61 protein-coding genes and 1 pseudogene (2 of these 62 running past the window's edge) are annotated in these 54823 nt (G+C 59.7%); 32 read left to right on the top strand and 30 right to left on the bottom strand.

Features of this window, described 5'->3' with window-relative positions; translation table 11 throughout:
• The 3 genes in view from fliI to C6Y62_RS02620 are tightly spaced (at most 12 nt apart) and all read right to left on the bottom strand, a layout consistent with a single transcriptional unit that may run on beyond the window.
• Positions 1-172 carry the start of a flagellar protein export ATPase FliI gene (gene fliI, locus C6Y62_RS02630; RefSeq protein ID WP_246274239.1) on the bottom strand. Its footprint begins 1220 nt before the window's first position, so 172 of the gene's 1392 nt are visible here — the first part of the coding sequence; it begins with the start codon at positions 170-172; the stop codon falls past the left edge of the window.
• Positions 173-184: 12 nt separating this feature from the next.
• Positions 185-910, bottom strand: coding sequence for a flagellar basal-body rod protein FlgF (flgF, locus tag C6Y62_RS02625; RefSeq protein ID WP_068462056.1), 726 nt, complete (start codon positions 908-910; stop codon positions 185-187).
• Complete coding sequence (locus C6Y62_RS02620) at positions 910-3084, bottom strand: DUF1217 domain-containing protein (protein ID WP_173952663.1); 2175 nt, start codon at positions 3082-3084, stop codon at positions 910-912. Before C6Y62_RS02620 ends, flgF begins: the two co-directional genes overlap by 1 nt.
• Positions 3085-3244: 160 nt before the next feature.
• Between C6Y62_RS02620 and motA the strand changes: the two genes are divergently transcribed.
• From motA to C6Y62_RS02480, 28 genes are all read left to right on the top strand, one after another.
• Entirely contained in the window at positions 3245-4135 is an 891-nt protein-coding gene (gene motA, locus C6Y62_RS02615; protein WP_068462061.1) for a flagellar motor stator protein MotA, read from the top strand.
• A 3-nt stretch (positions 4136-4138) separates the two neighbouring features.
• On the top strand, positions 4139-5071 hold the full coding sequence (locus tag C6Y62_RS02610; RefSeq protein ID WP_068462063.1) for a flagellar motor switch protein FliM: 933 nt from the start codon (positions 4139-4141) through the stop codon (positions 5069-5071).
• 39 nt (positions 5072-5110) lie between these two features.
• The gene (gene fliN / locus C6Y62_RS02605) at positions 5111-5482 is read left to right on the top strand and encodes a flagellar motor switch protein FliN (protein WP_083509664.1); all 372 of its coding nucleotides are present in this window, start codon (positions 5111-5113) and stop codon (positions 5480-5482) included.
• 8 nt (positions 5483-5490) lie between these two features.
• Entirely contained in the window at positions 5491-6519 is a 1029-nt protein-coding gene (locus C6Y62_RS02600) for a flagellar motor switch protein FliG (RefSeq protein WP_068462065.1), read from the top strand.
• Between the two features lie 6 nt (positions 6520-6525).
• Positions 6526-7617: a flagellar biosynthesis protein FlhB gene (flhB, locus tag C6Y62_RS02595; protein WP_068462067.1), complete on the top strand. Its 1092-nt coding sequence runs from the start codon at positions 6526-6528 to the stop codon at positions 7615-7617.
• Positions 7614-8105, top strand: a complete 492-nt coding sequence (locus C6Y62_RS02590; RefSeq protein ID WP_245281902.1) for a hypothetical protein — start codon at positions 7614-7616, stop codon at positions 8103-8105. Before flhB ends, C6Y62_RS02590 begins: the two co-directional genes overlap by 4 nt.
• A gap of 41 nt (positions 8106-8146) precedes the next feature.
• Complete coding sequence (gene flgB / locus C6Y62_RS02585) at positions 8147-8527, top strand: flagellar basal body rod protein FlgB (RefSeq protein WP_068462069.1); 381 nt, start codon at positions 8147-8149, stop codon at positions 8525-8527.
• A 2-nt stretch (positions 8528-8529) separates the two neighbouring features.
• The gene (gene flgC / locus C6Y62_RS02580) at positions 8530-8949 is read left to right on the top strand and encodes a flagellar basal body rod protein FlgC (protein WP_068462071.1); all 420 of its coding nucleotides are present in this window, start codon (positions 8530-8532) and stop codon (positions 8947-8949) included.
• Positions 8949-9266 (top strand): flagellar hook-basal body complex protein FliE, encoded by a 318-nt coding sequence (fliE, locus tag C6Y62_RS02575; RefSeq protein ID WP_068462074.1) that lies wholly within the window; start codon positions 8949-8951, stop codon positions 9264-9266. Before flgC ends, fliE begins: the two co-directional genes overlap by 1 nt.
• Positions 9267-9276: 10 nt before the next feature.
• Positions 9277-10059, top strand: a complete 783-nt coding sequence (gene flgG / locus C6Y62_RS02570; protein ID WP_068462076.1) for a flagellar basal-body rod protein FlgG — start codon at positions 9277-9279, stop codon at positions 10057-10059.
• A gap of 2 nt (positions 10060-10061) precedes the next feature.
• Complete coding sequence (flgA, locus tag C6Y62_RS02565) at positions 10062-10538, top strand: flagellar basal body P-ring formation chaperone FlgA (RefSeq protein WP_157066725.1); 477 nt, start codon at positions 10062-10064, stop codon at positions 10536-10538.
• A complete protein-coding gene (locus tag C6Y62_RS02560; RefSeq protein ID WP_083509665.1) occupies positions 10535-11710 on the top strand; it encodes a flagellar basal body P-ring protein FlgI in 1176 nt (391 codons plus the stop codon). Before flgA ends, C6Y62_RS02560 begins: the two co-directional genes overlap by 4 nt.
• Before the next feature lie 2 nt (positions 11711-11712).
• On the top strand, positions 11713-12639 hold the full coding sequence (locus C6Y62_RS02555; protein WP_173952662.1) for a MotE family protein: 927 nt from the start codon (positions 11713-11715) through the stop codon (positions 12637-12639).
• A complete protein-coding gene (gene flgH / locus C6Y62_RS02550; RefSeq protein WP_173952661.1) occupies positions 12636-13355 on the top strand; it encodes a flagellar basal body L-ring protein FlgH in 720 nt (239 codons plus the stop codon). Before C6Y62_RS02555 ends, flgH begins: the two co-directional genes overlap by 4 nt.
• 11 nt (positions 13356-13366) lie before the next feature.
• On the top strand, positions 13367-13876 hold the full coding sequence (locus C6Y62_RS02545; protein WP_173952660.1) for a flagellar basal body-associated FliL family protein: 510 nt from the start codon (positions 13367-13369) through the stop codon (positions 13874-13876).
• A complete protein-coding gene (gene fliP, locus C6Y62_RS02540; protein WP_068462087.1) occupies positions 13873-14667 on the top strand; it encodes a flagellar type III secretion system pore protein FliP in 795 nt (264 codons plus the stop codon). The genes C6Y62_RS02545 and fliP overlap by 4 nt, the downstream gene beginning before the upstream one ends.
• A gap of 178 nt (positions 14668-14845) precedes the next feature.
• Positions 14846-15784 carry a flagellin N-terminal helical domain-containing protein gene (locus C6Y62_RS02535; protein ID WP_173952659.1) on the top strand — a complete coding sequence of 313 codons (939 nt, stop codon included), beginning with the start codon at positions 14846-14848 and terminating at the stop codon, positions 15782-15784.
• Positions 15785-16012: 228 nt separating this feature from the next.
• Entirely contained in the window at positions 16013-16978 is a 966-nt protein-coding gene (locus tag C6Y62_RS02530; protein ID WP_173952658.1) for a flagellin N-terminal helical domain-containing protein, read from the top strand.
• Between the two features lie 286 nt (positions 16979-17264).
• On the top strand, positions 17265-18230 hold the full coding sequence (locus C6Y62_RS02525; RefSeq protein WP_173952657.1) for a flagellin N-terminal helical domain-containing protein: 966 nt from the start codon (positions 17265-17267) through the stop codon (positions 18228-18230).
• Between the two features lie 273 nt (positions 18231-18503).
• On the top strand, positions 18504-19469 hold the full coding sequence (locus tag C6Y62_RS02520) for a flagellin N-terminal helical domain-containing protein (RefSeq protein ID WP_173952656.1): 966 nt from the start codon (positions 18504-18506) through the stop codon (positions 19467-19469).
• Positions 19470-19817: 348 nt separating this feature from the next.
• The gene (locus C6Y62_RS02515) at positions 19818-20756 is read left to right on the top strand and encodes a flagellin N-terminal helical domain-containing protein (RefSeq protein ID WP_173952655.1); all 939 of its coding nucleotides are present in this window, start codon (positions 19818-19820) and stop codon (positions 20754-20756) included.
• 138 nt (positions 20757-20894) lie between these two features.
• Positions 20895-22580 (top strand): flagellar basal-body MS-ring/collar protein FliF, encoded by a 1686-nt coding sequence (fliF, locus tag C6Y62_RS02510; RefSeq protein ID WP_173952654.1) that lies wholly within the window; start codon positions 20895-20897, stop codon positions 22578-22580.
• Positions 22577-23191 carry a hypothetical protein gene (locus C6Y62_RS02505; protein WP_173952653.1) on the top strand — a complete coding sequence of 205 codons (615 nt, stop codon included), beginning with the start codon at positions 22577-22579 and terminating at the stop codon, positions 23189-23191. The genes fliF and C6Y62_RS02505 overlap by 4 nt, the downstream gene beginning before the upstream one ends.
• The gene (locus C6Y62_RS02500; RefSeq protein ID WP_173952652.1) at positions 23188-24381 is read left to right on the top strand and encodes a MotB family protein; all 1194 of its coding nucleotides are present in this window, start codon (positions 23188-23190) and stop codon (positions 24379-24381) included. Before C6Y62_RS02505 ends, C6Y62_RS02500 begins: the two co-directional genes overlap by 4 nt.
• Positions 24381-25571 carry a hypothetical protein gene (locus tag C6Y62_RS02495; protein WP_173952651.1) on the top strand — a complete coding sequence of 397 codons (1191 nt, stop codon included), beginning with the start codon at positions 24381-24383 and terminating at the stop codon, positions 25569-25571. Before C6Y62_RS02500 ends, C6Y62_RS02495 begins: the two co-directional genes overlap by 1 nt.
• On the top strand, positions 25571-27034 hold the full coding sequence (fliK, locus tag C6Y62_RS02490) for a flagellar hook-length control protein FliK (protein WP_173952650.1): 1464 nt from the start codon (positions 25571-25573) through the stop codon (positions 27032-27034). Before C6Y62_RS02495 ends, fliK begins: the two co-directional genes overlap by 1 nt.
• Positions 26982-27554, top strand: a complete 573-nt coding sequence (locus C6Y62_RS02485) for a lytic transglycosylase domain-containing protein (RefSeq protein WP_173952649.1) — start codon at positions 26982-26984, stop codon at positions 27552-27554. The genes fliK and C6Y62_RS02485 overlap by 53 nt, the downstream gene beginning before the upstream one ends.
• A gap of 50 nt (positions 27555-27604) precedes the next feature.
• Positions 27605-27955, top strand: coding sequence for a hypothetical protein (locus C6Y62_RS02480; protein WP_173952648.1), 351 nt, complete (start codon positions 27605-27607; stop codon positions 27953-27955).
• Here the strand turns inward: C6Y62_RS02480 and C6Y62_RS02475 are convergent.
• The 16 genes from C6Y62_RS02475 to C6Y62_RS02400 form a co-directional block, all read right to left on the bottom strand.
• A complete protein-coding gene (locus C6Y62_RS02475; RefSeq protein WP_068463316.1) occupies positions 27945-28133 on the bottom strand; it encodes a hypothetical protein in 189 nt (62 codons plus the stop codon). The genes C6Y62_RS02480 and C6Y62_RS02475 overlap by 11 nt on opposite strands.
• Positions 28134-28276: 143 nt before the next feature.
• Positions 28277-28813 (bottom strand): hypothetical protein, encoded by a 537-nt coding sequence (locus tag C6Y62_RS02470; RefSeq protein ID WP_173952647.1) that lies wholly within the window; start codon positions 28811-28813, stop codon positions 28277-28279.
• Positions 28798-29172: a hypothetical protein gene (locus C6Y62_RS02465; protein ID WP_173952646.1), complete on the bottom strand. Its 375-nt coding sequence runs from the start codon at positions 29170-29172 to the stop codon at positions 28798-28800. Before C6Y62_RS02465 ends, C6Y62_RS02470 begins: the two co-directional genes overlap by 16 nt.
• A gap of 36 nt (positions 29173-29208) precedes the next feature.
• Entirely contained in the window at positions 29209-29745 is a 537-nt protein-coding gene (locus C6Y62_RS02460; protein WP_068463310.1) for a chemotaxis protein CheD, read from the bottom strand.
• Positions 29742-30131, bottom strand: a complete 390-nt coding sequence (locus C6Y62_RS02455) for a response regulator (RefSeq protein ID WP_068463308.1) — start codon at positions 30129-30131, stop codon at positions 29742-29744. Before C6Y62_RS02455 ends, C6Y62_RS02460 begins: the two co-directional genes overlap by 4 nt.
• Positions 30132-30133: 2 nt before the next feature.
• Positions 30134-31207, bottom strand: coding sequence for a protein-glutamate methylesterase/protein-glutamine glutaminase (locus C6Y62_RS02450; protein WP_068463307.1), 1074 nt, complete (start codon positions 31205-31207; stop codon positions 30134-30136).
• Positions 31204-32103 carry a CheR family methyltransferase gene (locus tag C6Y62_RS02445; RefSeq protein WP_173952645.1) on the bottom strand — a complete coding sequence of 300 codons (900 nt, stop codon included), beginning with the start codon at positions 32101-32103 and terminating at the stop codon, positions 31204-31206. The genes C6Y62_RS02450 and C6Y62_RS02445 overlap by 4 nt, the downstream gene beginning before the upstream one ends.
• The gene (locus C6Y62_RS02440) at positions 32100-32585 is read right to left on the bottom strand and encodes a chemotaxis protein CheW (protein ID WP_068463303.1); all 486 of its coding nucleotides are present in this window, start codon (positions 32583-32585) and stop codon (positions 32100-32102) included. Before C6Y62_RS02440 ends, C6Y62_RS02445 begins: the two co-directional genes overlap by 4 nt.
• A 4-nt stretch (positions 32586-32589) precedes the next feature.
• A complete protein-coding gene (locus C6Y62_RS02435; protein ID WP_173952644.1) occupies positions 32590-34872 on the bottom strand; it encodes a chemotaxis protein CheA in 2283 nt (760 codons plus the stop codon).
• 29 nt (positions 34873-34901) lie between these two features.
• Entirely contained in the window at positions 34902-35267 is a 366-nt protein-coding gene (locus C6Y62_RS02430; RefSeq protein WP_068463299.1) for a response regulator, read from the bottom strand.
• Entirely contained in the window at positions 35267-35593 is a 327-nt protein-coding gene (locus tag C6Y62_RS02425; protein ID WP_068463297.1) for an STAS domain-containing protein, read from the bottom strand. The genes C6Y62_RS02430 and C6Y62_RS02425 overlap by 1 nt, the downstream gene beginning before the upstream one ends.
• Complete coding sequence (locus C6Y62_RS02420) at positions 35568-37442, bottom strand: methyl-accepting chemotaxis protein (RefSeq protein WP_173952643.1); 1875 nt, start codon at positions 37440-37442, stop codon at positions 35568-35570. Before C6Y62_RS02420 ends, C6Y62_RS02425 begins: the two co-directional genes overlap by 26 nt.
• 379 nt (positions 37443-37821) lie before the next feature.
• Complete coding sequence (locus tag C6Y62_RS16165) at positions 37822-38265, bottom strand: hypothetical protein (RefSeq protein WP_198491331.1); 444 nt, start codon at positions 38263-38265, stop codon at positions 37822-37824.
• Between the two features lie 286 nt (positions 38266-38551).
• The gene (rlmH, locus tag C6Y62_RS02410; protein ID WP_173953057.1) at positions 38552-39031 is read right to left on the bottom strand and encodes a 23S rRNA (pseudouridine(1915)-N(3))-methyltransferase RlmH; all 480 of its coding nucleotides are present in this window, start codon (positions 39029-39031) and stop codon (positions 38552-38554) included.
• A 219-nt stretch (positions 39032-39250) separates the two neighbouring features.
• Entirely contained in the window at positions 39251-39664 is a 414-nt protein-coding gene (gene rsfS, locus C6Y62_RS02405) for a ribosome silencing factor (protein WP_068463289.1), read from the bottom strand.
• A gap of 219 nt (positions 39665-39883) precedes the next feature.
• Complete coding sequence (locus C6Y62_RS02400) at positions 39884-40525, bottom strand: nicotinate-nucleotide adenylyltransferase (RefSeq protein ID WP_173952642.1); 642 nt, start codon at positions 40523-40525, stop codon at positions 39884-39886.
• Positions 40526-40835: 310 nt separating this feature from the next.
• Here C6Y62_RS02400 and C6Y62_RS02395 point away from each other — a divergent pair, with 310 nt between their 5' ends.
• The 3 genes from C6Y62_RS02395 (at position 40836) to C6Y62_RS02385 (ending at position 42915) form a co-directional block, all read left to right on the top strand.
• Positions 40836-41849: a serine hydrolase gene (locus C6Y62_RS02395; protein WP_173952641.1), complete on the top strand. Its 1014-nt coding sequence runs from the start codon at positions 40836-40838 to the stop codon at positions 41847-41849.
• A 70-nt stretch (positions 41850-41919) separates the two neighbouring features.
• Complete coding sequence (locus tag C6Y62_RS02390; protein ID WP_173952640.1) at positions 41920-42339, top strand: YybH family protein; 420 nt, start codon at positions 41920-41922, stop codon at positions 42337-42339.
• Between the two features lie 282 nt (positions 42340-42621).
• Positions 42622-42915 carry a PRC-barrel domain-containing protein gene (locus C6Y62_RS02385; RefSeq protein WP_173952639.1) on the top strand — a complete coding sequence of 98 codons (294 nt, stop codon included), beginning with the start codon at positions 42622-42624 and terminating at the stop codon, positions 42913-42915.
• 81 nt (positions 42916-42996) lie between these two features.
• Here the strand turns inward: C6Y62_RS02385 and ahr are convergent, their stop codons facing one another.
• From ahr to proB, 4 genes are all read right to left on the bottom strand, one after another.
• Positions 42997-43998 carry an NADPH-dependent aldehyde reductase Ahr gene (gene ahr / locus C6Y62_RS02380; protein WP_173952638.1) on the bottom strand — a complete coding sequence of 334 codons (1002 nt, stop codon included), beginning with the start codon at positions 43996-43998 and terminating at the stop codon, positions 42997-42999.
• A gap of 38 nt (positions 43999-44036) precedes the next feature.
• A complete protein-coding gene (locus tag C6Y62_RS02375; protein ID WP_173952637.1) occupies positions 44037-44258 on the bottom strand; it encodes a hypothetical protein in 222 nt (73 codons plus the stop codon).
• A 69-nt stretch (positions 44259-44327) separates the two neighbouring features.
• Positions 44328-45614 (bottom strand): glutamate-5-semialdehyde dehydrogenase, encoded by a 1287-nt coding sequence (locus C6Y62_RS02370; protein WP_173952636.1) that lies wholly within the window; start codon positions 45612-45614, stop codon positions 44328-44330.
• A gap of 30 nt (positions 45615-45644) precedes the next feature.
• On the bottom strand, positions 45645-46799 hold the full coding sequence (gene proB / locus C6Y62_RS02365; RefSeq protein WP_173952635.1) for a glutamate 5-kinase: 1155 nt from the start codon (positions 46797-46799) through the stop codon (positions 45645-45647).
• 224 nt (positions 46800-47023) lie between these two features.
• Between proB and C6Y62_RS02360 the strand changes: the two genes are divergently transcribed.
• On the top strand, positions 47024-47626 hold the full coding sequence (locus C6Y62_RS02360; protein WP_173952634.1) for a class I SAM-dependent methyltransferase: 603 nt from the start codon (positions 47024-47026) through the stop codon (positions 47624-47626).
• Between the two features lie 63 nt (positions 47627-47689).
• Here the strand turns inward: C6Y62_RS02360 and C6Y62_RS02355 are convergent, their stop codons facing one another.
• The 7 genes and pseudogenes from C6Y62_RS02355 to rplU all read right to left on the bottom strand — a co-directional run.
• Positions 47690-48250 carry an HdeD family acid-resistance protein gene (locus tag C6Y62_RS02355; protein WP_173952633.1) on the bottom strand — a complete coding sequence of 187 codons (561 nt, stop codon included), beginning with the start codon at positions 48248-48250 and terminating at the stop codon, positions 47690-47692.
• 136 nt (positions 48251-48386) lie between these two features.
• Complete coding sequence (locus C6Y62_RS02350; RefSeq protein WP_246274235.1) at positions 48387-49994, bottom strand: phytoene desaturase family protein; 1608 nt, start codon at positions 49992-49994, stop codon at positions 48387-48389.
• Between the two features lie 62 nt (positions 49995-50056).
• Positions 50057-52270: an EAL domain-containing protein gene (locus tag C6Y62_RS02345; RefSeq protein WP_173952632.1), complete on the bottom strand. Its 2214-nt coding sequence runs from the start codon at positions 52268-52270 to the stop codon at positions 50057-50059.
• Positions 52271-52600: 330 nt separating this feature from the next.
• Positions 52601-53641, bottom strand: coding sequence for a GTPase ObgE (obgE, locus tag C6Y62_RS02340; protein WP_173952631.1), 1041 nt, complete (start codon positions 53639-53641; stop codon positions 52601-52603).
• Entirely contained in the window at positions 53638-54171 is a 534-nt protein-coding gene (locus tag C6Y62_RS02335) for a GNAT family N-acetyltransferase (RefSeq protein WP_068463263.1), read from the bottom strand. Before C6Y62_RS02335 ends, obgE begins: the two co-directional genes overlap by 4 nt.
• 132 nt (positions 54172-54303) lie before the next feature.
• Entirely contained in the window at positions 54304-54576 is a 273-nt protein-coding gene (rpmA, locus tag C6Y62_RS02330) for a 50S ribosomal protein L27 (RefSeq protein ID WP_173952630.1), read from the bottom strand.
• Between the two features lie 40 nt (positions 54577-54616).
• A pseudogene (gene rplU, locus C6Y62_RS02325) lies at positions 54617-54823 on the bottom strand (50S ribosomal protein L21); its annotated part runs 96 nt beyond the window's last position; the annotation flags it as partial.

The raw sequence follows: 54823 nt of genomic DNA, 5'->3' as shown, positions 1-54823 counted from the left end.
TGACGCGGTCACCCAGCTTAACAAATGGCGACAGGCCGGAGGCATTGCAGAATGCCGGCGTTACCTGGGTGATCGTTCCGCCGGCAAGCACCAGAGGCTGTGTCGCTGCAGCGGCGGACACACGGGTAGCCAGCCTGGATAATGCCGATGGCGGCAGGGTATCGATTGTCAATGCAGCGCTCTGTTACGAAGTCGGCGATAGCGATTTAATAGCTTCGCGCATTGTGTCGTCTGATTGGTTCATCGCGTTCGACACCATGTCGTAGTGTCGTGACGCCATGATCAGTTGCGACATTTCCCACATCGGGTTGACGTTCGAGCCTTCGATATGGCCCTGCGTTACGCCGACGCGATTGAAATCGAGTGCCGGGATCGCTGCGAGATCGGGAATGACGGCTGAATTGTCGAAGCGACTCAGCTTTGCTTGTGGGTCGATAGTGAACAACCCGACCGCGCCAAGCTGATTGTTGTCCTGTGTGACCATGCCATCGTTGCCGATCGTGATCGGACCGCCGTTCGGATTGATCTGGAGTGGTGCGCCGCCAACATCGAGTATCGGATAGCCGGCAATTGAATGTAGCTCGCCCTCAGCGGTTATCTGCATGCGGCCATCGCGGGTGTACGCAGTGCCCGCAGGGGTTTGAATTGCAAACCAGGCATCGCCTTCAACCGCCATATCCAATGGATTGCCGGTTGGAGTGACCTGGGCTGCGTCGCGCTTGATGAACGAAGCACCATCGGAAGCGAATGCGACCGGTTCCGTCGACGATTGGCTCAGCAGCGTTTCAAACTTTATCTCCTCGCGGCGGAAGCCGGGAGTTGAGGTGTTTGCGACGTTGTTGGCGATGGTTTCCAAGCGCCGCTGAAGTGACATCTGCGACGAGAGTGTAACGTAGAGTGCTGGCTGCATTAGGCTCCGCCCAACCTTAGATTCTGGATGTTGGTCAGCAAGCTTGTGCTGATACTCGCTTCAAGAGGTTGGCCGATAAGAATGCTGGCCGCCGACTGACTAGCCGTCGAGTTGTCCATTTCCCATGCGGCAGTGAAGCGGGTGAGGAACGCCTGTACTTTGCTTGGATCCTTGAAGTCTTTGACATCAAGGGCTTTTGAAATCATGTCTGCCTGACGGTCGATATCGAGCAGCGACATCTGCGTCGGCAATCTCAGTGCGGTCTGCACAACCTGAAGCAGGGCCTTGTCGGCAAGGATCGAGTACGGCGACGTGATTGACGAAGCCTTGCGGTCAAAATAGAGCGCAAGTCGCACGCCTTCGTTCTCGTTGCCGGCATCCTCTTCAACGGCCTGGCGGTAGTAGAGCGCGCGCGTCCGCATGATGTCGGGCTTGCTTTGCGCAACACCAAGCTCTGCTCTGCGAACGGAGCCGTCAGTGTCAAACTTGAAGTCAGCGGCCAGGGCTTTGTAGGCCTCGTTGCCCGACTTGTTTACAAAGCTGCGTTCGTCGAGAAGGTCGCTGGTCAATATCTTGCGCAGCGTGTCGTTGGTTGCGTCCTTAAGGCCGTAAGCCTTGACGATGAAGCTCTTCAGGCGGTCGTTTTTAAGCAGCTGGTCGACCGACGAGAGTGTGAGAATGGTGCGATCATAATACTGCGCTTCGGCGTTGCCGAGCGTCTGCGCCGATGAGGAATCGCCCAGCGTCGCCTTGTAGAGCGCTATCGCGTTCTTGGCGCCGTCTGCTGTTTGAACCTGCCGGGCGCCAAGGGCGAAGCCATCGGAATCGAAATTGAAGGCTGCGGCAAGGTCTTTGAAGCGCGAATCCTGCAGCAGATTGGCATAGCTTGTGGGGCTTGAAGGATCGCTGAGAAGGATGCGCTTGATTTTTGTTTTCGAGACGTCGTCCGGATTGATGTGGAAGGATGACAGGATGAAGTTATAGAGCTTGCTGTCCGACAGAAGCGTATCAACATGCTGAATGGATTTCATCGCGTTCCGATAATAATCGGTGCTTGCCTGCTCCGCGCTGATGGAATCGCCATCGTGATACTTGGTGAAGAGATCGCTTAGCGCTTTTGCCTGGACGGTGTCTTGTGCAGCTACGCCGCTGTCGAGCGAACCGTCCGTGTTGAAGTTGAAGGTTGCGGCAACGGCTTTGTGCAGCGCGCTCTGGTTGGCGATGCTGTCTGGATCATCAAGGTCGCTGACGAGGATGCCCCGGATCGTTGCAGCGGTTGTGTACAACGGATTGAGTCCGGCGGCGGTGGCAACGAAATCGCGCAGGAAGCTGTTGTTGACCAGGTCGTCAACGTTGCTGACGCTGGCCATAGCCTGATTGAAATAGGCGGATTTGAATGCTGCAGCGGCGGGTGACTGATCGCTATCGGTCGCCTCATAGTACGCAAGCATCATCTGCTTGGTCTGCTGATCGGTCTGTGCGACGTTGCCCGGCGCTACCGATCCATCAGGGGCAAACGAAAACGCACCTGCAAGCTTCTGGTACTTCTCGCCATAGACGTTGGCGACGCTGTTCGGATCGTTGAGATCGCTCGTCAGAACATTGCGAATGGCCGATACGGACGCAAGCTTGGCGTCGAGACCCTGGGATGTCAGCGCAAAGTTGAACAGCCGCTCATTGGCGAGCAGGTCATCAACCGAGGTAATGCTGCCGATATTGTCCGAGAAGTATTTGGCTTCGGCGGCCGCAGTTTCACCTTTGCTGATGCGCTGCTGCGTGTAGAGGCCAATCATGGCGTCTTCACTGCCCGAATCCTGAGCGCGGAGGGTGCCTAGCTCGACGTCGCCGGTGGGCAGAAAATTGAAGGCCTTGGCAAATTCCAGGTAACGCTTGTCGGTAAGTTTGTTCGCGAAGCTGGAGCTGTCGTTAAGGTCGCTTTCAAGCACCTTTCGCATGAAGGCCTTGGCGTAGTTCATTTCCTCCAGCCCCCAAGCCTTCATGGCGTATTTGAAGACGCGGTCGTTGGCGAGGAAATCGTCGACAGATTTTACGTTGCCGATGTTGGCCAGATAGTACTCAGTTTCCCGTGCAACCATCGGCTTGTTGGCCGTCGTGGTCAGCGTGCGCTGCAGGTTGCTATTGATGAGATAGAAGCTGGCGAGGGTGGTGGTCACGGCACGGGTTCCTAGGGTAAGCGGCGGCGCAGAGGTTGCACGTGTTGGCTTTCCCGAAGCTGGTGCCAGAACCGCCACCGGTTCGCCCGCGGCCTACAGCTTCACGCAAGGATGTGATGCTTCAACTCCAGACAGGATAAAATCATTCGGATTCCGTCACGTGACCATTGCCCTAGGTCTATTCGTTACCATGGTGTGCATGCTCGGCGGCTTTGTCGCCATGGGCGGCCATGTCGCCGTCATATGGCAACCGTGGGAATACGTGATCATCGGCGGCGCCGCGCTTGGAACATTCATCGTCGCGAACCCTGTGAAAACGATAAAGGATACAGGTAAGGGCATTAAGGAAGCTTTTACGGGTGATGCGCCGGGGCGGCAGGAATACCTGGAGGTGCTTGGCATCCTCTACTTCGTGATGCGCGAATTGAGGAGCAAGCCGCGCAATGAGGTTGAAGAGCATATTGACAGTCCGGACGAATCGCCTCTGTTCCAGCGCTTTCCATCGGTTGCAGCCAACCGGGATCTCACGACCTTCATCTGCGATTACTGCCGCCTGATCATTATCGGCAATGCACGTACGCATGAGATTGAGTCGTTGATGGATGAAGAGATTCAAACCGCGCGCACCGACAAGATGAAGCCCTATCATGCGCTGGTCAGCGTCGGCGAAGGCTTGCCGGCGTTGGGAATCGTTGCTGCGGTTCTGGGTGTCGTGAAGGCTATGGGCGCGCTGGACGAGCCGCCGGAAGTGCTTGGCGGACTTATCGGTGCGGCACTGGTTGGCACGTTCGCCGGCATTTTCCTGTCTTATGCAGTGGTTTCTCCCGTCGCCACCAAGATCAAGACATTGCGTGACAAGCAGCTTCGGGCTTACGTCATCGTGAAGCAAACGCTGCTGGCTTTCATGAACGGTGCGATGCCGCAGGTCGCGCTTGAACACGGTCGCAAGACGATCTCCCTCAACGAGCGTCCCTCGATTGATGATGTCGAGCAAATCGCGCTCAGCTCCTCAAATGTCGGCGGAGACGCAGCAGCCGCGGAGGCCGCTTAAGGTATGGTGCAGGCGAGTACCCAGACACGTGGCAAGAGCGATGGCCTGTTCGCCGGTCCGCAGGATTTGGTCGAGCGCATGCCGATGCTGCGCACCATTCTGCAAAAGGTTGCGTCTTCCTGGAGCGAGCAGATCCGCAGCATTTCCTCAACTACGCCTGAGGTCGTGCTAGTTGGGGTAGAAAGCGGCCCGCCCAACGCGGTCATGCCGTCCAGTGCGACACAGGCGGTTGCATGCGTGGTTGAAGCGCCGAACTGGAATGCGCGTCTCATCCTGTGCGCAGAGCACGAGTTTGTGTTCACGCTGGTGGAGATGCTGCTCGGCGGCGACGGTTCTGAGCCTGCAGCGTCGGCCGACCGCGAGCTGACGCGCACCGAACTGGGGCTTGCACAACTCGCCTTCAATCAGTTCGCGAGTGCGCTGGAGCTTGCGTTTGCCAGCGTTGCGCCGACGAATTTCACCGTCGGCCCAACGGAGCACAGCGTCAGCTATGATGTGCTGGGGCGAATGAATGTTCCGGTTGTGGTGGCCAAGTTCCACATGTTTGCGCATGGCTTTGGCGGCGCTGTCACACTGATGCTGTCTCAATCTGTACTCAGTCCGATGCGGAATGAGCTTTCGCGTACCGTTGGCCCCGAATCAGTTCGTCCCGATCCGGCCTGGAGCCAGAAAATCCAGAGCGAGGTGTCGCGCGCCAATGTTGATCTTGTGGCAGTGCTCGATGAGCAGGAGCTGACGCTGGCGGATGTGGCGCGCTTTGCCGTGGGTAAGGTCATCAGATTGGGTGCTACGCCGGACAGCGTTCTGCGAGTCGAGTGTAATGGTGAGCGGTTGATCAATTGCGAGATCGGGAAGTCGAACGGCGCTTACGCGCTGCGTATTCGCGATTTCATCGATCAGGAGCAGGAATTCATGAACGATATCCTTGCCAGCTAACGAGCAGGCCGGGATACGCGCGCACGTTGAGGAAATAGAATGTCGGACTTCGACCCATTGAATCTGCAAACGGAGGGTGCGCCGGATGAACCGCAGCTCTACGATCAGATCCCCAACGCTGCCGCGGCCGCAGCGGCCTCCGAGGGGTTGAGCCTCGATACCATCATGCGCATCCCGGTGACGGTGAAAATCGTGCTGGGTTCGGCATCGATGCCTGTTGCGGCCTTGATGAAACTTGGGAGAGGCGCGCTCATCCCTCTTGATCGCAAGCTTGGTGAGCCCGTAGATGTGATCGTGAATGGGCGTGTCGTTGCGCGCGGCGAAGTGGTCGTCATGGATGATGATCCGTCGCGCCTGGGTATTTCGCTGACTGAAGTGGTGGGCCCGTCCGGGGCTGAAACTCTGGCATAAGATCCTGAATGGTCGCCTCTCACCAGCATCGCAGCGGCGGAAAGCGCCATGCTCTGACCGGCCCTGAAAAGGTCGGCATACTTCTGCTTGCGCTGGGTAAGACGAAGGCGGCCAAGCTTTTGCGCCGGCTCGATCCCGACGAGCTGCGAATGTTGACGCGCTCCAGTTCGAAGCTGCGCCCGGTGAGCTCCGATGAAGTTGAGGAGCTCATTGAGGAATTCGCCGAGAGCTTCACCGGCGGCATCAATTTCGCGGGGACGGCGGAAGAGGTTAAAAGCCTGCTCACCGATGTGATGAGCGAGGACGAGATTGCTCAGTATATGAGCGATCAGCCTGATGATTCGCAGCCCGTGTGGGAGCGTCTGGTCCCGCTGCGCGATAACGTATTGCAGCCGTTGATCCTGAAGGAACATCCGCAGACGATTGCGGTGATACTCTCGCGCCTCGATTCAAACGTCGGCGCACGGTTGCTGCGCACGCTCGAACCTGAAGCTCGCCATTCGCTGTTGCGGCGCATGCTTGGTCTTAAGGGCATTTCGGCAGCGGCGATGGCAGCCATTGAGACCGGAATCCGCGAGGATTTGATGGCTACGATGATGTCGGCGCCAAATCCGGAAACGCGCAAAACGATCGCTGGTATCATCAACAAGCTGGACGGTTCTCAGGCGAACGAGATTCTGAAAAGCATCGCCGCAACGCGGCCCGATGATGCGAACGAACTCAAGAGCATGCTGTTCTCGTTTGCCGATATCGCGAACCTCAAGTCGAGGGCGCGGGCGCTTGTCATCGAGAAGGTGCCGACGGAGCAGGTCGTGCTGGCGATGAATGGCGCTGATTCGGATCTGCAGGAAGCCATTCTGCAAACCATGACGGCCCGTCAGCGCCGTATGGTCGAGGCCGAGCTGGAGGCAGCGCCGCCGGCCCGTGCGCGGGATATCGATGAAGCTCGCCGTGCCATTGTGGCTACCGTGCTTGCATTGATGGGGCGCGGTGAGATTACGATGGAAGATCGTATAACCGACGACAGTCCCGATTGATCGTGAATGTCCGAGAACACCGATAAGGACAGCAAGACAGAAGAGGCGACCGACAAGAAAGTTCGGGACGCCTTGGAAAAGGGCAACGTCCCCTTCTCGAAAGAGCTGCCGGTCTTTGGCTCGCTCGCTGCCTTGATTGTCATCACTGCATTTTTCATTGTCGGTAGTGCAATCGAGCTTGCGGCTTCGCTGAAGGGGTTTCTCGATAACCCCGGCAAGTGGCAGTTAGAAAACACTGCCGACGTGGTGCAGGTTTTCGGTGCCGTGAACCTTGATGCAGCCAAGCTGGTGCTGCCCGTCGTTCTCATTCTTGCCGCAGCCGGATTGGGCAGCTCGCTGATCCAGAATCAGCCGCGCATGGTGATCGACCGTGTGCAACCGAAGCTGTCGCGTATCTCTCTGAAGTCCGGATGGAAGCGCCTATTCGGTGTTCAGGGCTGGATTGAATTCCTCAAGGGCACGTCGAAGTTCATTATTCTTGCGTGTCTCGCTTACGTCATCATGCGCGCGGCACGTTATGACGTTTTCAACTCGATGTTCATGTCGCCTTATGCTCTGCCCGGACTGTTGCAGGGCATGATCATCTGGCTGTTTGCGTCAGTGGTCGTTGGCATCATGCTGCTCGTCATTCTGGATCTGCTCTGGTCGCGCTTCTATTGGCGGCGCGAATTGCGGATGACCAAGCAGGAAGTCAAAGACGAGCACAAGCAATCCGACGGCGATCCGATCGTCAAATCGCGCATGCGATCACTGGCGCGGGATCGGGCACGCAAGCGCATGATCGCACGCGTGCCTGAAGCGACTGTCGTGATAGTAAATCCGACGCACTATGCGATTGCGCTGCGTTACGTCCGCACGGAAAATCAGGCCCCCGTCGTTGTCGCAAAGGGCCTGGATATCATTGCGCTGAAAATTCGATCGATCGCAGAAGAACACGACATTCCTGTTGTCGAAGACAAGCTTCTGGCAAGGTCGCTGTACGATAAAGTGGAGATTGATCAGCTTATTCCGCCAGAGTTCTACAGGGCTGTGGCCAACGTGATCCTGTATCTTATGTCGCGCGGAAAGCCGGTCCCCTCCAGCGGGTCGACTAAATGAAGAGCAACGGCGATAGATTCACCTACGATCGCGAACGGGCATTAGGTCTCGGCATCCGAGAATTGGCTTCCGACCTTCGGTTGGTTGAGCCGGCGGATTACATTACGTTTGTCCGAACTGAGCGCTTCGCCAACATTGCCAATCTTGTTGCTTCGTCGGCCGAGCTGTTCTTCAAGCCCGGCACCATCGCATTCGGTCAATCTGGCGACGTTGAGCTGTCTTGGGATCGTCAGCCTGCGATCGCGCTTGATATGGAATTTCGACACCGCAGCGTCAGCGTCTATTTCCGGCTGATCCTCGAAGCCGAACAGGCTGGCGTCGAAATTACCTATCTGACATTCGAAGGCGCTGCTGATTCGCCAGACGAGAATACGCGGCGGCTGGTTGAGGCTCTCGCCGATGCGCGCCTCGACCCTGTGGCCGATTTCACCGAGCTGGCTTTGTGGAAAGCGGCTGATCAGGCTGCGACAAGCCTGGGACAAGCTTAGGCCGGTATTCAGCTACGCAGACATAAAGCGCGGCTATCGGCATGAACTCAATATATCTTTTCGGCATCGCTTCTCAGCGCAACACCTGGCTATCGGTGCGGCAGGAAACGATCACCAGCAACATCGCGCACGCCAACACGCCTGGCTACAGAGCGCGCGACGTGCAGCCGTTTGCGGAAGTTCTGCAGGCCGTTCGTCCTGATCTTGCGGCCAGCGATCCGGGCCATTTGCGCGATACGAGCACTTACGGTGGCGGTGATGCCGTGACCAATGAGGCCGCCTGGCACACCACTGAATCGGGAAACTCCGTAAGCATTGAACGTGAGTTGGTGAAGTCGGGAGAAGTCAACGCTGCGTTCTCCCTGAATAACGGCGTGATCAAAGCGTTTCATCGCATGCTGCTAACGAGCACGAAGGTCTGACCGTGTTTGATCCACTCAACGTATCTCAAAAGATCTCCGCGGCGGGCCTCGATGCTCAGTCTCGCCGCATGCGTGTCATCGCCGAAAACATGGCGAACGCGCATTCGACCGCCAATACACCTGGTGGCGATCCGTATGCCCGCAAAACCGTAAATTTCGTCAACCGGTTTGACGATGTTCTTGGCGCGAGCGTGATCGCGGTCGATCAGATTGGAACCGATCAGGCGCCATTCCGCATCGAACGCAATCCGAACCATCCCGCTGCCGACGAGGATGGCAACGTGAAATATCCCAACGTCAACATGCTGGTTGAAATGGCCGACATGCGCGAGGCCAATCGCTCCTACGAAGCGAACCTGCAGATGATGAAGCAGTCCCGCGCCATGGTCATGATGACCGTCGACCTGTTGAGGAGCACGTAATGCTGGATCAGATGATCACCGGCGTATCCGGAGTATCGCAGAGTGCGCCTGTTCAGAGCAGCACGTCGATCCGGAAGAGTGATGCTACGCAGGAAGCGTCCAGCGACTTCGGATCGATGCTGACGCGGATGGCTTCTGACGCGATGGAAACGCTCAAGACTGCCGAGGCCGTTTCCATCTCGGGCGTGCAGGACAAGGCGTCGGTGCAAAAGGTGGTCGAGTCCGTGATGGCCGCCGAACAGCAACTCCAGGCTGCGGTAGCGGTACGCGACAAGGTTGTCGCGGCGTACCTGGAAGTCAGCCGCATGACAATTTGAGGAATAGATCATGAGAGCGCTCGCCATCGCCGCTACCGGCATGAACGCCCAGCAGTTGAACGTTGAAGTGATCGCGAACAACATCGCGAACATCAACACCACTTCGTTCAAACGCTCGCGCGCAGAGTTCACCGATCTTCTGTATCAGACCGAGCGTTCTGCCGGCGTGCCGAACCGTGGCAACCAGACGCCTATTCCGGAAGGTGCGCACGTAGGTCTCGGTGTGCGGAATGCGGCGATCCGCAATCTGCACAGCCAGGGCGCGCTGAGCAGCACCAATAACAAGCTAGACGTGGCCATCAACGGCCGTGGCTGGTTCCAGATCGAAGCAGCGAATGGCGAGACTTATTACACGCGCGCTGGTGCGTTCAACAAGAACGCTGAAGGCCAGCTTGTGACGATGGATGGCTATCTCATTCAGCCGCAGATTACGTTTCCGCAGGACACCGTCGAGGTTGTGATCAACCAGACCGGCGAAGTGTTTGCGCGTATCGGCACGCAGACTGAGTTGCAGTCGCTGGGTCAGTTGACGTTGGCAAACTTCGCCAACGATGCGGGCCTGTCGCCCATGGGTGGCAATCTTTATCGCGAGACGCCAGCCTCGGGCACGGCTGTTGTCGGTGTGCCGGGCGATCCGAGCTTCGGTACAATCGAGCAGGGCTACCTTGAGCTGTCGAATGTTGATCCGGTGAAGGAAATCACCGAGCTGATCACCGCGCAGCGTTCCTATGAGATGAACTCAAAGGTCATCCAGGCAGTGGATGAAATGTACAGCACGGTTGCACGGAGATAGCCGTGAAAACTCATTCTTTCGGAACCCGTTTGCTTGAGATAGCGATCGTCATGTTCGCGACGGCGTTTGTCAGCGTTGCGCCAGCGCCTGCGCAGCCGACGATGCTGCCGGTGCCACGCGTTACGATCTATCCAGGTCAGGTGATCGAGAGCAACATGCTCGTCGACCGCGCCTTCCGTCTGAATGGTGACACCTCGGTAACGACGGACCGGGAAGCTCTGCTTGGCAAGATCTCCCGTCTCACATTGCTGCCGGGCAAGCCGATTGCACACGCCGCTGTCCGCGAGCCTCATGCAGTAAAGCAAGGCCAGTCTACGTTGGTTGTGTTCAAGGCAGGCGCTCTGACCATCACCGCGAATGCAATCGCGCTGCAGAACGGCGGCTCCGGTGATGTTATTTCGGTTCGCAATCCTGACAGCGGGCGGATCATTCATGGCCGGATCGGTCCGGACGGATCTGTGCATGTGGGGGATCAATGACGCGAGCGTTGGCACTGGCGAGCCTGCTGTGCGCCATCTTTCTGCTGGGCTCCGGCGGCACCTACAGTGCTGATGTCGGTGGCCAGTTTTATGGTGATATGGGCCCGTCCGGGTTGCCTAAGGTCGGATCGCCGACGCGCCTGAAAAACATCGTCAGTGTTCAGGGCGTGCGGCCGAACCAGCTTGTTGGTTATGGCTTGGTGATCGGCCTCAACGGAACGGGCGACAGCCTGCGCAATTCGCCGTTCACGCAACAGTCGATGCAAGCGATGCTGGATCGGCTTGGCGTAAACATCCGGCGGCAGAACACGCGCACGCGCAACACTGCCGCCGTGGTGGTGACGGCAGAACTGCCGGCGTTCGCGCAAACCGGAACCACTATTGACGTTACAGTTTCATCGCTTGGCGATGCGACATCGCTGCTGGGCGGCACGCTGATCATGACAGCGCTGCATGGCGCGGATAATCTGGTCTATGCGGTAGCACAGGGACAGCTGACAGTTTCCGGGTATCAAATCACGGGCGCTGCCCAGACGATGACGCAGAACGTGCCGACCTCGGCGCGCATTCCCAACGGCGCGCTGGTCGAGCGCGAGGCACCGGGCCAGTTCCTGGAAGTCGAGTTTCTGGGCCTTGAACTGCGCAACCCGGATTTTGCAACGGCTATTCGCATCTCCGATGCCATCAATGCCTATGGCCTCGATCGGTTCGGAATGGAACTTGCGCGCGCCGCCGATCTGCGCAGCGTTGCAGTGAAGCGTCCACCCAACATGTCGCCAACGCGTTTGATGGCGGAAATAGGTGAATTGATAGTCGAGCCGGATGTGCCGGCGATCGTGGTCGTTGACGAACGCACAGGCACGATCGTTATCGGTCGCGACGTGACCATTTCGACCGTCGCAGTCAGTCACGGAAATCTGACCGTGACCGTGACGGAAACTCCGCAGGTGTCGCAACCGTTGCCGTTCTCCGAAGGCCAGACAGTCGTGACGCCGGAAACCAACATATCGTCATTCGAGCAGGGCGGCGCCTTGCGCATCGTTCAAGGTACAAACCTGAATGTGCTGGTGCTCGGCCTGAATCGAATGGGTCTCAAGCCGCAGGGCGTTATCGCGGTGCTTCAGGCAATCAAATCAGCCGGCGCGCTGCAAGCTGACCTCGTGGTGCAATGATGATGAGCGCTGTTGATCGATATGCTGCATGCGCGGCGCTGACGGTGCTCTGGATCGCATTGGTCGGCACCGTGTCGCCGTCGTCGGCGCAAATGGGATGGGCAGCGTCGGTTGATGAAGCGCCGACGGATGCCGCCACGGGGAGGTTGTCTCCGTCTAGCGCGCTCGCCCGTGCCGCTCGCTCTATTCCAGCGCCCAGGCCGGCAGCTTCGCCGCCATTGCCGAAGATGAAACCGCAGCCGCCGGTTGCCGCAGCTGCGCCTGTCAGCGGTAAAGCTGAGCCGATCGATGAGTTCGACGAAATCGTCACGGGATCGATTCCCAGCAGCGGCGCGCGTGTTCCACCACCGTTGGAAGAAAGCGCGCGGCTGTTCAACGATGATGGGCAGATGGTCGGCGATCCGATCGTGACCGGCTCGGTCGACGATGCAAATTCCGATCTTGCGAAGGGATACTGCGTTGCCATTTCCAGCGCAGCGGCGGACGCGCGCATTGCCGTGCAGCGCTCGAAGCTGACGGAAATGGAGCAGCAGGTCGCGCAGCGGATTGCGACGCTGGAACAGAAGACGCAGGAGTTGCGCAGCTGGGTGGAACGTCGCGATGCGTTCCTGCTGCGCGCCAATGCTTCGCTGGTGAACATCTACGCGCAGATGGAGCCGGATTCCGCGGCGCCACAGCTGGTCGAGATGGATGAAGAAACCGCGGCGTCTCTGCTGCTGAAGCTGGAGCCGCAGAATGCCAGCGCGATTCTGAACGAGATGGCACCGGAAAAAGCTGCACGTCTTGCCGGCACGATTGCTGGCTCCGTCCGCAGACCTAAAGCCGTCGCAGCGCCGCGTCGGCCGACATCCTCCACTCCGACGCCGGGTGTTGCGCAGCCGGTAGATGAAATGCCAGCGCAAGCCTACCCAGGCGGGGGAAGATCATGATCGCAAGGCTTGCAGTGCTCTTGATTGTCGCGCCCATCATGGGCGCGTGCGCTGTTGATGTGCGTGACTTCAATCGCGAGCCGCACATGACGCCGGTCGGCAGCGGCATGGTGCCCAAGCGCGTCTCCATGATCACGGAAGCTGCGCCGCAGAATGTTTATCGAGGCAACTCGTCTATCTGGCAGGATTCGCGCGCGGACCTGTTCTCGGATCTGCGTGCGCGGCGTATCGGCGACACCGTAACAGTGCGAATTTCGATCAAGGACAAGGCGTCGATAGCCAACGATTCTGAACGTAAGCGCGATGCTTCGAATGAGCTCGGCTTCGACTATTCCTACGATTTCGCATCAACGGGTGGTGCAGTAGGCGGTCAAGGCGCGTTTGATATCGGCACTGGCTCGAAGACGCGGACGAAAAGCGAAGGCGGCATCGAGCGGTCTGAAAAGATCGAGCTGCTGGTTGCGGCCGTGGTCTCCGATGTGCTGCCAAACGGCAATCTCGTGATTAGCGGCTCGCAGGAGGTGCGCGTCAATTTCGAGATGCGTATTCTGAATGTTGCGGGCATCATCCGGCCGTTGGATATCTCGGCGGACAATTCGATCGCCTATGAGAAAATTGCCGAAGCGCGTATCGCTTATGGCGGCCGCGGACGTCTGATGGAAGTGCAGCAGCCCCCGTGGGGTCAGCAGCTCGTCGACAATATCTCTCCGTTCTAACCGGTTGGGAAATGACAGCAGCAGCCATGGATGAAACGATTTCCGAAAACGACCAGAAGTCGTCTTCGCTTTCGACCGGATACTTCCTGTTGGCTGTCGTTGTGTTGACGCTGGCTGCGGCGGGTGTTGGATTCGTTTTAGGTCAGCAGCTGCTGTTGCGCGGAGCGGGGACCGAGGTTGTCGAGCAAGCCAAGCCAGCCGGTTATCTGGGCGAGCGACTGAAGATGGAAAGTTCCAAGCTGCGGCCGCTCACGCCCATCGTCACCAATCTCGCCGGCTCCAGTTCGACGTGGATCAGGATTGAAGCATCGCTGGTGTTCGACGTGGTGCCTGATGACGCTGACGCGCTGGTGGCCCGCATCACGGAGGACATCGTTGCCTTTCTGCGCACAGTGCCGATTGAACGCATTCAAGGTGCGTCCGGCTTTCAGCATCTCAGTGAGGATCTGAATGATCGGGTGCGGGCGCGCAGTGATGGCAACGTCCGTGAAATCATTATCCAGGGGCTCATAGTCGAATGAAGCGAGCCCTTCTGATTGTGCTGTTGCTCGGTCTTGGGACTGTTCACGCAGCGGCGCAAACACTGCCGAGCCTGGAGGAGCTGTTGCCGCAGGGCGATGCCTCTGCCGCGGGCCGCATCATTCAGTTCGTGATGCTGATCACGGTGCTGTCGATAGCGCCTGGCATTTTGGTGATGGTGACCTGCTTTACCCGGTTCGTTGTAGCGCTTTCCTTTCTGCGCTCGGGTATCGGTCTGCAAACAACACCGGCCAACCTGATCCTGATCAGCCTGGCGCTGTTCATGACGCTGTATGTAATGACGCCGACATTCGACAAGGCCTGGAAAAACGGTGTTGCTCCGCTCATTGAAAATAAGATCAGCGAAGAGGAAGCCTTTACGCAAATCGTAGCGCCGTTTCGATCATTCATGCTGGCGAACGTGCGCGACAAAGATTTGAAGCTGTTCTACGATCTGGCGCACGAACGGCTGTGGCCCCGTCAAAATGGATCGCAAGGCGAGCAGACTGAAACGCCGCCCCCGCCACCTCCGCCGCAAACGGATGAAAACATCGAGCTGCGGATTCTGATCCCGGCCTTCATGATCTCTGAACTGCGGCGCGGTTTTGAGATCGGGTTTCTGATGGTTCTGCCGTTTCTCGTGATCGACATGATCGTTGCAACTTTGACCATGTCGATGGGCATGATGATGTTGCCGCCAACGATCATATCGTTGCCGTTCAAGATCCTGTTTTTTGTTCTGATCGATGGCTGGAATTTGCTCGTCGGCGGTCTGATTCGCTCCTATGTGTAGCTTTTTTGAGCGAATGGTTGCGTTTCGTTAACCAGTTCTTCAGCGGTAGATGGTTGAGTAGCGTCACACGGCGGGTTGGGCGGTTTCCGCTCAAGGGCATGATGCCGAGCCGCCGTGCCGGAATGGTGATCCGGCATGTCCCATAAGCAACACTAACTCCTCGGGACAGGCTTCCAAAATGGCTAGTATCAATACGAACATCGCAGCAATGACAGCGCTGCGCTCTCTGACATCAACCAACGATGCACTCACGCGCACGCAGGATCGTATTTCGACCGGTCTGCGCGTCAGCACGGCTGCTGATAACGCGGCTTACTGGTCGATCGCTACGACCATGAAGTCGGACACGTCAGCGCTTTCGACGGTGCAGGATGCCCTGGGTCTCGGTGCAGCCACCATCGATGTCGCCTATACGGCGCTTGATGAGGCGAAGAACCTCGTAATCAAGATCAAGGACAAGCTGGTCGCTGCTGCACAGCCCGGTCTTGATCGCGAAAAGATTCAGACGGAAATCACCGAGCTGCAGTCGCAGTTGAAGGGCATCGCCGACGCAGCGAGCCTGCAAGGCCAGAACTGGCTTTCGGTGGATTCGTCCGCGGCCGGCTACACTGCAACCAAGCAGGTGGTTTCGTCGATTGCGCGCGCCGCAGGCACCATTTCGGTGCAGACCATTTCCATCAACACTGCTGGCATGGTTCTGTACGACAACAGCGCTACGGCTGCCGGCATTCTCGATTCGATGCGCGATGCAGCTACCGGCGTAGTCGATCCGGCAGGTACGTTCAACATTGCAACGTTGAACATCTCGGCGTTGACGGACAGCACCGCGCATATGGCCATCCTCGATGGCTACATTAAGGGTGCCGATCGCGCGATTACCGATCTGGCTGCAGGCGCGACGACACTGGGCGCTGCCAAGGCACGCATCGACATTCAGCAGACCTTCGTGGCCAGCCTGAAGGACGCGCTTGAGGGCGGTATCAGCCAGCTCGTCGACGCTGACATGAATGAAGAGTCGACCCGCTTGCAGGCGCTGCAGGTGAAGCAGCAGCTTGGCATCCAGGCGCTGTCGATCGCCAACAGCTCCAGCCAGAGCATCCTGAGCCTGTTCAAGTAACAGGATCGGCAAGGTTAGCCTTGGCGCTGATTTATTGCGTGCGCCAAGGTAATTATCGAAGGCTTTTTGTATTTCGTATCAGCGACGATTCTTGTGATCGGTTGCTAGGCCTGTAATGCAACGGCGGGTTGGGCGGTTTTCGCCCAAGGGCATGATGCCGATACGCCGTGCCGGAATTGATCCGGCATGTCCCCATGAGCAACAATTTTTCTAAGGGACAGGCCACCAATGGCTAGTATCAACACGAACATTGCAGCGATGACCGCGCTGCGCTCTCTGACTTCAACTAACGACGCCCTCACGCGCACACAGGATCGTATTTCGACCGGTCTGCGCGTTAACACGGCGGCCGACAATGCAGCTTACTGGTCGATCGCCACGACCATGAAGTCCGACACGTCGGCGCTTTCGACGGTGCAGGACGCTCTCGGCCTCGGCGCTGCGACGGTTGACGTGGCGTATACGGCGCTTGATGAGGCGAAGAACCTTGTCATCAAGATCAAGGACAAGCTGGTTGCTGCTGCGCAGCCTGGTCTTGATCGCGCGAAGATCCAGACTGAAATCACCGAGCTGCAGGCGCAGCTGAAGGGCATGGCTGACGCTGCAACTCTGCAGGGCCAGAACTGGCTTTCAGTGGATTCGTCAGCGCCCGGATATAACGCATCGAAGAATATCGTTTCGTCGATTGCGCGTGCTGCCGGCACGATCTCGGTGCAGACGATCACGATCGACACGTCGTCGATGGTGTTGTTTGACTCGAACGCGGCTGTTGCAGGCGTCGGCATTCTCGATGCATACCGCAACGCTACCACCGGTATTCGTTATCCAACCCAGCCGGCCACGCCTGCCGCTACCGACTTCAACATCGTCGGCATCAACATCTCTGCGCTGACCGACAGCACGGCCGATCTTGCGACGCTCGATGGCTACATCAAGGGTGCGGATCGCGCGATCACTGAACTCGCAGCCGGTGCAACCGCACTGGGTGCCGCCAAGGCGCGCATCGACATTCAGCAGACCTTCGTGTCGAGCCTGAAGGATGCGCTTGAGGGCGGTATCAGCCAGCTCGTCGACGCTGACATGAACGAAGAGTCGACCCGCTTGCAGGCGCTGCAGGTGAAGCAGCAGCTTGGCATCCAGGCGCTGTCGATCGCCAACAGCTCCAGCCAGAGCATCCTGAGCCTGTTCCGCTAAAACACGCTCAACGAACATTATTGAAAGGGCCGGATCCTTGAGAGGTCTGGCCCTTTTCGTATTTGGACGTCCGTTTATGTCTCGTTCAGTACGTTTTGTGAGCGTTAATGCCGCACGGTCGAAACATCGGTCAAGCGACGCCGCGTTAGTTAGAATGCAAGGTATTCATCATTAAGCATTGGCTATGACAGGTTGGGCCACGAACCCAAGGGCATGATGCCGAACTGTTGTGCCGGTGAGACCGGCATGTCCCGATTGTAAACAGGTCATCCCAAGGGACACTCTAATGGCGAGTATCAATACCAACGTTGCCGCTATGACGGCGCTGCGCTCTCTTACCTCCACGAACTCTGCGCTTGAGCAGACGCAAAACCGCATTTCTACCGGCCTGCGCGTCAACACCGCCGCCGACAACGCCGCGTACTGGTCGATCGCGACCACGCTTCGCTCGGATAGCTCGTCGCTTTCGACGGTGCAGGACGCGCTCGGTCTCGGCGCAGCTTTCGTCGATGTCGCCTATACGGCGATGGACGAAGCCAAGAACATCATGACCAAGATCAAGGACAAGCTGGTCGCTGCCGCTCAGCCGGGCCTTGACCGCGCGAAGATCCAGACCGAAATCACCGAACTGCAGTCTCAGTTGAAGGGCATCGGCGACGCTGCCAGTCTGCAGGGCCAGAACTGGCTTTCGGTTGACTCGTCTGCAGCAGGCTATAACGCGTCGAAGCAGGTTGTTTCGTCGATCGCGCGTTCTGGTGGCACCATCAATGTGCAGTCGATTTCGATCAATACCAGCTCGATGATCATGTTCGACTCCAACGCGGCTGTCGCCGGAGTTGGCATCATCGACGCATATCGCGACGGCACCACCGGCGTGCGCTATGCCACCCAGCCTGCTACCCCGGCTGCGACGGACTTCCGTCTGTCGGACATCAATATCTCGACGCTGACCGACAGCACTGCGGATCAGGCAACGCTCGACGGCTTCATCAAGGGCGCTGATCGCGCAATCACTGAGATGACCGCCGGCGCGACAACGCTAGGTGCTGCCAAGGCACGCATCGACATTCAGCAGTCATTTGTTTCCAGCTTGAAGGACTCGATCGAGAGCGGCATCAGCCAGCTGGTCGACGCTGATATGAATGCAGAGTCGACCCGCTTGCAGGCACTGCAGGTCAAGCAGCAGCTTGGCATCCAGGCGCTGTCGATCGCCAACAGCTCCAGCCAGAGCATCCTGAGCCTGTTCCGTTAATCCGGACAGCAGATGCCTGCCTATTGAAAGCCAAGCTCCTCCCAGGGCTTGGCTTTCTTTTTAATTGTTTTTTCATCAGCCCGCGTCGGCGACGGTTGTTTCAGGCAGATAGATAAGAGTTGAAGAGTTTCTTTAGGCGGCTTGCAAACGCTCAAAGCTAAATGTTCGTGCATGACAGGTTGGGTCAAACGAACCCAAGGGCATGATGCCGGACTGTCATGCCGGTCATGACCCGGTATGTCCCGCAAGTATTGCGTTTGAAGGGACAGCCTGATGGCAAGTATCAATACCAACGTCGCCGCGATGACGGCGCTGCGTGCTCTCACCGCGACCAATTCTTCTCTTGTTCAGACACAAAGTCGTATTTCGACAGGCATGCGCGTCAACACTGCTGCTGACAACGCAGCTTACTGGTCGATTGCAACCACACTGCGCTCCGACAGCTCGTCGCTTTCGACGGTGCAGGACGCGCTCGGTCTCGGCGCAGCTTTCGTCGATGTCGCCTATACGGCGATGGACGAAGCCAAGAACATCATGACCAAGATCAAGGACAAGCTGGTCGCTGCCGCCCAGCCCGGACTTGATCGTGGAAAAATCCAGACTGAAATCACCGAACTGCAGTCACAGCTCAAGGGCATGTCTGACGCTGCAACGCTGCAGGGCCAGAACTGGCTGTCGGTTGACTCCGAGGCGGCCGGTTACAACGCAACGAAGAAGATCGTGTCTTCGATTGCGCGGTCTGGCGGCAGCATTTCGGTGCAGTCGATCTCTATCGATACGTCTTCGATGGTGCTGTTTGACGCCAGCACGCAAGACGATGGCGTGGGCATTATCGACGCGTATCGTGATGGAACGACCGGTGAACGACACGCAACGCAGCCGGGTACACCAGCTGCGACGGATTTCCGTCTGTCGACAATGAACATCTCTACGTTGACGGATAGCGCCGCCCATCTTGCGACGCTCGATGGTTATATCAAAGCCGCCGATCTCGCGATCAGCGAAATGGCTGCAGGCGCCACCACGCTAGGTGCAGCTAAAGCGCGAATTGATATTCAGCAGTCGTTTGTGTCGAGCCTCAAAAACTCGATCGAAAGCGGCATCAGCCAGCTTGTGGACGCTGACATGAATGCTGAGTCTACACGCTTGCAAGCACTGCAGGTGAAGCAGCAGCTTGGCATTCAGGCACTGGCGATTGCTAACAGCTCAAGCCAGAGCATCCTGAGTTTGTTCCGTTAAACTTACGTCGCTTACACGTTTCAGACGCCTAACTTCTGAAGGTCGAGCTCCTCCAGGGCTTGGCCTTCTTTTTTGTTTGCGTGTGAACTGATTTGAAGCGCTGCTGCATGTTTGGTGCGCCGCCGCGAATAATCGTGTTGCGATATCATTAGGCACATTATCAGCGGAGTATTTGACGCATCGATTGTATGCACGTTGCGACCTGGTCGTTAGGGCGCGCGCAAGAGTTCATCGGATATGTGTTGTGTGATGACAGGTTGGGTATCGTGAACCCAAAGGCATGATGCCGAACTGTCATACCGGCTGGTCCGGTATGTCCCCCCAGTATCTCGTTCGCAGGGACACACAATGGCGAGTATCAATACCAACGTTGCCGCGATGACGGCGCTCCGCTCTCTCACGTCCACTAACTCTGCATTGACGCAGACGCAGAGCCGTATTTCTACCGGCATGCGCGTCAACACTGCAGCCGATAACGCTGCTTACTGGTCGATCGCAACCACGCTGCGTTCGGACAACTCTTCCCTCTCGACGGTGCAGGACGCGCTCGGCCTTGGCGCAGCTTTCGTCGACGTTGCTTACACGGCAATGGACGAAGCCAAGAACATCGTATCGAAGATCAAGGACAAGCTGGTTGCTGCCGCTCAGCCCGGTCTTGATCGTGGCAAGATCCAGACCGAAATCACCGAACTTCAGTCGCAGCTCAAGGGCATGGCCGACGCTGCCACGCTGCAGGGCCAGAACTGGCTTTCGGTCGATTCTTCCGCTGCCGGCTATAACTCGACCAAGAAAGTTGTGTCGTCGATTGCCCGTACGGGCGGTTCGATCTCGGTTCAGTCGATCTCGATCGAGACGAGTTCGATGAAGCTGTTCGATTCCGCTGCCGGTGCGAAGGGCATTCTGGACACGAACCGTAACGCCACGACCGGCGCGGTTGATGCCGCCGGCACGTTCTCGATCGCTAACATCAATATCTCGGCGCTGACCGACAGCACGGCTGACCTTGCAACGCTTGATGGCTACATCAAGGGTTCGGACCGTGCGATCACCGAGATGGCTGCCGGCGCCACCACTCTGGGTGCTGCCAAGGCGCGTATCGACATCCAGCAGTCGTTCGTTTCGAGCCTCAAGAACTCGATCGAAAGCGGCATCAGCCAGCTCGTTGACGCTGACATGAATGCCGAATCAACCCGTTTGCAGGCGCTGCAGGTGAAGCAGCAACTTGGCATTCAGGCGCTGTCGATCGCCAACAGCTCCAGCCAGAGCATCCTGAGCCTGTTCCGGTAAGGCCACAACTGGCATGAATTGAATGAGCCAGCTTCCGGAAACGGGGCTGGCTCACTCATTGGAACGTCTCGCGCAAGGTTCCCCCCGAAAGGTTACGACGGCAAATCATAGGCCGGATTCGTAACCGCCGGGGAAGCAATGAACTGGAGCGAACAGCTCAAGCAACTGCGCGACAACCTTTTGGCTCTCGGCCCACGGCGCCTTGCGGTGCTGGGCCTGGTAGGGCTGGCTGTATTCAGCGCCGTTGGACTTAGCAGCTACTATCTCAGCCGTCCTGACTTCGAGACGCTGTATGCGGGACTTGAGCCGCAGGATGCCGCCCGCATCGGTGCAGCGCTGCAGGAAAGCGGCATTTCATTCGATGTGAATCCTGAAGGCACGGCTGTGCTTGTCCATCCGGGACAGGCTTCTCGTGCGCGCATGCTGCTGGCGGAAAAAGGTCTGCCGAGCAGCGCCAGCGCGGGCTATGAGCTGTTCGACAAGATGGGCGCGATCGGCCTGACATCGTTCATGCAGGAGATCACGCGTGTCCGTGCGCTGGAGGGCGAGATTAGTCGCACCATTCAGGGCATGAAGGGTGTGCGCGCGGCGCGTGTGCACATCGTGATGGCGGATACAGGTTCGTTCCGGCGCAGCACGCAGAAGCCTTCTGCATCGGTGGTGATCCGGGCCGATTCCACTTCAGAGTTCAACTCATCCCAGGCCATTCGTCATCTGGTGGCGGCTGCGGTACCGGGCCTGACCGTTGACCAGGTTCGCGTGTTGAGCACGGACGGCACGGTGCTGGCCGGCGGAGAAGGTGCCTTCAATGCGGCGCCGACGAAGATGCTGGAGCTTGAGCGTACGGTTGCGAACGAGCTGAAGCAGAATGTCAGCCAGACGTTGGCGCCTTATATCGGCATCGACAACTTTCAGATCAGCGTTGCTGCGCGTCTCAACATCGACAAGCGCCAGATCAACGAAACAACGTACGATCCGAATTCGCGCTTTGAACGCTCGCGTCGCACGATCAAGGAAAAGAGCAACGCGCGGGATGCAGGCAATTCGCAGCCTGTCGGCGTGGAGCAGAACATTCCGGCAGAGCAGCCGCAGACAGGTGGCGACAGCAGCTCTGCCCGCGCCAGCGAGCGCAAGGAAGAGCTGAAGAACTACGAGGCCAACTCGAAGGTGATGTCGACCGTCAGTGATGGATATCGCATCGACGCGTTGACAGTTGCGGTGGTCTTGAACCGCAAGCGTCTGGAAATGTTGCTCGGCGAAGGCGCGGCGCCGGACGCCATCGCTGCCAAGCTGAAGGAAGTTGAGAACATCGTCGCTTCCGCAACCGGCGCTGATACCGAACGCGGTGATCGCATCACGGTGGCGGCGGTTGAGTTCATGCCGCATGGCGAGATGCTTGAGCCGCTGCCGGGTCCGGGGGTGACGGACTTCCTGATGGGTGAGATGGGCACCTTCATCAAGGCGCTGGCGGTGCTTGGTGCGGCGATGATTTTGGTGTGGTTCGGTCTGCGTCCGGCAACGCGGATGCTACTGGAGTATCAGCCGATCGCAGCACCGGCTGCTGTTGCCTCCGTGACGAGCGACCTGCCGTTCGAGCCGCAGATTGCGCCGGCATTTTCACCGTCGTTCGGTGGGGGTGATATGGCGTTTGCAGGCGGGGGCATGCCGTTTGCGATGGACGATGGCGAGCCGGATCTGATCGGAGACCTCACCAGCAAGATCAATCGCAATCCGCAGAAGCGCCTCGAACAGATTATCGAGTATGACGAGGATCAGGCCGTTACGATCCTTAAGCAGTGGCTGCGCGGGAGCGTGACGACGTGAGTGCTGTCCCGATAGCCAACTTCCTTGTCGAGTTCGCGAGCGAACTTCCGCAACCGGTGGCGAGCCCTGTGCTCGCCCCGGTTATGTCGGTTGTTGATGAGCTTGATTGGGAGGCGAAGCTTGATGAGGCCTATGCCAGGGGGCTTGTCGAGGGGCGCCAGGCTGTCGAAGCGACGGCCGATGCACGCATGGAACAGCAGCGCACAGAGTTTGAAGCTTCTTTGGCAGCGGCGCGCGCGGAGTGGTGCGAAGAAACTTCGGCGCTGTCGGCAAAGTTCGCCGATGCTTTGCAGCAGTACGGTCAGCAGGTCGGGGATGCGGTTGCACAGGTGCTGCGGCCATTCCTGGCTGAAGCGGTTTTGATGCGCGCCGTAAGCGAAATATGCACTACCGTCAGAGAGCTTGCCGCGGCAAATCCGGGTTTGAAAATCGAGATTGCCGGACCAGCCGATACGTTTGAAGCGGTGCGCAACGGGCTGCCGCAGGCCATTGCCGAAGCGCTGGTCTTTACGCCAGCCGATAGCATCGAGCTTACAGTGAAGGCTGGCACGTCGGTGCTGGAAACGCGCATAGCGACATGGCTTGAAGAAGTTCTGGTGTCGACAGAATGAATGGTAGCCAGGCAGACGGACAGGACGATACCACCCAGCAAGAGCTTGTGATCATCAAGCGGCGGGGCGGCGACCACGACGAGCCACACAAGGGCGGCGTGTGGAAAATTGCGCACGCCGACTTCATGACGGCGCTGATGGCCTTCTTTCTGGTCATGTGGCTGATCGGCATTTCCGACGAGAAGACGATTAGCGGCGTCGCGAACTATTTCAATCCGATGCGGATGAGCGATGCTTCAACCAAGCCGAAAGGCGTTTTCACGATGCAGCCGGAAGGCGCACGCGAGCGCGGTTCGGGGACACCGTCGGACACCGACGTAAAAGGCGAATCGCGCGTAAGCGAGGCGGAAGAGACCAAGAACGGCGAGATAACGCTGCTCGGCAACCCGTACGAAGTACTCGAAGAGATCGCCAAATCCGTAGACGCACGCAAAGAGGGCAACACGTCTCTGCACGGGAATGCTTCGGGCGATCGTTCCGCAATGGGTTTTCGCGATCCATTCGAGCCCGATCCGGGCCTTGAAGCATCGGCGCGTGCAACTCCTGAACGGCAATCGCCGATGGTGGATGCGGCTGAGGCAGCCCGCGGCGGACCTGATGGCAGCGGACGAGGCGCGCGCGCCGGTAATCAAAGTAGCGATGCAGGCACGCAGGAAGGCGCAGCGGCTTCGGCAGATGGCGGTGAAGCTGCACTCAGCTCCGCTCAGATGCAGGAAGCGGCACGCACCGGTAACCCTCAGCAGCTTGCACGCCTGATCGAGAAAACTGTCGACGACGCAGGGTTTCCGTCCATTCCGGGAATACAGGTCACCGAAACACCGGAAGGCGTGCTGATCAACATCAGCGACAATGCCGAATTTGAAATGTTCGGCGTGTCGTCGGTGCGGCCGACCCCGGAACTAGTTGTGCTGCTGGAGCGCATTGGCACGCTGCTGCAGGCGCGCGCTGAGCCGATCGTCATTCGCGGTCACACCGACAGCCTGCAGTTTCGCTCGGATCGCAACGACAATTGGCGGCTTTCAACTGCGCGCGCACAGATGGCGTATTACATGCTGACGCGTGGTGGTGTGCCCGATGACCGCTTCCGGCGGATCGAGGGTCACGCGGATAATGACCTGAAGAACGCGGCTGATCCGACCGCGGGCGAAAATCGCCGCGTCGAGATACTGCTGCTCAAGGGAGACCGCTGATGCGTGGTCGCCTGCTCCGGTCGGTTGCGTTGACTGCCATACTGTTGCCGCTGATGGGTTTTTCGGCGCAGGCGATGGCAGCGCAACGACAGCCCTATGAGCTGGTGCGTGAGCTGCAGAATGTACAGAACAGCTCAGCAACCGATGGACAGACGTCGCGCATTGAACAGCGCAAGCGCATGGCTGAACTGGCCGAAGCGCTGAACAGTGTAGACACTGCTGTCTGGTCGCAGGAGCGCAATCTGCGCGCTGCCGTGATCTATGTTTTGAGTGGCGGCGATCCGACCATCCTGCGTCGACTTATTGAAACGAAGGTCGATCTGGCGGGGCTGGATCGTCTCGTTCGGGGTGCGCTGGCATACAGCGACCGGGCGGACAAGGAAGCGCTGGAGCTTCTTTCAGGTGTAGATGTCGAAGGGCTTGATCGCACGATCGGCGGTCACGTTGCCTTGGTTCGCGCTGTGCTTACAGTGAGCGAAGATCAGAGTAAGGCGTTTGCGCTGTTTGATCGCGCGCGCGTTATTGCGCCGGGCACAATCGTGGAAGAGTCGGCTTTGCGGCGGCAAGCGATCCTGGCCGCGCGCATGAATGAGCTCGCTATCTTTGAGGTTCTCTCGTCGCAGTACTTCCGTCGCTTCGGCAACTCCATATTCGCGCGCACATTCGAACGTCAGTTTGCCGCCGAGGTCGTTGGGCGCGGCTATCCTGTCAATGAGCAGCGACTGTCAGTGATTGAGGAAATGCTGCGCGATTTGCCGGATGAAGTGCGCACGCATACCTGTCTCGCGCTGGCCGAGGAAGGCATTGTCCGCGCCAACGTGGAAATCGTGCGTTTTGCAGCTCGGCTTGCCGCGATAGATGCGCAGACGCATCCGATGTTTGCGACCCGGATGCGTCTGTTCGAAGCGTCAGCGCTGCTGGTAACAGATCAGCATGACGAAGGTGCGCGCGCGCTCTGGTCGATCGATCGTTCGAAGCTGGGTGTGCGCGAAGAAGCGTTGCTTAATGCGGCATTCGCCGTTGCGCGCGCAATTGCCAAGTCGCCGACCGTAGCGCAGGCTCAAGCTGCACAGCCGCAGCCCGCATCGGACGCCGCTGACAACGGGCAGCCGGTTGAGGAGCTGCCGATTGTCGGCAATGCTGAAGCCGCGATGGCGCGCGCGGACGAGCTGTTGAATGGGACTCCATAATGACAACACCAGGTAACGTTGCATCCAGCTCGGCCGGCGCAGCAACGGCGAATGCGGTTTCTGCTGTGCGGGGAAACAGCGCCAAGGGCGGCGAGCAGTCGGCCAGCGGGGGATTCGGCGACGTGCTGTCAGATGTTCAAAACGGCAACGGCAAAGGTGAAAAATCTGGCGCTGGCGCAGCGGACGCGGGCAAGCGATCGAATGCTGCAACGGGTGCAGGCGCTCGGGGCGGGATTGCGCCGACTGCAGCAGCTGGCAGCGGCGATGCGACCCGACAGTTTTTAGCGCAGATTGAAGATGCGCTGGAGAATGTCGTTGCCGATGGCGTAGCAGGAGGTCAGCCCGACTATCAGCAACCCTTGGCTGGCGGTTCTCAGACCGCGCTTGCCGCGGCCGCAAGTGAGCTGGCGGCCGTTATTGCCGCCGCGCAGAGCGGACAGGCCAACCGGGCTGCAAATTCTAGCGATGGCGACGGCACGGATAGCGGAGCAAGACCGACGGACGTAGCCGCCAGACAGGGCGCGCAGGCGGCATTGGCTCGTATTGCGAGTGTGTTCAATAACAGCGGCGGCTCTGCGGTCACATCCGATCTTGGCACTGAAGCTGGCGCGGATGTGGATGCTGCGCGGTTGGGAGCCGGAAATTTTGCAATCGGTGGTCGGAACAAGTCCGGCGCGGCGGAAGCAGTCGCCATGCCGGGGGCGGTAGCAGATAGTCCGCTTGATGCCGCCGCCGTAGCACCGGAAGCCGTTGCGGAAACTGCACTCGCTCCGCGACAGGCATTGCGCGCTGAGGTGATGCGGCAGGAAGCACACTTCCCGCCCGTTATGCCGCAAGCGCCGGAGGGCGATGGCGCTGTTGATGCTTCCGCCACTGGCGCACTTGAAGGCGTTCTGCCTGTTGTCGATGAACTCGCAACGGCTGGGATGCGGCCTGCGCAACAGGTGGCCGATCGTATCGGCGCAGGCATCGCGGCTGATCCGGTGTTTTCCAGACATATGGCCGGTGAAGCAGATCCCGCAACGCCAAAGCCGGTGCTGAAGGTGCTGCAGATCCAGCTCCAGCCCGCCGATATGGGAACCGTTACGGTTCGCATGGAGCTGAAGAACGAGGGGCTGACGGTGCATGTCGAGGCATCGCGCAGCGACACGGCGGAGCTGATCCGTAACGATCAGGACACGTTGTCGAAGCTGCTGCGCTCGGCTGGATATGCCGTTGACGCAACATCGATCCGGGTTGTGGAAGGCGATCGCAATGGGACGTCGCAACAGTTTGGCCAGCAGAGCGGCGGACAACCGCAATCGCAATCTTCCTGGCAATCCCAATCGGGTGCTTCGGAACATCAGCGCCAATCGGGGCGTGGTGACTCCTGGGATGAGGCAGGCAACCAAGGCGGACAGGCAAATCGGAATGATGGCAATGAGGCTTCCGCTCATCGCTCTTCTGGCGGGCTTTATCTTTAACACGGCAGCGCTGGCTGATGGCTCGCCTATGAACGTTTGCGAGCAGGAGCTGGTGCGCGCGGCGGCGCTGCATAACGTGCCGCTGGGAATGCTTTATGCTGTCGGTTTGACGGAGTCCGGCCAGAACGGGAGGCTGACGCCGTATGCGATCAACGTCGACGGTCGCGCGCTCTACAACCTGAGTAAGGCTGAAGCGCTCGCGGCCATTGAGAAGGCGCAGGGGCAGGGCGCGCGTTATATCGATGTTGGCTGCATGCAGATCAATCACCGGTATCACGGTCGCAAGTTTGACTCGCTGGAAGAGATGTTCGATCCGGAAAAGAACGTAGCTTATGCGGCGCGGTTTCTCAGCGAGTTGAAAGAGCGCGAAGGAACGTGGACGATGGCCATCGCGCGTTATCACGCCGGGCCGAAGAATTTTCCGGCGCAAAAGGCCTATGTGTGCCGGGTTATCAAGCGCATGGTGACGACGGGTTTTGGCGAGTGGACGGATGAAGCGCGCCAGTTTTGCGCGGGCTGAAGCGAAGTGATGGTGCGCATCTTTGCGGAACGAGATCAGGGGCAGACGTGATGGCAGGAAAGATGGGGCTGTTGGGCCCTTACCGGCTTAGCTTCGAAGGCATCGATGGTGCTGTTGCGCGCCGGTCCGCGGGTGTCTACGCGTTGGGACGCATGGACCGCATGGGCAACTTTCAGGTTAGGCATATCGGCCGATCGGACAGCGATGTGGCAAGCAAGTTGCGCGAGTGCATCGGTTCGGACGCGATGTTCAAGTTCACATTCTTCGGAACGGCGCAGGCGGCATTCGAGAAAGAATGCGAGTTGTTCCACGACTTCAGCCCGCCGGGCAATCGCATCCATCCCGGACGATGCAAGGGCACGCGCTGGGAATGCCCGCGCTGCCGGATCTTCAGCGTGTGAGAAGCTTCAGCACATCGTCGATTGCTGCTTGATAACCGTGATGCCAATAGGCTCGCTCGGAGCTGCCGGAATCGAGATGCTTCTGGTCAGCGTCGGCGTTTTCTGGCTGCTCCGATAGCCACTCGCGAATACGGTCGCGACGCTCTGCAAGGAGCGCAATATTTCCATCGGCGGCCATCGTTGATTGAACCTTTGACTCTTACGCTTTGATTTGCCCCCGATCATATTGAAGAGGTGTTGGGTTTGCCTCAAATCGATCGTTCAAATTTTCTGTATTTCGGTGGCAGGCGCTGCATGTAGTGTCGCAGCGTGTAAATGCGCTCAGCGCGTTGCGCGCTTCTTCATGGCATCGTCGATCAGTTCATTGGCAATCATCATGCGGCGCGTTGCAATCTCACGTTCGGTCTCAGCCAGCCGATCGGGGTGATTGGCGAGCGCAAATGTACGGCGCAGACGCGTCAGATCCGTTACGGACATGCGGGTTGTGATGCGCAATTCCCGCGCAACAATTTTCGGATCGATGCTGCGCGCAGGTGTAACGCTGGCGGCGCGTCGTCCGTCCTGATGCTGCAGATATTCATGGATGTGATACGAGGGAGAAGCGAAGCGCTCCATCGTTTCGGCGTCGAACTTAGTACCGGCAGCGTGATGGGAAGCATTGGCGCGGCGATGGGTGCCGGCTGCGTTCTGATGCGGCTGCCAGTCCGACAAACGATTGAAGGTTGCGGCTGCGCGCCTGAAGACAGAGCGCGGGCCTTTCTCGCTGTCGCCAAGATCGATGCCAGCGGCGCGTGAGACGCTTTCAAGTACTTCCGTGAAGGAATGAGGGCGCGAGCCGCGGCTCAGAAAAACTCGCATTCGTCACCCCCGGCGTGCACCTTGCGGGGCTGAGACGGTTGCTTGAGGCGCTCACACAGGGAAGCCAGCAGGACGACATCGCATGCTGCGCGGGTGTCGATCTGCCATGCGGGCGGAGCGGATTCCGCCACCGTTTTCAGGAAGTCGGCAAGCCCCGCCAGATTCTGGGTGATGTGATCGATGCCCTGCAGAACATTGAAGCACTGGGCCTGGCGCAGTGAATCGCGCACGCCGGGCAGCTCTACGATGTCGTGCAGGCGCTCAACATCGGTGGCGAGAAAATTCAATTCATCGCTGACGACGCTCAACAGCGTCGGGATGGAGGTTGGCTCGCTTGGCGCGGTGTTCTCGTTTTTCATTTCACTCACACACAGGGCCCGTTTGCGGCCCGCCTTTCAGAACAGCTCCAGATCACCATCGGGCATCGGCGGAGCAACAGGTGCAGGACGCGGCGCCAATGGAACGGCATCGCCAACAAAGTTTTGCCGTGCGCGCCCGCTGACGGGCCAATATTCAAGTCGGCGACCGCTTGACCCACCGAGACTCTTGCCGACCAGGCTAATGCCTTCAGTCTTCAAAAAGCGTTGAGCAAATTCGGCATTCATCGCGCCAATATCGGAGCTTTTGAAAATTGTGCGCGCGCCGCCGAACAACTTGGCTTCCAGCCGGTTGCGCTGTGCCCCTCGGGCCATCAGTCCGTTTACGAGCAGCTCCATAAGATGCACCCCGTAACGCTCGGCATCGCGCGATTGCAGCCGATCGGCATCGCCAGGCAGAAGAAAATGATTCATGCCTCCGATGCGCGCCACGGGATCGCGCACGCAAGCGGCCACGCAAGAACCGAGCACCGTGGTCAGGACGAGATTAGGATCGTCCGAGACGTGGAACTGGCCTTCCATGACATGCTTGCGGGCGCAGAGCGTGTTCGTCATGACAGCTTTCCGACCACTGCCTCAAGGGCGCCCTTCAGTGCTGGTACGGTGAACGGCTTGGTCAGGTAGTTGTTGATGCCGAACTGAATGGCTTTCTGGACAAGTTCCTTGTCGCCCTTGCCGGTCAGCATGATGAACGGCGTCTTCTGGATCGGACCGTGCTGACGGATTGCGCGCAGCAGACCCAGGCCATCAAGCTTCGGCATGTTGAAGTCGGAAATGACCAGATGCGTCTGCTGGGTCATGACGTGCTTCAGGCCCTGCTCGCCATCGGATGCGAACGAGATGTTCTTGATGCCGATCTCCTGCAAGCCGTCACGCACCAGCATGCGGCTTGTAGTTGTGTCATCGACGATGAGGATCTTCAGTTGGTCTGCGAGTGACATTTTTAGTTCTCCCTACCTTGGCGACCGCGCAGGTTGGTCATGACGAGAGCTGCGTTTGCGATGCGATCTAGGGGTAACTGGCGTTCGACAGCACCGATTTCGAAAGCCGCACGGGGCATGCCGTAGATCAGGCTTGAAGCCTCATCCTGGCCGATGGTTCGCGCTCCGGCGTCGCGCATTTCAAGCAGGCCCTGGGCACCATCACGCCCCATGCCGGTGAGAATGATGCCGATGGCATCGCCCTTGACGGTCTGCGCGACCGATTTGAACAGCACATCCGCCGATGGCGAGTGACCGTTCACCGGTCCGCCACCGACAAGATGGCAGCGCAACCCGGATCGATCCTGTAATTCGAGATGCTTCGGGCCGCCGGGAGCAATGTAGACATGCCCAACTTCAATCGGCATGCCGTCCTTTGCCTCGACAACCTTGGGCGCATAAAGGCGATCCAGGCGTGTGGCGAGGCTGGCGGTGAAATCGGGCGGCATGTGCTGCACGATCATGATCGGCGGGCAGTTCTCGGGAAGCTGAGCAATCAGTGTCGAAAGCGCTTCGACGCCCCCCGTTGACGAGCCGATGGCAATGACGCGACCGTCCGGCTCATAGGATGCCAGCATCGGGCGACGGCGCTCACCGGTCGCGGAGGACTTGCTTTCGGCTGCGGTGCCAGCCGCACGCGGACGCACGCGCACGCCTGCGGCAGCTTTCACCTTGCCGGGCAGTTCCGCGAACGGCTGCACATCACCGGGCTGCGGTTTGGCGATGCAATCCACAGCGCCAATCTGCATCGCCTCGATGGCTGTTTCGGTTCCTTCACCGGTAAGATTCGAAACCATGATGACGGGCATCGGGCGCAGACGAACGATTTTCTCCAGAAACTCCAGACCGTTCATGCCCGGCATTTCGACGTCGAGCGTGATGACGTCAGGATTATGCGCCTTGATCGCGTCACGCGCGGTCATGGGATTGCTGGCAGTGCCAACAACTTCGATCTCGGGATCACGCCGCAGCGCGAGCGAGATCAAACCACGCATGGTGGCGGAATCATCGACAACGAGAACGCGGACGGGGCTCATGGCGTGGCGGCCTCCGCAAGACGATACGTTGTGATGGCTTCGTTGACGTAGTACGGCGCGGCTTCGCCGAAGAGACGCTCGGAGTGGCCGATGTAAAGGTAAGCGCCCGGCGCAAGCAGCGGCACGAAGCGGCACCAGATGTCGACCTGCGTATCTTCCTTGAAATAGATGAGCGCGTTGCGGCAGAAGATGGCGTCGAACGGGCCGCGCATCGGCCATTGGCCGATGAGGTTGAGCTTTTTGAAAGTAACGATCTTGCGCAGCTCCGGCCCTGCGCTCCACGCGCGGTTGCCTGCTGCATCTGTGGTAGGGCTGAACCAGCGATTGCGCGCTTCCTTGGGCACCGACGCCATGGCGGAGTCGCTGTAAATGCCCGTGTCGCCCTTGTGCAGCACGTTCGGATCGATATCCGTCGCCAGCACGCGCACGTTGTGCGAAGCCGCATCGGGCATGGCCGCAAGGATTGAAAGCGCGATAGAGTAAGGCTCTTCACCGCTGGAACACGCGGCTGACCAGATGCGCATCGGCTTGCCGGCACGCACCGACTTGACGAGGTTCGGCAGCACCTGCGTTCTCAGGTGTTCGAAGTGATGCGGCTCGCGGAAGAAGCGCGTGACGTTGGTGGTGAGAGCAGCCACCATCTGCTGGCGTTCCTCGCGGCCTTCGTCGCGTGACAGCAGCGCGCAGTAATTGCGGAAGCTCTCAAGCTGCAGCGTGCGCAGACGCTTGGCGAGCCGCGAATAGACAAGACTGGCCTTCGAGTCACCGAGGTCGATGCCCGCGTCATTGTAGGCGATGTCCGCAATCTGGCGGTAATCGTCCTGCGTGAACGCGAACTCGCCATCGATCAGACTGGCTTCCCGACGCAAGGATGAGCGTGCCACTGCCGGCTTCATGCCGCTTCTCCGTCCTCGCGCTCAGGCAGCACGTTTTCAACTGACAGAATGCTGATCATCCGTCCGTCTATGCCAAGCAGGCCGCACACGAAATGCTTGGCCATGTCCGACGCGACATCCGGCGGCGGCAGCATTTCGGCATCCGTAACGGTGAGAATGTCCGATACTGCATCGACGAGCAGGCCGACGACCTGGCTGCGCACCTTGACGACGATGATGACGTGCCGCCCCATCGCGTCGACAGGCGGGAAGCCGAGCCGCACCGCCAGATCGATGATGGGCAGAACGGCGCCACGCAGATTGATGACACCGCGAACGTAGGACTGCGAGTGCGGCAGTACCGTTGCCGGCGTCCAGCCGCGGATTTCACGCACCGCCATGACGTCGATGCAGAACTCCTGCTGGCCGACGGCGAACGCGATGAGTTCGCGAGCAGGGCCGGTGTGCTTTTCCTGGACAAGAGCAGCGCTGAAAGCGTTCATAGGACTAACCTGCAAGGGCAAAGGCGGTTTCTGAATTGCTGGCTCCCGTGCGGGAAGCAGCGACGATTGCATCGACGTCAAGGATCAGCGCCACGCGACCATCGCCAAGAATGGTTGCGGCGGCGACGCCTGGAACGCGGCCGTAATTTTCTTCAAGGCTTTTGATGACGATCTGGCGTTGGCCCTGAATGGCATCGACCATCAGAGCGCTGTGGGCGCCGCCATCGGATTCGACCAGCAATGCAACACCAGCGCCTGGATCGGCAGGCTGGCTGCGATAGCCAAGCTCGCGCCCAACGTCGATCAGCGGCAGGAAGTTGTTGCGCATCGAGATGACGCGGGAGTCGCCGCCGAAGCCGTGAATGTCGCCTGCCTTGGGTTTCAGCGTTTCAACGATGGAGGTCAGCGGTACGACCAGCGTCTGCTCCGCTACGGTGACGACCATTCCGTACAGAACCGCAAGCGTTAGCGGCAGGCTGAGCGTGAAGGTTGATCCTTCGCCGGGGCGGGATGTGATCGAGACGCGACCGCCGAGTGCCTGAATGGACTTTTTGACAACGTCCATGCCGACACCGCGTCCGGAAATGTCCGAAACGGTTGATGCAGTCGAGAAGCCCGGCAGGAAGATGAGGTTGTCGACTTCCTCATCGGTGAGCTGAGCGTTGGGCTGAATGAGCCCCTTCTCTTCGGCGATCGCGCGCACACGCTGGCGATTGATGCCGGCGCCGTCGTCGGCGATGTCGATGACGATACGGCCGGAGCGATGGCTGGCGGAAAGACGCACCAGACCTTCTTCGCGCTTGCCGGCGGCGAGGCGCTTCTCGGGTGATTCCAGGCCGTGGTCGATCGCGTTGCGGATCATGTGCGTCAGCGGATCGGCCAGCCGTTCGATAACGGTTTTGTCGACCTCTGTGTCTTCGCCTTCCGTGACCAGGCGCACCTTCTTGCCGGTGATGGCGGCCACTTCGCGCACGAGGCGCGGCATGCGCTGGAACACCGATTTAACCGGCTGCGCGCGGATGGCCATCACGCCTTCCTGAATGTCGTGCGTAAGCTGCTCGAATTCATCGAGGCCGGTTGCAAATTCGGAGTCGCGGGCCAGCCCGGCGTCGGTCAGGCGCTGGGAAAGCATCGCCTGATTGATCACGAGTTCGCCGACGAGGTTCATCAGGCGATCGACGCGATCGAGATCAACGCGAATGGTCTGGTTCGTAGACGGTGCCTCCGAGCCAGCGGCTTTTTCGGCCTTGGCAGGGGGCGGTGTCTTGGCTGCTTCCGGCGTCGGCTTGGCTGCTTCAGCTTCAATGATTGGCGTGCTTGGGATTGCTGCAGCTGCGGTTTCAGCCGTTGCGCTGCCGGCTAAGCCTACGACGACGTCTGCGGCAGATGCTGCTGGAGAGGCGCTTTCGTCGACCGGTTCGGTGAACTCACCGCGCACGCGGGCCAGCAGAGCGGCGATATCATCATCGACGCCAGCGGGTTCGTCATTGCTGCTTGCGGCATTGCCGGTGATGATTTCAAGATCGCAATCGCCATCGACAAACTCGAAGATCGAGCGGACGTCGTCTTCTTCGTGCGTCGTCGTCAGCGTGATTGTCCAGGCGAGATACGATCCCTCGGCCTCAAGTTCTTCCAGCGTCGGAATGGTGCTAGTGTCGCAAACGATCTGCGCATCGCCGAGGCGCGAAAGCTCGCGCAGAAGCACGACAGGTTCGTTGGCGTTGGTGTAGAGGCCGGGGTGAGGACGGAAGGAGATGGTGTAGGTCGTTGCGTCAGGCTCTGCTTCGGCTTCGACGGAGACAGTATCGACGACAGCGATGTCATCAAACACCGGGAAATCCATCGCGACCGGCGTGAACCCGAAATCTTCGAAGCTGACTTCTTCTTCCGGCTCGGCGTTTGCGCCAATAGGTGCACCAGACAGCGCGGCCAGCTCATCGGCCGAAGTGTGAATGCGCTCCTCATTCACGTTGCCGCCATCCCGTGCAACGCGCACGAGGTCAGCCAGTACGTCAGCCGCTCGCAGCAAGGTTTCCGTCACCGGTGATGCGGTGCTGAGGCGGCCCTTGCGCACTTCATCGAGAACGGTCTCGAAGACGTGTGCGAAGCGCACCAGATCCTCAAGAGCGAACGCACCTGCGCCGCCCTTGATTGAGTGCACCGCACGGAAAACGGCGTTGACGATCTCAGGATCTTCGCTGCCGCCCTCGATTTCGAGCAGTCCCGATTCCAGTTCGGCGAGCTGTTCCTCGCATTCCTGGAAGAATATTTGTCGAAGCGAATCCATATCGCTGCTGCCTCGAAGTCAGAAGTTTATCAGGCCGAAACGCGACGGATGGCGTCGACGAGCTTGACCGGATGGAAAGGCTTCACGATCCAGCCCGTGGCACCTGCACTGCGTGCGCGGCTCTTTTTCTCGGCGTCGCTTTCAGTGGTGAGCACGAGAATGGGGACGGCACGATGCGTTGAATCACGGCGCACATGTTCGATGAAGCCGAAGCCATCCAGACGCGGCATGTTGATGTCGGTGATGATGACATCGGCCTGGCGGTCCTTCAGAACCTCCAGCCCCATCATGCCGTCTTCCGCCTGCAGCACGTTGAAACCCGCTTCCTGCAATGCAAGCAGCAGCATTTCACGCATGGTGCGGGAATCATCGACGGTGAGAATTGTTTTTGTCATCAAACCGGCTCCCCTACTGCCAGGTCGTCTTCAAGTCGGAGTCCTAGAAGGTGTGACCCTTCCAGGAATTCTTCCGTTGGCTTTTCCAGACTCAGTTTCTTGCCGTCAGTCTTCCAGGTGGTGGCAGCGGCAAGCAGAACCTGCATGCACTGCGCACCAACCCGGCGAACCTGACTGGCGTCGATGGTGAGATCGGCGCCACGGCGAGTGATGAAGGACTGGGCCAGAGGGGCTGCTGCCGTCAGATCGAGAACTTCCGGGAGCTGCAGCCGCTTCTTGGCTGTCCTTCTCGTTCCAGTTCTAGAACTCTTCCCAGTCCTGCTCATTGGCAATGGCCTCCAGCTTGCGCACGGCTGCGGGGACGCCGCGAACCGAAACAGTCTTCAGTGCTGTGTGGGTCTTCTGAGCCGGGCGGGAATCCCGTGCAGGCCGATCCATATTGAGATCCTGCCCCGTCTCGAAGCGACCAACGAGGTCCATCAGCTTTTCGATCTCACGCGATAGACCGTGGCTGGCGGCAGTTGTCTCTTCGACGATGGCAGCGTTCTGCTGGGTGACCTGATCCATCTGGCCGACGCCAGTGTTGATCTCCTGAAGGCCGACAGCCTGCTCCTTGGCACCGGCCGCGATTTCGGAGACGATCGTGTTGATCTCCGTAACCTCGGTCATGATGCGTTCGAGCGCCTGGCCCATCTGGCCGACGAGGTCCACACCCTGCTCGACCTGCTTGGTCGAAGCGGAGATGAGGCCCTTGATCTCCTTGGCAGCTTCCGCGGAGCGCTGTGCCAGTGCTCGCACTTCCGATGCAACGACCGCAAAACCGCGTCCAGCTTCACCGGCACGGGCAGCTTCAACGCCCGCGTTCAGTGCGAGAAGATTGGTCTGGAAGGCAATCTCGTCGATGACGCCGATGATGTGGCTGATCTGCTGCGAAGAACGCTCGATGTCGCCCATCGAAGAAATCGCCTTGCGAACGACTTCATCGCTCTTCTCAGCGTCCGACTTCGCGGAAGCCACCACTTCACGGGCGTGGCCTGCGCCTTCAGCCGTCTTGTTCACCGTTGCAGTGATCTGGTCGAGAGCGGCAGCGGTCTCTTCAAGGCTGGCAGCCTGCTGAGCCGTGCGACGCGACTGATCGTCGGCAGCGGTAGAGATTTCGTTGGTGGCAAAGCGGATCGCCTGGGTGCTGGATGCAATCGTGAGGACTGCTTCCTGCAGGCTGGATGCCGTCGTGTTGAAGTCGTGACGGATCTTCTCGTAGTCCTCAGTGAAGGGCGTGTTGAGACGGAAGGTCAGGTCACCCTTAGAGAGGCGCTCAAGCGCATTCGAGAAGTCGCGCATGAACGTGTTGTGCGCGTCCACATAGAACTGGCTCTCGGCTTCCTGCTTCACGCGCGCTTCTTCGGCGGCAGCAGCAGCAGCAGCGGTTTCATCCTCAAGGCGCTTCTTTTCGATCGCAGCGCGCTTGAAGCTTTCCACCGCCGTGGCCATCAGGCCGATTTCGTCGGTGCGGTTAAGTTCAGGAACCTGAACATTGTTGTTGCCCGCAGCAAGTCCGGTGACGGCGCCCGTGATCTGACCGATCGGATGCGCAATCATGCGTGACATCCACCAGCCAGAAACGAGAGCCATGGCGATGGCCAGCAGGCTGCCGATCATCTGAGTGGCGCGCGAATAGTAAAGTGCTTCGCTGAGGTTCGCCTGGGCGTTGTCGAGCCACACATTGGCATCGTTTTTCGCTGCTTCCGAAGAGGCTCGCGCACTAGCGAACGCTGAAATGGCGCTGCTGTTTGTGTAGTCGCCCATGCCGGCCAAGCGACGCCAGCTGGCAACATTCTTGTCCATCGCATCGATGTCAGCCGCGATGGCTGCATGCGCCGGATTGTGAGCGATGATGTTGCGCGCGGAGATCAACTGTTCGCTGAAGCGCTGGCCAGCGGCCTGCATTGCAGCTGAGCCGGCATTGTCCATGATGGCCTGTTGCTCATCATAGATAGCGGCAGTTGCCGAAACGAGGTGCTTGCTAAGGCTTGAGGCCGAAGTCACTTCCTCGTTTGCGCGTTCAATAGAAAGAAGGGTGAAAAAGAATGCGGTCCCCGTGACGGCAAAAGCGACGAGAACACACATCAGCCCCACCGCCAGTTTGCGGGAGACTTTCAAATTGGCGAGCACCATGTGCGGGCGGCCCCTTGTTCGCGGATTAGCGGACAACATACCGGGCTCGCACCGGCATAACGGGGGTGGCATCATGCCAATTGATGGCGCCAGCAGCGCTGATCAATCCGTCATGTGTTGGACTATAGGATGCTAATGCTAACAATGAATTATCCCGTCATGCTTAGACAGATAATCAAGCTTGATTGGCGTGCAGATGAATAAACTCACAGTGCAAACGATTGGTGCGGAGCGCTGCAACGCCGGGTAATTCAATGGATATTGGATATGGCCTGCGCAAAAAAAAAATGCGCAGAAAGAACGCCCGTTGATGCGGGCGGACCTTCTGCGCGAGGGAGGACTATCGTCCGTCCTTGGCGTCGGCAGTGATTAAGAAGTGTTAGCGGTTGTGTGCGCAGTCGTTGAATAGGCGCCACATATCGGGGGTGCCAGCTTCGATTGCGCGCGCATAAAGATAGTTGCAGTCGTTGGGGAGGCGCGAGCCAGTATTGTTCGGCGGCGTTTGCAGCAGGTCATTATAATCCATGCTGATGAACGGCACTGCGCCCATCGCATAGGGATTGCGGCGACCGGGAACGGGGCCGTAGCCAGGACCACCGGGGCGATAGCCGCGTTCGACACCGCCGGGACCAACCGGACCATAACCGCCGCCGCCAGGGCGCGGTTCAAATCCGCCGGCATGGGGGCCGTTGAAACCACCACTAAAGCCGCCGTGTCCGCCACCGAAGCCACCGCCGCCGCGGCCCTCGGCAGTCATTGTAAGTGCTGCAACAGCGAGCGCCGCGCCGCAGCAGGCCGACAGCGCAGTGTAAAATTTCGCCATGGCATTCCCTCCGAAGTCAGATGTCGGCTAACGTGCCGAGGCTGTATGACCACAGTCGCCGAAAGCCATGAAACTTCGATAAAATGGATTGTTCGGGGTATCCGACGCAAAGTTAGATTGTGTTAATCAGTGACTTTCGCAGCCACTCCTTGCGAAAGAAAATGCCGGATTTTCAACGGCATTGGCGCGCAGTCATTCGCGCATGCAGAGTTGTACGCATGCGGAAAAATTTGTTGCACGGCGCTTGGTGCGGCATTGGATGCCGGCTCGTTTGGCATCGTCGCGTTCAGCTGCGATGATAGGGGTGGCCGGCCAGAATGGTCGCGACACGATAGAGCTGCTCGACAAGAACAGCCCGCGCCAGCCCGTGCGGCAGGGTCATTGGCCCGAGCGAGAGCTTCAAGGCGGCGCCGGTAAGGGTCTCGCTGCCGTGCCCGTCGGGCCCACCAATTAGGAAGGCCAGCGTCTTGCAGCCGCCATCGCGCTGCTGTCCGATCCAGGCTGCGAACGCTTCGCTGGATAGCGTTTTGCCATGCTCATCAAGAACGACGCGGGGCGTGGTCGGACCGGCGACTTTCAGCAGTCGGGTGGCTTCGTCCGCCTTGCGCGCGTCAGCCGAGCCGGCGCGGCTTTCGTTCAATTCGTGGATGGTCAGCGGGCCGAGCCCGAGTGGGCGCGCGGTGGGGTCGAAGCGCTTCGCATAACGCTCGACGAGTTCGCGTTCGGCATCTTTAAGCCGTCCGACAGCGGCAACGGTCAGTCGCATAATAGCAGAGGGCCTAACTAGGGAGATGGGCCGGCGCGGGCGGAGCGTGACATGCTTCACCGCAATCAGTTCGTCGCTGGGCATCGCCTGCCCGTAGATGAAACGCCGCCGAAGTAGACGCAACTCTTGTCGTCGCGCATCCGGTGTGATTGGCGACAGAGCCGTAGCCGGTGGCTGCGCAGGCCAAACAAAAAAGGGGCGTTTCCGCCCCTTGTCGCATCAGTGCGCCGTTTTCGGCTCTTCCGGCCGATCGGCTGACCACATTTTTTCCAGGTTGTAGAACTCGCGCACTTCCTGACGGAAGATGTGGACGATGATGTCACCGGTATCGACCAGAACCCAATCGCTGGTTTGACGCCCTTCGGTGCGCACGCTAGCGCTGCCGCCTTCTTTCAGCTTGCGGGAAAGCTGTTCGGAGATGGCGCTAACATGACGATCTGATCCGCCAGTGGCGACGACCATAAAATCACCGATTGAAGACTTTCCTGCCAGATCGATGGTTACGATGTTCTCGGCCTTGGCCTCATCGAGCCAGAAAACGATCTGTTTCAGCAGGTCTGCCGCATCCCGCCCGTCAGGGAGGGGATCGGCATGAGGCGGGCCACTGTGGGCTCCCTCAAGCGCGGTTCGCATCGTGTGCCAGTCATCCCTTTCTCGTGGCGCTCCAACCGGGAGCTTGCGCTACGGAGCGCTATTCAACTCTCACAGATAGTGCGCCGTATACGCTCTTCAACGGTCAGCATCTGCCAGCCGCTATGTGGAGCATACGGTGCGATCAGCGGTTTCAGCAATAGTTAATGGATGTAAAGGTTCTGGTACGGTTAGGGTCGGTTCGACGAAAACATTTTTAATTCATGGCGTTGCGTCATCGGAAGGGGTGCGCAGCGAGGTTGAGGACAGCTCCGAAAGGCGCGTCGTCAGGAAGGCCCACGAGGGCGGATCTGCCATCGGCAGCAGGGCGGCGCGGGATTCGGGCAGGCGAAAACGGGCGAGTGCACGGGCGGCGGGCGAGGCGAGTGCCGCGTGTCGCCAGCCCGGCCGATCAACGATCGCGATCGGCACCAGATTTGCGATGCCGCGCCAGTTCTGCCAGCGGTTGAAGCCGACCAGATTGTCAGCGCCCATAATCCAGACGAAGCGCACGCCCGGCATGTGCTGCTTGAGATAGCGCAGGGTGCTGAACGTATAGCGCGCAGAAAGGCCTTGCTCGAATCCGGTGACGACGATGCGCGGATCGTTGCGGGTGAGGCTGCGGCTGGCGGCGATGCGCTGCTCAAGTGTTGGCAGGCCATCGTTCTGCTTGAGCGGATTGCCCGGCGTCACCATCCACCACAGGCGATTGAGCTGCAGTCTGCGCAGGGCCGTCTCAGCGCACGCCAGATGGCCTTCATGGGGTGGATTGAACGTGCCGCCCATCAGCCCGATGCGCTCACCGGCAAAGGCAAGCGGTGGGACGATGGAGCGGTTGGTTGCGTGCGGGGCTGGATACGACATTCAGGTGGGCTGCATGGGCGAATTTCGATCGGGCTTCGGGGAAAGCGGCCGTCATGGTTTGCATGAAGCGGAGCCGTGCCGGCACTGTAGCCTGTTTTGCGGCTTTAGCGATTGAAAGAGTTGAACGATGAGCAAAGCCACCCGGACGATGTTGGTTCCAAACTGCCGCAAATTAAGCGCTTTTCATCGCCTCCGCTCTCGGCGGTGTATGCGCGCATTCGCCATGCAACTTCGGTAACGGCCCGGTGACAATTGCTCTGTCATTGCTCTTGCTGCGCGCGCATTGCGCTGCGCGTTCGGGAGGAAACAAATGCGCAGGCGCCAGTTCCTGGGTTCGGCGGTGGGTGCGGCTGCTATTGCAGCGCTTTCTGACAAGGGAGCGTCTGCGGCATCGGTGGTCGGCAGTGCCGGCGGTGGCGCCATCCCGCGTGTGCTGGCGCCATTTCTGGCTCTCCCCGGCGTGAAGGGCGCGCAGATCGATGTGGATCATGCTGACCAGCCATGGCGTGCATCATACAACGCCGATGCAGCGCTGTTCTGCGGCAGTTGCTTCAAGACCTTTGTGCTTGCGGCATACCTGCAAGAACTGGAAGCTGGCCGGCAGGATGAGGCTGAGCAGCTTGCTATTGATGACAGCAATCGCGCGTTGAGCGGCCCTGTCTATGAACATGTCTCAGGAACCATCGCGGCACGATATGTGCTGGAGGCGATGATCGCACACAGCGACAACACCGCGACGGACGCCATCATGAATCGCGTTGGCGCCGAGCGCGTACGCAAATTCATTGCGGACGCGGGGCTGAAGGATGTGCGCATCCCTGATTCAACGCGGAAGTTTTTCTCGTATCTCACCGGATCGCAGCCAGGTGTCGATCTGGGCTGGAAGGCGCTGAGTGAAATCGTTCAAAACGACAAGGCAGATACCTCGAAATATCGCCCGGCGTTGAATGACGTTTCGACGATGGCGACGCCGGCTTCGCAACTGGTCGACTACTATAAGCGCGCTTTGAGCGGCGCGTTTTTCAAGCAGCCCGAGACGCTGGCCGAATTCCGTCGCATTTCAGCAATGGCCGATGGCATCGTTGCATCCGTGCCTGCGGGAACGGCGGCGTATGGCAAGGGCGGTTCCATTGACTGGAACGGCTTCCACTGCATGGCCATCGGCGGCCAGATGATGGTGCGCACGGTGCCGGTGACATTCTCGTTCATTGTGAACTGGAACGATGCCGACGGACCACAGGACAAGACCGTGGCCGCATATGTCAAAAGCGTTTCAAGCGTGCTGACCAAGGTTCATGACAAAATCACACAGGCGCAAAGTTGAAATGAAAAAGAAACGCGCACGGCGGTCGATCGTGGGAATGTTGGCATCCATGTTGTTGGCGGTGCCAGTGATGGCAGAGCCGAAACTAGATGGCGAAGAGGAAGTGAACGCCGCGCTGACGCAATGGACGCGCGACTTCAATGCGGGAAAAGCGGACGCCGTGTGCGATTTGTTCTCGACCGATCTGAAGTATGATTTTCGCGGTTATCCGGAGCGGGATTACGCGGACATATGCGACCGGCTCAAGCGTTCGCTGTCAGATAGCGGGCGCCGATATTCATACGGACTGAACATCCGCGAAGTGATCGTTGAGGGAGACATGGCGGTTGTCCGGCTCACATGGACGCTGACGGTGACGCTGCCGAACGGGCAGACGGTGACGTCGGTGGAGCCGGGCATGGATGTGATGCGCAAGGGGGCAGACGGTAAATGGAAAATCGTTCGCTACATTGCCTATGAGGCGCCTGGGCGCGTAACAAGCGACGAGTAAAGAAACGAATGGCGCCTGAACGCGTTGTGACTGTTGATAGTTGAGTTCAGGAGTAGTCAGATGAAAGCAGGAATTAGCACGCTGGCAGTGCTTGCCCTAATGGCAGCGCCTGCGTTTGCGCAGGATGCACCGTCCCAGACAACCGAGCCTTCAGGCACGCAGACTGATCGGATGGCGCCACCACCATCAACAACGCCATCGGCTTCCGATCGGGGCGCTACAACAACTCCTTCCACAACATCTCCTTCAATGGGATCGCAAGCAGCGGCCCCTGCATCTGGTATGCGCGAAGCTGAAAACGATGACATGATCGTGCCGCAGCTCAACGCATCGGTCGATGATGTCGAAGACATGGACATCTACGACAGCACCGGCCGCAAGATTGCGGAGGTTGAAGCTGTCGTGATCGATGGAACGGGCACTGTGCGCGGGCTTGTGATCGAGCATGGCGGTCTTCTCGGCATCGGTAGCCGTGAGGCCATTCTGGAAATTGGCGATGTGCAGCTGAAGGACGGCCGACTCGTCGTCAATATGACGGAAGAGCAATTGCCGTCGCTGCCTGAGTGGCGGAAGTAACGGCTGCATCTGAATGCATAAAACGCGCGACGGGAAACCGCCGCGCGTTTTTGTGTGCGAGCTGCTGGTGCGGCGCTGAGCTCACATGTCGAGCACGACGCGGTAGCGCGCCTTGCCGGCGACCAGATGTTCGATGGCGTCGTTCACGCGCGCAATCGGGAAATGTTCGGTTTGAGGAAGGATGTTGTGGCGCGCCGCGAATTCCAGCATGTCGCTGATCGTGACGGGGGAGCCAGTGGGCGAGCCGGATACGCTTTTTTGCTGCGAGATCAGATCGAACGCCATCACCGGGATCGGCTTGAGAACCGCACCGACGACATGCAGACGGCCTTTCGGGCCGAGAGTGCCGAGCATTGCGCGCCAGTCCAGCGGCACGTTTACGGTGACGATGAGCAGATCGAGTTTGCCGGCCAGACTTTTCAGATCGTCGGCATTGCGCGTGTTGACGACGTTGTGTGCGCCGAAGCTGCGCGCTTCATCCGCCTTAGAGTCCGTTGATGTGAAGGCCGTAACCTCGCAGCCCCAGGCGTTGGCGAACTTCACCGCAAGGTGGCCAAGCCCACCGATGCCGACAACGCCAACGCGCGATGTGGGCTTGATGTCGAATTCTGACAGTGGTGCAAATACGGTGATGCCGCCGCACATCAACGGGCCGGCATCGGCGGCGGAAAGCCCGTCTGGAATTTTGACGACCCATGGCCACTGCGCGCGCACGCGATCGGCAAAGCCACCATGGTGGCCGACGATGGTCGGCACGACTTCGGCGCAGAGATGCTGATCGCCATCAAGGCAGGGGTGGCAGTGGAGACAGCTTTGCGCGCTCCAGCCGAGGCCGACACGGTCGCCAACCTTGACGCCCTTTGCCTGCGGTCCGACAGCGACGACGCGGCCGATGACTTCATGACCGGGCACGACCGGAAATGAGGTAATGCCCCACTCATTGTTGATGACCGAAAGATCGGAATGACACAGGCCGCAGTGCTCAACCGCGATCTCCACTTCCTCGGCGCCGATGGGTCCGGGATCGTAGCTGAAGGGCTCAAGCTTCTGCTTTGCGGCCGTTGCGGCCCATGCGTTGATCATGGCGTGCCTCGGGGTTGCTTCGATGTTGGATGGGATGGTCAGCGGCGACCGCGCCGTGAGGTGGCGCGATCCCATGCGCGCTGCTGGGATGGCGTGCACCATGGGTTGCCGTAATAGCCAGAGCGACCGTTGATGCGCGTGCAATCCTTCACCGGCGGCGCGTGATTGCGCACGGCCTTTTGGGGGCGCGCGTCAGCGTTGACGGTAAGTGCGGGGGCAGCAATCAGCGCAGCAATCATGAGGCTCAAAGAACGCAGCATTGCACCTTGTTCCTTTTGTATTGGTTTTGCCAATGGCCTTCGGTTCGCAGCGCTGGGGGCCTGACGTGCTTATGAAGGACGCGTCTGGCCGTTACCCATTACCACGTATTTGAAGCTTGTAAGCTGCTCAACGCCGACCGGACCCCGTGCATGCATCTTGCCGGTGGCGATGCCGATTTCACCGCCGAAGCCAAACTCGCCGCCGTCGGCAAACTGCGTTGAAGCGTTGTGCACGACGATGGCGGAATCCACTTCACGCTGGAAACGCGCTGCGGTGTCGGCGTCGTTGGTGACGATGGCGTCGGTGTGCTGCGTGCTGTAACGGGCGATGTGCGCCAGCGCGCCATCGATGCCGTCAACCTCGCGGGCGGAGATGATGGCGTCGAGGTATTCGGTGGACCAATCAGCATCGGCGGCGGGCTTCACGCGGGCGTCAGCCTGCTGTGTTGCGGTGTCGCCGCGCACTTCGCAGCCTGCATCCAGCAGCGCCTTCACCAGCGTGGGCATGAACGCGGCCGGTGCGCCGCTGTCGACCAGCAGCGTTTCGGTGGCGCCGCAAACGCCGGTGCGCCGCATCTTGGCGTTCAGCACGATATCGACGGCCATCGCCAGATCGGCGTTGCGATCGACGTAGGTGTGACACAGGCCTTCCAGATGCGCGAACACGGGCACGCGCGCTTCATTCTGCACGCGCTCGACAAGGCTTTTGCCGCCGCGCGGAACGATGACGTCAACGGTGCCGTTGAGGCCGGTCAGCATCATGCCGACAGCGGCGCGATCGGGCGTCGGTACCAGCGAGATGGCCGCTTCCGGCAGGCCAGCTGTCTTGAGGCCAGCAACCAGCGCCGCATGGATGACGCGCGAGGAGTGAATGCTTTCCGAACCGCCACGCAGAATGGCAGCGTTGCCGGCCTTGAGCGCCAGCGCGCCCGCATCAGCGGTTACGTTCGGACGGCTCTCGTAAATGATGCCGATGACGCCAAGCGGCACGCGCACGCGCTGGAAGCGCAGGCCGTTGGGACGCTGCCATTCGGCCAGCACGGTGCCGATCGGATCGGCCAGCTTGGCGATCTCGGCGATGCCGTCGGCCATGGCGTTGATGCGCTTTTCGTTCAGCAGCAGGCGATCGATGAAGGATTCCGGGCGGCCAGCAGCGCGCGCGGCTTCAATGTCCTTCACGTTGGCGGCAAGGATTTCCGGCGTGGCGGCGCGCAGCGCTTCGGCGGCGGCGATGAGGGCGTTGTTCTTGGCTTCCGGGCTGGCGAGAGACAGCAGGTGCGCGGCAGCGCGGGCACGGCGCCCCAACTCCAGCATCGCGTCTTCAGTGGCAGTATCCATGCGCTCGGGCTTGTTCATTGTCGTGTTCAATCCGGTCTGGTGCATCCATCAGGTGCGATGCAAGGCCATGTCGTCGCGGTGGATCAGCTCATCGCAGCGCGACACCCCTAATATAGTGGCGATCTCCGCACTTTTCTTGCCAATGATCTGTTCGGCGTCCGGGCGGGCGTATGACACCAGCCCACGGCCCAGTTCGCGGCCATCGGGTGCACGGATGATAACAGCGTCGCCGCGGTCGAAGTTGCCGTCAATTCGTACCACGCCCGCCGGAAGCAGGCTTTTGCCGGCTGCCAGCGCCTGCTCGGCACCGGCATCGACATGCACCTGGCCTTTCGGTTCGAGCTGTCCGGCGATCCAGCGCTTGCGGGCGGTTCTCGGATCGGAGTGGGCGAGGAACCATGTGCACGGCGCGCCTTCGGAGATGGAGCGCAGTGGGTGCAGCACCTTTCCGCTGGCGATGACCATGTGCGTGCCAGCGCCGAGGGCGATCTTGCCAGCCTCGACCTTGGTGCGCATACCGCCCTTGGAAAGCTCGGTGCCGGCATCGCCCGCCATGGCCTCGATGTCGGCCGTGATGGCAGTGACAACATCCAGCCGCACCGCGTTCGCGTTTTGCTGCGGCGGAGCGGTATAAAGGCCGTCGATGTCCGACAGCAGCACAAGGCAGTCAGCCGACACCATCGATGCCACGCGCGCCGACAGGCGATCATTGTCGCCATAGCGGATCTCGGTGGTGGCGACGGTGTCGTTCTCGTTCACCACCGGCAGCGCCTTCAGCTCCAGCAGTGTTTCGATAGTGCGGCGCGCGTTCAAGTAGCGGCGGCGTTCTTCGGTGTCGCCCAGCGTGAGCAGGATTTGCGCGGCGATCAATCCACGCGCGCGCGCCATGTCCTGATAGGCATGCGCCAGACTGATCTGGCCCACGGCGGCGGCGGCCTGGCTCTGTTCCAGCTCCAGCGCGCCCTTGGGCAGCTTCAGGGTGTGGCGGCCCTGGGCGATGGCGCCGGACGAGACCAGAACCACCTCTTTGCCCTGGGCAGTCAGCTCGGCGACGTCATCGAGCATGGATGACAGCCATTCGGCCTTCAGCGCACCGGTGTCGCGATCGGTCAGAAGGGCTGAGCCGATCTTCACAACGATGCGGCGCGCGGCCGTCCATTCGCTGCGTACCGGAATTGCGTTGGCTTGTTCTTTGTGTGCCATGTTTTGCGCGGCCATCCGCCGTATCAGGGGTTCCGGCACGCCTGATAGCCCAGTCGGGGCCTGAGCGGTAGTCTCCGCACGCCAGATAGCCCTCCCAGCACCCTAATTGTGCCGGACCGTCGCGGTAGTTGCAGCCCGGCTCAATGCCCGGAAAACGGTCAGGGGCGGGGGTGAGCGCCGGAAAAGGACGGCCCCAGGGAAAACCGGAAACAGAGGGGCGGACGATGGCTGAGGTTCTGGACATCTATGAGGCCAATGCGCAGGCGTGGGACATGGACCGCGGCCGGGCGGGCGAGCGGCTGATGGAGCGGCCGTATCTCGATCGGCTGATCGCCGGCCTCGAAGCAACAGCGCCCCACGTGTTGGATGTCGGCTGCGGTTCGGGCGATCCGATCGCGCGTTACCTGATCGAGCGCGGCTGCCGCTTGACGGGCGTCGATGGTGCGGAGGCGATGGTGCAGATCTGTGCCGACAAGTTTCCGCAGATGAATTGGATCGTCGCCGATATGCGCACGCTGGATCTTGGCCAGCGCTTCGATGCTATCATTGCGTGGGATAGTTTCTTCCATCTGGAAGCGGACGCGCAGCGGGCGATGTTTCCGATTTTCGCGCAGCATATCGCGCCGCGCGGACTGCTGCTTTACACGTCCGGTCCGTCACATGGTGAAGCGATCGGTGAGATTTACGGCCGCTCGCTGTATCACGCGAGTCTTGCGGCGGAGGTATATCGCAGCCTGCTAAGCGCGAACGGCTTCACGGTGCTGGTGCATACGGAAAATGATCCGCAGTGCGGCGGCCATACGGTGTGGCTCGCGCAGGCGGATTGAGCAAAATACGGGATGGTTGGCGGGCGGCACGCGCGTAAATCTGCGCGCGCCGCTTATCGTGTGTCAGTCTGCGGAACGGCGGACTTCAAGAGCCAGCAGAGTGAGGCTGACGCCCTGCAGCAGCAATGCTGCGCCAACGATGGTGCCGAGCGTCCAGCCCGCGGACGACGGCAGATCGAACAGGATCAGCAGGCCGGCAACGATGGAAATCACGGCTGACAGGATCAACCAGCGGCGGCTGCCTACGTTCGTCATGCCGCCGCCCACCATCAGCGAGGTGATGCCCTGCGCCACCAGCGTCGCGGCGACGATCATGGTCAGCGAAAGCAGGCCGAGCGTCGGATAGACGAAAATCAGGATACCGCCGAGAATGAAGATGGCGCCGCCCAGCATCTGCCAGGGAGCATGGCTCCAGTCACCGGAACGCAGGCCATGCATCAACTGGAACACACCGGCCGCAACCATCGCCGCAGCGATCCAGATCTCGGTTGTGAGTGAGGCTGTCACAACGCCCATCGGCGTCGTGAGAATAAGAAAGCCGAACAGCGTCAGCACTAGGCCTAAGGCCAGAAGCCAGCCCCAGCTCTGATGCAGCTTTGAGCGCAATCCGGGGGTGTTTGCCATGTCTTTGTCCTGCATTCGCGGTTGTTGGCGCGGCCCAAATGGCGAGCCGATGGTGACGCGGATGCAGGTGGGCGGATAAATTCGCCAACGTCCTCGGAGATCATCCGGGTCGAGGGCGATCTAACACGCGACATCCCTATTTTTTGCTAACCGATAGGGCGGCGAGCGCCTGTCTGGCCGCGGTTGCGCCACTCCAGATCGCGCCGCTGTAGCCGCCGTAGCCACCGTAGGCAGAACTGAGAAACAGCCGGTCGATGGCCGTGCGCGGGGTGCGCGCCGACCCGTGCCAGATCGGCGTTGATGGCGGCAGCGGCGCGAAGCCATAGACAGCGCCTTGCGGAGCGCCGAGATAGGAATTGATGGAAGCAGCGGTGTTGAACACCGACGTTTCAACGGCGCTGGCGAAGCCGGGGTAGGTGCGGTCGAGCGACTGGATGATCGCCTGTTTCCATGCTGCGCGCTTGGCCTCGTAGCTTTCAGCATCGAGTCCGTGCCAGTTGGCCATGCGATCCACGCCAATGACCGACAGCGAATACGGCGGACCGCCGAGGCCACTGTCGATGGCGGAATAGTTTGCAATCGCCAGCGGCGGCATGGCCTCGCCTGGCATGGCGGCCAGAAGATCCGCACTGCGGCGATAATCGGCGAGCGATCGCATCCATTCCGGCAGCAACATGGTTGTGTAGGAGCCGAGCCCGAAATGGGCGGGCGGCTGCGCCATGCCGAAGGTTGCGGTGAACAGCGAGATCGACAACGGCGAACTGGCATACGGCGCCATGAAGCGCTCGCGTGTGCCGTTGGGCAGCATGGGTGCCATGATGGACGGCGCAACGCCGCTGACGACGATTGGCGCGCGTACCTCGACGGGATCACCGCCCTGCTTGCCTTCGTGGACAACGCCGACCGGCGCGCCGCTGTCGTCGAACAGGATCTGCGTCACCGTCCGACGCAGCAGAAGCTGTCCGCCTGCGCCGCGCATGGATTTAGCCAGCGCGTTGCTGAGCCGCTGCGAGCCGCCATGCACGAAGCGGATGCCGGAGGCGATGTTGCCGCCCTGAGCGAGCGCGAACAGAATCCACCACAGACTGTCCGGATCATCGTGCCAAAAAAGCATGTTGGCGGCGATGGCACACTTGGCGGCTTCGTTGTCGCCAAGTGTGCGTTGAAGCTGCTGCGACAGCGAACGTCGCCAACCCGTAACAGCGGGACCAAGATCCTTCAGCGCATCGATGGTGAGCAGCGGATCTGACAGCGCGCCTTGATGCTGGCTCAAGGTGCCGATGCTGGTGGTGATGCGCTCCATGTCGCCGAGCAGGTCAGTGATGCCGACGCGGAGTGAAGGGAAGCGGTCGACGAGTGCATCGCGTGCAGCGCTGATGCCTGTTGGCAGAACGAACGACGGGCCAATCGGGCCACCGCGCACATCGTAGATCGATCCGGCAGCGATCCATTGCACTTTGTCGGTGACGTCGAGCGCCGCCAGCGCGGCGTGCTTGGGATCGATCGGCGAATGGGGATCAGTCGTCTCGTGCAGCGATGCTTCAATTGTCACGTCGCCGGCTTTATACGTGGAAGCAGCGCCGCCGACACCATAGTTGCGCTCAATCAGGAGCGTGCGGCACCCTGCTTTCGCAAGCGTGGCGGCGGCGGTCAATCCGCCCAAACCCGCACCGATGACAATGGCGTCGTACTGATTGCTCATGCTTGGTGGTGTCCTTGCCTCAACGCCAGCGGCGTCGGTCATGGCTTATTCGAGCCGAACGTCTGAATATAGCCTTATGGGGACGGCTGCGACGCAAACGCGCGTCAACTCGCGACGGCGTTCTTCTGCGCGTGATCGGCCAGGAATGCTGTCATTTCGTCAGCGGTGATCGGGCGTGAGAACAGATAGCCCTGGAGCTGATGACAGCCGGAATGCTGCAGCCAACGGCGCTGCTGTTCGGTTTCAACGCCTTCCGCCGTGATGGTCAGATCCAGATCCTGACCGAGCTTGATGATTGAAGCGAGAATGACGGTACTATCCTGCGGCGCGCCGGCGCTTTCAATGAAGCTGCGGTCGATCTTTAATTTGTCAAATCCGAAACGGCGCAGATAGGAGAGGCTTGAATAGCCGGTGCCGAAATCGTCGAGGGCCACTTTGACGCCCAGATTTTGCAGCCCTCGCATTTGTTCGTTGGCGCGCTTTTCGTCGGCCAGCAGCACGCTCTCGGTCAGTTCGATCTCAAGCCGTTGAGCTGGGAACTGAGTTTCATTGAGAACGTCCCGTACAACTTCGACGACGTCGCCGTGGTGGATCTGCGAAGCCGATACGTTGACGGCGACGTTTATGTGCGGCCACATTTTGCCGTCTTGCAGCGCGCTGCGCAGCACGTGTTTGCCGATTTCCTGGATCACACCGGTTTCTTCGGCCAGCGGAATGAATATTTCCGGCGACACAGGGCCGAGTGTTGGATCAGACCACCGCGCCAGCGCCTCGACGCCGAGTACGTGGTGCCCGGATGCGTCCATCAACGGCTGATAGAGCACGCTGATCGTTCCGTCCGCCACCGCATCGCGCAGGGCCATCTCAAGCATGTGCCGATAGGTAGCCTCGGCATCCATCTCGGGCGTGAATGCCAATGCACGCTCAACGCCGGCCTGCTTTGATTTGTCGAGTGCCAGATTGGCCCGGCGCAGCAGTTCATCGCCGCCGCGACCGTCCGTCGGACCGATCGCATAGCCGGCTGATGCCGTGGCGAAGACTCGGGTGCCACCCTCCAGAATGTAGGGCTCGGCAATCGCAGCGATTGCATCGTTGGCCAGTTTATGGGCCTGATCCGGGCCTAGTCCGGGCGCAACAATCACGAAGGTTGCCCCGTCCAGACGGGCGATTAACGATTTGTCCGGTAGCAGTTTTGCAAGGCGACGACTGGTTGCAATCAACACCGCGTCACCGATAACGCTGCCAAAGGCATCGTTGATGGCCTTGAACTGATTGATGTCGATTTCCAGGACGGCCAACGTGTTTCGGTCATTCTGGGTGAGACGCAACATCCGAGGCAGACGTTCGCGCAGGGCCATGCGGTTGGGAAGTTGCGTCAGGCCGTCGGTGCGCGCGGCAAGCTTTGCATGCTCTTCGCTTTGAAGCAGCGTGTGCGCATGGCGGCGGCCCCACGAAATCAGCAAATACGTAAGCAAACTGATCATCACCAGAGCCAGAAGAAGCCCTGGAATCACGCGGCGGATAAATTCAGCGCTGGGACGCTTGTTAAGCCACAGCAGTTTTCCGACTGTTGCCCCTTCGCGGGTGAAGATGTCCTGACTTGTCGTGTTTTCGGCGCCAAGCGTTGCTGCAGGCATGACGCCGGCGGAGGCTCCTTCCCATCGCATGCTCTCGTAGCCGAACGCTTTGCCCAGTTCCGCAGTGAAAATCTTGTCCAGATTTTCCACCGCAACAAGCAGCATCGGCGGTTCGCCGTCCTGCATTTCCACCACGCGCCCTTTGTCGGGCATCACAGTGGAGACAACGACGGTTGACGGCCGCCCATCGATGTTCCGGGTGTCCGCCACGGCGACGTGCTCGGCGGATTTGCCATTTCCAAGCGTGATCCTGGTGACGATTGGGTTGTATTCCGCCATCTGTTGCGGCGCGCGCGCGGCACGCACAAGGTCATCCAACTGACCACCAATATCGGCGAAGTTCAGGCTGCCCTGCGCCTCTGGATCATAGCCAAAGATCGGAGCATCTTTTTCATCCAGCACGTACAGGCGATCGTAGCCCAACAGGCGGCCTAGATAGCTGCCGTAAAAGTTCTGCATCCAGGCCGTGTCGCGGGCCTTCGTCCTTTCAAACGCGTCGGTCCAGATCGTCTGCGGACGTAATTCGCGTGCGAGGCTGTGTCCGTGTTGCCTGATGGCATGCTGGATCGTCTCGCGCTGGCGCAGCAAGGCTATGTTGTCAGCTTCCCGCGCACCGATAAGCAGCGATGCCATGACCACAGCAAGCGACGCGACCGCCAGGGCGACGATCGGAAAGGTCACGAAAGCGGTACTTCGATGCGACAACTGCTCGGTCCTGCGATGGCTCGCAAATTCCATATTCCGGCATTATTGCTGCCGGAGTTGAACAAGCGGTAATTCTACGCCTGGGCGGAGGTATCGCGGTGAGCGCTTTGTTAATGTGGGGCGATAAATCAACGGACATGTCGCCGATGGCTGATGCAACCCTATGGGGTTGTCAGCCTCAGCATGATCCGACATGCAACGTTTGCCGGCTCATGATCTGAATGCGATATTTTTTGCAGGTCGCGCGGGCGGGCGAGCCATTGCGCACGGCGGTTAGCGCTTGGCTTGGCTAGGGCTGCGACTCTTCTAGGGCTTCCAGGGCCCCTTCTCCGGTTCGCTGGCTTCCTTTTCCTCCGCTTTTGAGCGGCGGATCTCTCGCACCAGAGCAAACAGCGCATCGCGCACGCCGTCGCGAGAAACAGACGAAATCATCATCGGCGTTTTCCGGGAGGCCTTTTTGAGTGCCGCAAACCGCTCCTCGAGCGTCTCCTTGTCGATCGCGTCGCACTTGGACAGCGCGACCAGCTCCTTCTTTTCGTCGAGGTCTGCGCCGTAGGCTTTCAGTTCGTCGCGTACGGTATGATAGGCCGTTGCTACGTCATCTTCGGTGGCATCGACCAGATGCAGCAGAACCTTGGTGCGTTCTACATGGCCAAGGAAACGCGTACCCAAGCCCGCGCCCTCGCTGGCGCCTTCGATCAGTCCGGGAATGTCGGCCAGCACGAAATCGGCATCACCAACCTCCACCACACCCAGGTTGGGATGCAGCGACGTGAACGGATAGGATGCGATCTTCGGCTTTGCGGCGCTCACGGCAGCGAGGAACGTCGACTTGCCAGCGTTCGGCATGCCGATGACGCCCGCGTCGGCGATCAGTTTCAGACGCAGCCAGATGGTGAGTTCTTCACCGGGCTGCCCCGGATTGACCCGGCGTGGCGCCTGATTGGTGGCCGACTTGAAGTGAGCGTTGCCGAAGCCGCCATTGCCGCCGCGGGCCAGCAGCGCGCGGTCGCCCGGCTGCTCCAGATCGGCAAGCATTGTCTCCTGATCTTCAGCGAAAATCTGAGTTCCAGGCGGCACTCGCAGGATGCAGTCCTCGCCGTTGGCGCCGGAGCGATTGCGCCCCGCGCCGTGGCCACCCTTCTTGGCCTTGAAGTGCTGCTGATAGCGGTAGTCGATGAGGGTGTTGAGATTGTCGACGCATTCGGCCCACACGTCGCCACCCTTGCCGCCGTCGCCGCCGTCGGGTCCGCCGAACTCGATGAACTTTTCGCGCCGGAACGACAGCGAGCCGTTTCCGCCCGCGCCCGATGCGATGTAGATTTTTGCTTGATCGAGAAACTTCATCGCATTTGGCTCCGCCAGCGGCCAAGCAGTTGTTTCCAGAAACCGCGTCCGCGCGTGTACAATATCATTTCAACCGTGCACTGACGTGCAACGCTCCACAGGGCACCGGTCCCTGTGGGCCGGAAGCCGAGTTTGCGGATGACACGTGCAGAGGCTGCGTTGTCGACGAAGTGACCACAGGTCAATCGCTCAAACCCGGCTTCCTCGAAGCAATGCGCCATCAGTGCGGATGCAGCTTCCGTTGCGTAACCGTTGCCCCACCAGGGCTTACCAATCCAATAACCGATTTCCGCCTCGCCGCTATCATGATGGATGTAGCCGACAGCGCCAATCAGTTCGCCATTCAACTCAACCACCCGCACGAATTCATCCGCTTCGAGGGATGCAATCCAGAGATCAGCCTCAACGAGGGAATATGGGTGCGGAATGCGCGATGTCATCCGCGCAATATCCCAGTCTCCGGCGTATTCGGCGACGCGGGCTGCATCGCGTGACGTGATCGGGCGATAGGTGAGGCGCGGCGAGCGCATAGGGGCGCTCCGAGGATGAACGTGGCGTACCAGCTGGAGTGCCACGGTGACGAATGGAAACGGATGTCCAGTTGAGCAAAAAGGGGGACGCAGCGCATCCCCCTTCGTAAAGCTCAGCAATCGGCGCGGATTTTACTCCGCAGCCTCAGCAACAATCTCGCGCACCGAGATGTAGGTGCGGCCGTTGCTCTTGGTCTTGAACTCGACGCTGCCTTCGACAACGGCGAAGATCGTGTGATCCGTGCCCATTCCAACGCCGTTGCCGGGGTGCCACTTGGTGCCACGCTGGCGGCAAAGGATGTTACCGGGAATGACGTGCTCGCCGCCGTAGCGCTTTACGCCAAGGCGTTTGGAGTGTGAGTCGCGGCCGTTCCTAGTTGAACCGCCTGCTTTCTTTTGTGCCATCGTTCAAATCCTCAAATTCCGAGCGGCTGCCTCAGGCGCCGATGATGCTCTTGATGCGGATCTTGACGAGATCCTGGCGGTGGCCGCGCTTGCGGCGGGAATTCTTGCGGCGGCGCTTCTTGAAGGAGATGACCTTCGGGCCGCGGGTTTCTTCAACGAACTCGGCAACGACCTTGGCGCCGGAAACCAGCGGGGTGCCGATCTTGGGGTTGTCGCCACCGATGAGCAGAACCTCGGTGAACTCGAC

The sequence above is a fragment of the Hyphomicrobium sulfonivorans genome (assembly GCF_013306565.1).
Classification (GTDB): Bacteria; Pseudomonadota; Alphaproteobacteria; order Rhizobiales; family Hyphomicrobiaceae; genus Hyphomicrobium_A; species Hyphomicrobium_A sulfonivorans.
Note: the sequence above shows the minus strand (reverse complement) of the source record. Positions and strands in the feature narration are given on the sequence as shown.

Coding starts and splice junctions, on each gene's coding strand:
- flgF (WP_068462056.1), bottom strand. CDS start 910: ATGCAGCCAGCACTCTACGTTACACTCTCGTCGCAGATGTCACTTCAG.
- C6Y62_RS02610 (WP_068462063.1), top strand. CDS start 4,139: ATGGTGCAGGCGAGTACCCAGACACGTGGCAAGAGCGATGGCCTGTTC.
- fliN (WP_083509664.1), top strand. CDS start 5,111: ATGTCGGACTTCGACCCATTGAATCTGCAAACGGAGGGTGCGCCGGAT.
- C6Y62_RS02600 (WP_068462065.1), top strand. CDS start 5,491: ATGGTCGCCTCTCACCAGCATCGCAGCGGCGGAAAGCGCCATGCTCTG.
- flhB (WP_068462067.1), top strand. CDS start 6,526: ATGTCCGAGAACACCGATAAGGACAGCAAGACAGAAGAGGCGACCGAC.
- C6Y62_RS02590 (WP_245281902.1), top strand. CDS start 7,614: ATGAAGAGCAACGGCGATAGATTCACCTACGATCGCGAACGGGCATTA.
- flgB (WP_068462069.1), top strand. CDS start 8,147: ATGAACTCAATATATCTTTTCGGCATCGCTTCTCAGCGCAACACCTGG.
- fliE (WP_068462074.1), top strand. CDS start 8,949: ATGCTGGATCAGATGATCACCGGCGTATCCGGAGTATCGCAGAGTGCG.
- flgG (WP_068462076.1), top strand. CDS start 9,277: ATGAGAGCGCTCGCCATCGCCGCTACCGGCATGAACGCCCAGCAGTTG.
- C6Y62_RS02560 (WP_083509665.1), top strand. CDS start 10,535: ATGACGCGAGCGTTGGCACTGGCGAGCCTGCTGTGCGCCATCTTTCTG.
- C6Y62_RS02555 (WP_173952662.1), top strand. CDS start 11,713: ATGAGCGCTGTTGATCGATATGCTGCATGCGCGGCGCTGACGGTGCTC.
- flgH (WP_173952661.1), top strand. CDS start 12,636: ATGATCGCAAGGCTTGCAGTGCTCTTGATTGTCGCGCCCATCATGGGC.
- C6Y62_RS02545 (WP_173952660.1), top strand. CDS start 13,367: ATGACAGCAGCAGCCATGGATGAAACGATTTCCGAAAACGACCAGAAG.
- fliP (WP_068462087.1), top strand. CDS start 13,873: ATGAAGCGAGCCCTTCTGATTGTGCTGTTGCTCGGTCTTGGGACTGTT.
- C6Y62_RS02535 (WP_173952659.1), top strand. CDS start 14,846: ATGGCTAGTATCAATACGAACATCGCAGCAATGACAGCGCTGCGCTCT.
- C6Y62_RS02530 (WP_173952658.1), top strand. CDS start 16,013: ATGGCTAGTATCAACACGAACATTGCAGCGATGACCGCGCTGCGCTCT.
- C6Y62_RS02525 (WP_173952657.1), top strand. CDS start 17,265: ATGGCGAGTATCAATACCAACGTTGCCGCTATGACGGCGCTGCGCTCT.
- C6Y62_RS02520 (WP_173952656.1), top strand. CDS start 18,504: ATGGCAAGTATCAATACCAACGTCGCCGCGATGACGGCGCTGCGTGCT.
- C6Y62_RS02515 (WP_173952655.1), top strand. CDS start 19,818: ATGGCGAGTATCAATACCAACGTTGCCGCGATGACGGCGCTCCGCTCT.
- fliF (WP_173952654.1), top strand. CDS start 20,895: ATGAACTGGAGCGAACAGCTCAAGCAACTGCGCGACAACCTTTTGGCT.
- C6Y62_RS02500 (WP_173952652.1), top strand. CDS start 23,188: ATGAATGGTAGCCAGGCAGACGGACAGGACGATACCACCCAGCAAGAG.
- C6Y62_RS02495 (WP_173952651.1), top strand. CDS start 24,381: ATGCGTGGTCGCCTGCTCCGGTCGGTTGCGTTGACTGCCATACTGTTG.
- fliK (WP_173952650.1), top strand. CDS start 25,571: ATGACAACACCAGGTAACGTTGCATCCAGCTCGGCCGGCGCAGCAACG.
- C6Y62_RS02485 (WP_173952649.1), top strand. CDS start 26,982: ATGATGGCAATGAGGCTTCCGCTCATCGCTCTTCTGGCGGGCTTTATC.
- C6Y62_RS02480 (WP_173952648.1), top strand. CDS start 27,605: ATGGCAGGAAAGATGGGGCTGTTGGGCCCTTACCGGCTTAGCTTCGAA.
- C6Y62_RS02475 (WP_068463316.1), bottom strand. CDS start 28,133: ATGGCCGCCGATGGAAATATTGCGCTCCTTGCAGAGCGTCGCGACCGT.
- C6Y62_RS02470 (WP_173952647.1), bottom strand. CDS start 28,813: ATGCGAGTTTTTCTGAGCCGCGGCTCGCGCCCTCATTCCTTCACGGAA.
- C6Y62_RS02465 (WP_173952646.1), bottom strand. CDS start 29,172: ATGAAAAACGAGAACACCGCGCCAAGCGAGCCAACCTCCATCCCGACG.
- C6Y62_RS02460 (WP_068463310.1), bottom strand. CDS start 29,745: ATGACGAACACGCTCTGCGCCCGCAAGCATGTCATGGAAGGCCAGTTC.
- C6Y62_RS02455 (WP_068463308.1), bottom strand. CDS start 30,131: ATGTCACTCGCAGACCAACTGAAGATCCTCATCGTCGATGACACAACT.
- C6Y62_RS02450 (WP_068463307.1), bottom strand. CDS start 31,207: ATGAGCCCCGTCCGCGTTCTCGTTGTCGATGATTCCGCCACCATGCGT.
- C6Y62_RS02445 (WP_173952645.1), bottom strand. CDS start 32,103: ATGAAGCCGGCAGTGGCACGCTCATCCTTGCGTCGGGAAGCCAGTCTG.
- C6Y62_RS02440 (WP_068463303.1), bottom strand. CDS start 32,585: ATGAACGCTTTCAGCGCTGCTCTTGTCCAGGAAAAGCACACCGGCCCT.
- C6Y62_RS02435 (WP_173952644.1), bottom strand. CDS start 34,872: ATGGATTCGCTTCGACAAATATTCTTCCAGGAATGCGAGGAACAGCTC.
- C6Y62_RS02430 (WP_068463299.1), bottom strand. CDS start 35,267: ATGACAAAAACAATTCTCACCGTCGATGATTCCCGCACCATGCGTGAA.
- C6Y62_RS02425 (WP_068463297.1), bottom strand. CDS start 35,593: ATGAGCAGGACTGGGAAGAGTTCTAGAACTGGAACGAGAAGGACAGCC.
- C6Y62_RS02420 (WP_173952643.1), bottom strand. CDS start 37,442: ATGGTGCTCGCCAATTTGAAAGTCTCCCGCAAACTGGCGGTGGGGCTG.
- C6Y62_RS16165 (WP_198491331.1), bottom strand. CDS start 38,265: ATGGCGAAATTTTACACTGCGCTGTCGGCCTGCTGCGGCGCGGCGCTC.
- rlmH (WP_173953057.1), bottom strand. CDS start 39,031: ATGCGACTGACCGTTGCCGCTGTCGGACGGCTTAAAGATGCCGAACGC.
- rsfS (WP_068463289.1), bottom strand. CDS start 39,664: ATGCGAACCGCGCTTGAGGGAGCCCACAGTGGCCCGCCTCATGCCGAT.
- C6Y62_RS02400 (WP_173952642.1), bottom strand. CDS start 40,525: ATGTCGTATCCAGCCCCGCACGCAACCAACCGCTCCATCGTCCCACCG.
- C6Y62_RS02395 (WP_173952641.1), top strand. CDS start 40,836: ATGCGCAGGCGCCAGTTCCTGGGTTCGGCGGTGGGTGCGGCTGCTATT.
- C6Y62_RS02390 (WP_173952640.1), top strand. CDS start 41,920: ATGGCAGAGCCGAAACTAGATGGCGAAGAGGAAGTGAACGCCGCGCTG.
- C6Y62_RS02385 (WP_173952639.1), top strand. CDS start 42,622: ATGCGCGAAGCTGAAAACGATGACATGATCGTGCCGCAGCTCAACGCA.
- ahr (WP_173952638.1), bottom strand. CDS start 43,998: ATGATCAACGCATGGGCCGCAACGGCCGCAAAGCAGAAGCTTGAGCCC.
- C6Y62_RS02375 (WP_173952637.1), bottom strand. CDS start 44,258: ATGCTGCGTTCTTTGAGCCTCATGATTGCTGCGCTGATTGCTGCCCCC.
- C6Y62_RS02370 (WP_173952636.1), bottom strand. CDS start 45,614: ATGAACAAGCCCGAGCGCATGGATACTGCCACTGAAGACGCGATGCTG.
- proB (WP_173952635.1), bottom strand. CDS start 46,799: ATGGCACACAAAGAACAAGCCAACGCAATTCCGGTACGCAGCGAATGG.
- C6Y62_RS02360 (WP_173952634.1), top strand. CDS start 47,024: ATGGCTGAGGTTCTGGACATCTATGAGGCCAATGCGCAGGCGTGGGAC.
- C6Y62_RS02355 (WP_173952633.1), bottom strand. CDS start 48,250: ATGGCAAACACCCCCGGATTGCGCTCAAAGCTGCATCAGAGCTGGGGC.
- C6Y62_RS02350 (WP_246274235.1), bottom strand. CDS start 49,994: ATGACCGACGCCGCTGGCGTTGAGGCAAGGACACCACCAAGCATGAGC.
- obgE (WP_173952631.1), bottom strand. CDS start 53,641: ATGAAGTTTCTCGATCAAGCAAAAATCTACATCGCATCGGGCGCGGGC.
- C6Y62_RS02335 (WP_068463263.1), bottom strand. CDS start 54,171: ATGCGCTCGCCGCGCCTCACCTATCGCCCGATCACGTCACGCGATGCA.
- rpmA (WP_173952630.1), bottom strand. CDS start 54,576: ATGGCACAAAAGAAAGCAGGCGGTTCAACTAGGAACGGCCGCGACTCA.